The sequence below is a fragment of the Chryseobacterium sp. genome, assembly GCF_045629545.1.
In the GTDB taxonomy this organism is placed as follows: Bacteria; Bacteroidota; Bacteroidia; order Flavobacteriales; family Weeksellaceae; genus Chryseobacterium.
This window is the reverse complement of sequence record NZ_JAZQRK010000052.1, coordinates 1-57,671: the sequence shown is the minus strand read 5'-3', so window position 1 is coordinate 57,671 and position 57,671 is coordinate 1. Positions and strand designations below refer to the sequence as shown.

Here is a 57,671-nt window from a genome sequence, read left to right as displayed (position 1 = left end):
TTGTCACACAATCCTTGTAAAAATTCTCTATCGTGAGAAATTACAATCAGTGTACCTTCAAATCTTTGTAGCGCCAACTTGATAATCTCTTTAGATTGAATATCCAAGTGATTGGTAGGCTCATCCATAATCAGGGTATTGAATGGACGAAGCAATAATTTGCATAATGCCAAACGGTTTCTTTCTCCTCCAGAAAGCACTTTGGTCTTTTTGTTTACCGCTTCCCCTTGGAATAAGAAAGATCCTAGTAAATCTCTTACTCTTGGTCTTGTTTCTTCGGTAGCAGAATCTTCTGCTTCTTCTAATACGGTTTTATTTGGTGTAAGTACTTCTTCTTGGTTTTGTGCAAAATATCCAATGTTTACATTGTGTCCTAAGTTCCAAGTTCCCGTATAATCTTTTATTTCTCCAGAAAGTATTTTTGCCAAAGTAGTTTTACCTTGTCCGTTTTGTCCCAACAAAGCAATTCTATCTCCTCTTTGTACAATAAAGTCTACCTCATCGAAGATCTGTTTTTTACCATAGGCCTTACCAAGATTTACAGCCTCAAAGATGACTTTACCAGGAACTACAGATTGTACAAAACGAATATTGAACTTAGATACATCTTCATTATCTACTTCTATACGCTCTATTTTGTCTAATCTTTTAATAAGCGATTGCGCAAAAGAGGCTTTGGTAGCACTTGCACGGAACTTATTAATATTGTCTTCCATTTGCTTAATCTCAGAATCCTGATTTTTCTTCGCTTGTATCAGTTTTTCTCTGCGTTCCTCACGCATGACAAGATATTTGGTATAGTTGGCTTTATAATCGTCTACTTTTCTATTGTTTACATCAAAAGTACGGTTACAAACTGCGGTCATAAATTGTTTATCGTGACTTACCAAAACAATAGCACCAGGATAATCTTTCAGGAAATTTTCTAACCAGATGATAGATTCCATATCCAAGTGGTTGGTAGGCTCATCCAGTAGCATTAGATCATTTTTTTGAAGAAGCAATTTAGCCAATTCTATTCTCATTCTCCAACCTCCAGAAAACTCATCTGTAATTTTTTGGAAATCATCTGCCTTGAAACCCAATCCGAACAATACTTTTTCTATATCCCCTTCAAGATTGTAGGCGTCATGGTGCATCAAGATATCATTGAGATCCGTCATTCTGCTAATAATATCGCTATAAGCATCACTTTCGTAGTCGGTTCTTGTGGCTAATTGGTGGTTTACTTCCTCTAGTTCATTTTTCCAAGCGTTTATTTGCTCGAAAGCCTGCATGGTCTCGTCCCAAACCGTTCTTCCTTTCACAAAATCTAGATCTTGTTTTAGAAAACCAATAGTAATATTACCTTCTGGAACTACTACACCTTCATAAAAAGTGATTTCTTTGGATAGCATTTTTAATAAAGTGGATTTCCCCGCTCCATTTTTACCTACCAAACCTACCTTGTCATCTTTTTTTATGGTGAAATTGACGTTTTGAAACAAATAGTTTCCCGAATGATGTAAACCTAAACCTTGAACCGAAAGCATTAAATGAAATATTAAGAATTATTATTAGACTTTTTTAGGGTGCAAAAATAAGGAAAATAAAGGACTTTAAAATTAATAATTCCTAACGGTGATATGAAAGCATTTTTGCTGCTTTTCTTTGATGTAGTATATACGCCCCAAAGCTACATAATGTTTGAGTACTTTCTCTAGAGCAGTTTCTAGCTTCGGATTATTCTTGAAAGTACTATTAAATCTTACATAAGAAATATCAAATGAGTTACCATAGTTGTGAGAGCTAATGCCTAAAGATGCATTAGAGTTTACCTTTCTAAGGCGGCATTGGTCTTCCAAAGTTCTTGTAATCGAAGAAACTGTAAAAGTACTCCCTTTATTATCTTTGCTAAATTTGGCTCCTATACTTTCTAAAGTAGTTTTTGCTTTAGCTACCATATAAGCACGGCTATATTCTAGCTTTTGCACATGAAATCCTTTACCCGATTTTTTTATTTTTTGAAACTTTCCATTGTTGATGTATTTGGTGACATTACCTGAACTTTTCAGCAATTTGATACCAAAACTTTTAGAAGCATCAAGGTGCGGCTGATAAAGAGATGAAGCATTTACCTTCATTACTTCATTCAGATCGTAGCAAGGAAGAGTGCTCTTAGTTTTTTGGCTGACACATATTTGGAAGTAAAAAAGGAGTAAAATAAAAAAAAAATGTTTCATCAAACTAAAAAATTCGGATACTTCCTGTGTATAGTATCCATTAGAGTCGTCAAAGGTATAAATTTATATTAAGCTAAGAGGTTATTTTAGCCCATAAATAAGAATAACAATTGTAAAAAAACAGCGTATTATGACAATCAAACATATATTTTATCCCAAACACCTCATTTTGGTAAATATAAACTAGAACTCTATTTACCTTACAAAATCCATCAATACTACTTAATCTTTGAATAATTATTATATATATATTTTAATAGCAACAATACCAAGAATTCTTTACAATATAGATCCCGCTTTTCATTTCAATTTTTTTTATCAACGTTAGAGATGGAAAATCACTATTTTACCATAAAAAAGGATTTCCATTGCAATCGGGGTTAATTTTCAAATCCAGTTTCTCTTTTCAAACCCATATCAAATTCTTACCTTTGTCATATGATACGTATAACAAAAATTTTCACCTTCGAGACAGCTCATGTGCTGTATAATTATGATGGGAAATGTAAAAATATGCACGGACACTCCTACAAACTGTTTGTAACGGTAAAAGGTAAACCTGTACACGATTTGGACAACCCTAAAAACGGAATGGTTTTAGATTTTGGCGATATAAAGTCTATTGTAAATGCTGAGATTGTAGATGTTTGGGATCATTCTGTTCTTATTAATGGCCTATCTCCACACAAGGAAATTGGAGAAGATCTAGAAAATAGAGGGCAAAAAGTAATCTATTGCAACTTTCAACCCACTTGCGAAAATATGCTTTATGCTATTGCTGCAAAAATAAAATCTAAGCTTCCGGCTGATGTTTCATTGGCTTATCTAAAACTTCATGAGACTGAGAATTCTTATGGAGAATGGTTTGCAGAAGATAATCATTAATATCTATCTTAATTATTTAGCGTGCTGAAAACGACGATTCATCTACAACCCGGAAAAAAAGTATATTTTGCATCAGATCAACATTTTGGTGCGCCAAGCCCCAAAGAAAGTAAGGTGCGCGAAGAGCGCTTTATCCGATGGATGAACGAGATCAAAAAAGATGCTCAGGTGCTTTTTTTGATGGGCGATTTATTCGATTTTTGGCACGAGTGGAGCCATGTAATCCCAAAAGGGTATGTGCGCGTATTGGGCAAAATTGCAGAGCTAAAAGATGCCGGAATACAAATCTATTTCTTTGTGGGGAACCACGATTTGTGGATGAAGGATTACCTAGAGGAGGAAATTGGATGCACTGTGTTCTATAAAAAACAATTTTTCGAGATTGCAGGAAAACAGTTTCTATTAGCACATGGTGACGGTTTGGGACCAGGTGACAAGGGATATAAAAGGATGAAAAAAGTTTTTACAAATCCGATTGCCAAGTGGTTTTTCAAGTGGTTGCATCCAGATATCTCCATGAGGCTAGCCTTGTATCTATCGCAAAAAAATAAAATGATATCGGGTGATGAGGACAAAGAATTTTTGGGTGAAGACAAGGAATTCCTTATTGTATATTCCAAAAAGAAGCTAGAAACACTTTCCATAGACTATTTTATCTATGGACATCGTCACTTACCCATGATATTAAATTTAGAAAAAAACGCAAAGTACATCAATCTTGGAGATTGGATTTCTTACTTCACGTATGGGGTTTTCCAAAATGAGTTTGAACTAAAAACTTTCGAGAACTAATTTTTTTATCTCAAAGATATGTTTCAAATAAAATTCTATTCAACACAAAAATAAAGAATTGAAAAATATATTCGACATACAAACCGAGCAAGATTTTGAAAGTCTAGCGTTGGCTACTTTTAGATATCAATATGAAAATATAGAGATCTATAGAAAGTTTGTAGATTATCTAAAGGTAAATGCTAGCAAAATAAATTCTATTGAAAAAATACCTTTTTTGCCGATTGAAATGTTTAAAAATCATAAGGTAGTAGACCAAAATTTTCAACCTGACTTGTATTTTCAGAGCTCTGGAACTACACAAATGAACTTATCCAAGCATTATATTTCTGATGCAGATTTCTATGAAGAAAGTATCTACAAAAGCTTCCACCAGTTTATTGGTAAACCAGAAGATTTTATTTTTTTAGGACTTTTGCCTAGTTATTTGGAAAAGCAAAATTCATCATTAATTTATATGGTAGATTTTCTAATGAAAAAATCTGATCGCCCAGAAAACGGATATTTTCTTTATAATCATGAAGAATTACATCTGCTACTCAAAAAATTAAAGGATAAAAAAGTGATTCTATTTGGGGTTTCTTTCGCTCTATTGGATTTTTTGGAAACCGTAAAAGAGCATAATCTATCACTAGAATCTTCTGAAAATCTTACCATCATAGAAACTGGTGGAATGAAGGGAAGAAAAGAAGAAATGACCAAAGATGAATTATTAGATATTTTGAAAAACGGTTTTAAAACTGAAAGAATATATTCAGAATATTCGATGACGGAGTTACTTTCGCAGGCTTACTCTATGGGAGAAAACATCTATCAATGTCCCAACTGGATGCGTATTTTGATAAGAAATGTGGAGGATCCTTTTAGTTATGAAGGTGTAAATAAAACGGGTGCTGTAAACATCATAGATCTAGCCAACAAACATTCTTGCGCCTTTATTGCTACTCAGGATTTGGGTAAAATTGTTGATGAAGAGAAAAAACAATTTCAGGTTTTAGGACGTATTGATCATTCTGATGTTCGAGGTTGTAGTCTGTTGGTAAGCTAGAATTATCAATTATTTAATATTCATCTACCATGTTGAAGATAGAAGAGCTTACTAACGCTTATTTCCGTACCCAATGCAGTTTTGATAAAGATATTGTACTGAGCAACCATTATCATTCAGATTGGGAAGCAGATATTTTAATCATCAATGCGGAAGGTATGAGCCACGAAATTGAGATAAAATTTACTAAAAGCGACTTTAAAAATGATTTTAAAAAATCTTATTTAAACGCAAGTACAGGACAAAAATACCTTAAACACCATAAAATATCTTCTGGCGACTACGTTTGTAATGCTTTTAGCTTTTTGTTGCCCATGGGGCTCATAGACCATTCTGAAATACCTGAACATTGCGGAATTATAGAATTTTATCATGATGAAGACCATTGGAAAACAGAATTTGAAATCATCAGAGAGCCGAAAATCTTACACACAGATTCTTTTTGGAAGCTTAATGACAAGGACCTTTTTCTAAGAAAATTGGCATTTAATTTCTTGAACAAAAAATTAGAACTAAAATCTAAAACCACAGAGCTGATTTTGAAAAGTCCATTCGAAGGTAATTTTAAATAAAACAAAAATCCTGCAAAATGTGTGCAGGATTTTGAATTTTTATAAGGCTGAGGTAGATTAGGCAACTACTTCATTATCATTTCTCTGTAATAAGAATTTGTAGATAAGTCCACCTACTACTCCACCCAGAATTGGCGCAACCCAGAATAACCAAAGTTGTGACATTGCAATGCCGCCCATGAAAACGGCTTGGGAAAGAGATCTCGCAGGGTTAACCGAAGTATTAGTAATAGGAATAGAGATTAGGTGAATAAGCGTAAGCGCCAAACCAATGGCCAAACCTCCGAATTTTCCATTCGCAAATTTGTCTGTGGCACCCATAATAATCATCACGAAGAAAGCTGTAAGCAAAAATTCTACTAAAAACGCAGCTTGCATACTAAAAGCTTTACCGTTGTACACGGCTTCTCCATAGAAATTGGTTGCAAAATCTCCTGGTTTTGAAAAGTCAGTAGCTCCAGCACCATTTAGGATAATATAAAGACAACCTGCTGCTGCAATAGCACCTAAACATTGTGCTACAACATAAGAAATAAGATCTTTAGCTGGAAATCTACCACCCGCAACAAGTCCGATTGTAACTGCAGGATTGAAGTGACCTCCAGAAATGTGACCCACTGCATAGGCCATAGTAAGAACAGTAAGTCCAAAAGCAAGGGAAACTCCTAATAGACCAATACCTATATCGGAAACGCCAGCTGCAAAAACTGCACTTCCACAGCCCCCGAATACAAGCCAAAATGTGCCGAATACCTCGGCTAATAATTTTTTAGTCATCATATAAAGTGTTTTAAGATTTATAATCAAATTTAGCATTTTAAATTAATATATATTAAAAAAACTGTTAATATGCAGATATGATTAAAATGATTATGTTTTCAACACTATGTTTGTATTCAAAGGGAAACTGTATTTACAGTGAGAACAAAAAAAATCAGAGATATTAGATCTCTGATTTTTTTTATTAAAACCAATTAATGCTTGGTATATTCTGGTTCTTCATAAGGCATTGTAGATGGCATGAAATAGCTATTTAGCCAATAAAATGTTTGTCCATTTTGTTTTATTTTCACTGCCGGATTACTTCTATAGTTAAGCATTCTTTCTGCCAAAAATTTATAATTTGTAAAGTAAGACTGTACAGTTGCATTTCTTACTATTTTAGCTTTCTTCCAACCTTTAATTTTAGTGTTTGACATAAGCTCTTCGTGTGAATTATCAAATCCAGTACTCAAACCAACAGCATATGACATAGGTTGTTCGTACAAATCTCCTTTATCCAAAAATTTCAATGTTGGATTATATTTTTTCAATAATTTCACATATTCATTGATTGCTGCAGATTGTTTGAAATTGGCTTTTTCTGGATTCGTTTTTGCATAAACTTCATTGTAGAAAAGCTTAAGATTATCAAATTCAGTTTCAGATATTAAAATTCCTTTTTCCAAACCTGGCTCATAATCTTTTAGCTCTTTTGGTATGTATCCATTTACTAAGAATGGATTTCCATAATTGATCAATTGGGCGGCAATACCTGCAGACACAGGGTTTGTAAGACCAGGATATAGATAGCTGTATTTGAAGTCTACTTGAGTCTTACCTGCTCCAACAGAAGAGTGAAATCTCTCATTAAGGGATTGATCTATTGTTATATTATCGGCTGTTACCTGAGAAATAAGGCTATCAACAGATTTTTTCAGAAATCCAGGTACGGTGATATCTCCTTTTTTAGGAAAAATCACATAACCAGGAATCATACTTTGCTTGGGAAAATCTAATGAAAAATAACCTTCATCACCTTCTACAAGATTAAAGTTGTTTTTGTTTAAAACATCCTTTTGTTCAATAATCTTTTGTTTTTTCAGCTCCGCAACATTTTTTGCAGTATTCGTCACTATACTTTCAGACATCAAAACAAAATCATTGTAAGTGTCAGAACTTCTGGCACTTGTTTGATACATGATGAGTTTGGCTTCAGCTTGGGATAGTGCATTTAATACAAGAGATAAATTACCAGTTCTGCTGGCTGTAGTACCCACTGTAATGATGATATTGGTTTCATCTGGTACATCAGAAAGTAGATTACCCGCTGCAATAAGCCCCTCACTTAAGGGTTGGTTACCGCCTGTACTTTGGCAGTTCATCTCATTCACTTTGGTATCGATAAAGGTAGTAATTTTACTGTAATCTGCACTCATCATAGAAGGCGCTATATTTTCTCCGCAAGGATTATTTTTATATAATACCGCACCATATTTTACGCCAGTATAGTATTCTGGTTTTTCAAATTTTAATTGAAAATCTTGTAGTAACGATTTTACAATAGGTACATTAGGCATATTAGAAGCACTAACATCAAGCACAAATACAATATTAATCCTTTTGTTCCTTTCTACAATCTCCTTATATCTATCAAAATAAATTTTATCACCTGCCACATTAAATACATAGTTATTACTATAGTCTAAAATATTAGTAAAATATTTAGTTTTAGTATCAGGTTTAATATCATCATTCTGAGGCAATTTTACAGGAAATATATTCTCTAATGGTGATCTTTGATCCACATCCGTTAGGTAGATAGCCGTTCTTTTTTCTTCATTATCACTCCCTGGAGAACCTTCGTGTATACCAAGTGTGGTTTCTTTAATCTGTGTTGGATTTTTCATTTTCACTGCTGTACGCTCGCCCCATGAAGAAATTACGTTGGAACTTACCCATCCGTATAGTCCTTTATCTATACTATCCATATCGATAGTAGGCTTTTTCCCAACTAGAAAACGCTTGTTGTTCTCTGCTAGTTTGTAGACGTAAACCATTTGTCCATTTGGTATTTTCACTTTTGCCTCTTCTATAAGACTTGGAGAATTGAACACCTTTATTGAGTCATTCTTATAGTATGTTTCTGCACTTTTTATAACATCAGTTGCATTAGGAACCACTGCTACACGAACAGGAAAACCAGTTTTCTCACTTTTCAGAGAACTATTCCATAATAATAAATCGGATTCTGGGATCCAACCATAAGATTTCACCGCTTTTGATGACACTTTTTTCATCAAAGCATCTGGAATATATTCAGCAACTTTTACTTTGCCATCTCTGTGTTTCAAGACCATTAAAGGTTCTAAAAATTTGACTTCTTTATAAGATTTTTCATCATTATTATCAAGGTAAGCCGTATTTCTAGATCGATCTGATATAGCAATCCATGGCGCAGATTGTTTTGGGTATCCATTAACTACAGAAAAATTATCTATCATACCATAGTATCCAGGATCTGGTGTTTTTTTCGAAGGTAGCTTTACTTGGCAACTTGTAAGCAAGATAGACATCCCTACATAGTATGCTGCAAGAGGAAGTTTATTTTTCATCTTAATATTTTTATGTTTTTTAAATTTTTTTGAAGAAGCTAACGACTGCTATTTACTTTGATTAATATCAACTTTCGTTACACAAGTTTGATCTTGATTGAAACTTAATTTCACAGTTTGTATCACCTTATTTTTATCAAATTGTAATCCTGCACAATATAGATAGAAGTTATTTACTTTGCTATCTGTCACATTTACAATTGCGCTCTCATTATTACACAAATATTTATTCAACAAATAATTATAATGTGTATTAAAGTTACTACCGTTGGCAATTTGTTGAAGGTGATATTTGAAATCATTATCCATTCTTTCGAAAGAATCGTCAATTTTTAGGGCAGAATCGTCCAACTCATCATATCCTTTAATAACATTAATATTATGATAAGTAGGCTCACCTTTGTCTGTATATAAAGTCACTACATAATTTCCTGGTTTTTGGAACGCATAAGTGGCATTTTTATCTTTAGAATCTATTCTGCCACTTTCTCCAAATTTCCATGTGAATTGCGTAGATTCTGAGATCGCTCTGAACTGAACGTTTTCAAATACCATAGCTTGGGAAGGTGCGTCAATCTTTGCCAGTTCATCAACAACTGGAGCTATAATATCTCTAGCAGACACTAAAATTGGAAAAGATTTAGAATATTTGTTATCTATAATTAAAGTAACATTGTAATAACCAGGTTTGTTGTAGAAATGTATACCATTACTTTTGTCTGAAGTATTGCCATCACCAAAATCCCACTTCTTTTGTTTTGCAAATTGTGTTTTATCATTGAAGTTTAAGGTATCTCCTACTTTAATAGATGCTGGATATACTACCCCTACAATATCATCTGCAGAATGAATTACTTTTTTCTGAAGCCATAATGCTACCAATGCTGCTACAAGTAAAGTGGCAATGACTCCAATAATAATATTTTTTTTGTTTTTTTCGAAATAGTTCATTTTTTATTGTTTTGTAGTTTTGTGTTTTTGTTTATTTTAGTGCTTTAGATTCTTCTGCTCGATCCACTAGTATTTTGCGTTTTTCTTTATATCCCACATAACAGTCATCCAATTGTTTCTCAAATATTTTGATATCCTCTGAAATTTTAGAAACGGATTTTTTATCCTCCAAATACATTTTATAAAAAAGGGCAATTTGTGGAAAACCATCTTTTCTAAAATCATTAATTGAGTTATATTTTCCGTCTAAAAAAGCGGCATTAATATCATTTACCTTATACTTGATGTCATTCTCTTCTATAGGCTGAGCAGTTTCAGTAGATAGTTTTGAAATATTAATAAATGTAGAATCTACTAATACCATCATTGCTTTCTGACGTTCGTTATATCTAGATTTTTGATCTAGCTTTTCTAAAGCAACCACATCAGAATTTGAAAAAGGCGATGTAAACCCTTTTAGAAATATAATTCCCAAAAACAACAATGCTACAATAAGCATTAAGATAAGGTAGATAAATTGATATCTTTTTTCTTTTTTTGAAAGTGTAATTTGTCCTTGCATACTCTTATATTTTATTAAACTATCTTCTTCCGCCCGAATAGTTTCTAGATCTGTCCCTTTTTAATTCCACATTCATTCTGGTATTTTTATCCATACATTGGTTCAAATTGGTGATAGCCACTTGCTTTTTAGAATTGTAGTCAATGATTTTGCTTTTGAGAACTAGCATGGGAGCAATTTTTTTCAGTAGTGCGTTATAATGCTTAAGATTTGTAGTACTATCTTCTCGCATAATGGCTTTAGCATCCCGCACATTATTGGCTATTTGGTTTCTTAGTGCAATGTCGTTCTCTACATTCCTTAGATCCAATGAGTTCATTTTTGAGTAGATTTCGTCCACCTGAATTTTCAATACAGCACTTCTTCCCAATAAATCTTCATATTTGGAAACTTCTTTTTCAACCCCTTTTCTTTGCAACTCATAGCTTTTGAAAAAGAAAAATACTGCGCAGAAAGAAACTCCTGATAAGACTATAAATGATAGAATGAACTTCCAGATACCGACTCGAACGTCGGATCTATTTAATTTTTTATCTCTACTAGACATACTTATTTGTATTTTTTTTGAGTGTTAATTTGTTTTAATCCATTAGAAAAATAGGTTCGTCAAAATTATGCTAAATATACAAAACTTCTTTAATAAAAATAACTTTCAATTAGAAAGTTATTCTTAATTTAGACAGCAAAAATACATTTCATTCACACAAAAATACAAATGATGAGTAAAATTTTAACGAATACCGTTAGATTTTCAATAGCCGACGGCGACTTTTATTTCAAGAAAATAATGATAAAAACACTTCTTGAAAACCCTTTTTATAAACTACTTAATGATTGTAATAATGGACACGAGTTGATTAATAGAATCTATAGAAGACAGGAAGATGTATTCCTGATAGACTTGTTTATGCCGATCCTCAGTGGTATTGAAGCTATAAAATTCATTAGAAAAAACAATGAAGAAACTCCTATTATTGCTTACTCTGGTACCTATCAGGATGATATGGCAGAAATTTTAGCAAAAATACCCAATGTTTATTACTGTGAAAAAAACAGCACTGTAATCAAAGATATAATCAGAGGGTTAATAGTCTCTGACAGCTTTGATTATGGAGAATATTCAAAAACTTGGTTGCAGCAACCACTAGCTGTACAAGAGTATATGAATAGACAAAAATACAGCCAAGAAGAACTAACTTCAGCAGAAATACAACTGATGAAATTTTGTTATGAAGGTCTAACTAATAAGGAGATAGGAGAACAACTAAGTCTCAGTAGCAGAACGATAGATACCTATATTAATAGGTTGACAGAAAAGCTAGGACTCAAGACTAAATTGCACCTAATAAGGTTTTGCGTAGAAAACGGATACTATAATTCTAGTACATAAAAAATCATTATATTTACACATAATTTAGTAAACATAAAATTGTCAGTCATTTAACGCAAATAATTCGCATAGTAATTTGCTTCAAGTCATTTTTTTTAACTAAATTTGCACACCTAAAATTTAAAATTTACAAAGGAAATGACAAAGGCAGAATTGGTAAACACGATCTCAAATAAATTGGGAACTGAAAAGAATGAAACACAGAAAGTTGTAGAAGCTTTTATGCAGGAGATTAGAACTTCTATGTACAATGGAGACAATGTTTACTTAAGAGGATTTGGGTCTTTCATCGTTAAAACAAGAGCAGCAAAAACAGGAAGAAACATTTCTAAGAACACTGCTATCGAAATACCTGCGCACAATATTCCTGCTTTCAAACCCTCAAAATCATTTGTGGAGAAGGTAAAAATTAAGGTTGCAGTAAAATAAATAATAATTGAATATTAACTAGTTACAAAAAAAATTAACATTATGCCAAGCGGAAAGAAAAGAAAAAGACACAAGGTTGCTACACACAAAAGAAAGAAAAGAAGAAGAGCGAACAGACATAAGAAAAAATAAATTCCTTCGGGATTTTTAATATAATAATATAGTTGGTGGTTTAATGTTTTTTTATCCTCACCAACTATATTTTTGTTTGTTACCCCAAGGAATAAGGAAAAGGAAAGTGATATAATAGATTTTATCCTTATTTCTTACAAATTTATCTTATAACAAAATGAAGAAAGAACTTATAATTTCGCACGAAGGTGATTTTACAAAAATTGCTTTACTAGAAGACGGAAGACTATGTGAACTTCATGAGGAAGAAGACAAAAATGATTTTGTTGTCGGAGACTTATTTATAGGTAAAGTAAAAAAACTAGCTCCCAACCTTAATGCTGCCTTTGTAAATATTGGATATGAAAAAGATGCATTTTTACACTATCAGGATCTTGGGCCACAGTTTGCTACCTACAAAAAATTCTTGAAAGACACTGTTGCTAAGAAGCAAAACACTTCTAGTTTGAAAAATTTCGAGCTTCAGCCCGAATTGGATAAAAATGGAACTATAGACAAGATCATTGCCAAAGATGACGTAATTCTTTTGCAAATAACCAAAGAACCTATTTCTACAAAAGGACCAAGAATATCAACACAGATCTCGCTTACGGGGCGTTTTTTGGTTTTAATTCCTTTTGATAATAAAGTTTCTATTTCTAAAAAAATAAGAAGTTCTGAGGAAAAAGAAAGACTTCGCACCCTAATCGACAGTATAAAACCTGAAGGTTTCGGAGTGATCATAAGAACCGTTGCTGAGGGCAAAAAAGTAGCTGATTTGCATAATGATATGAATCAGCTAGTTCAGAAGTGGGAAAATACCTTCAAAAACATTGAGAAGAACAAAGTACCCTCTAGAGTATTGAGTGAAGATGATAAAGCATCTTCCATACTGAGAGACAATTTCAACCAGGATTTTGTAAATATTATCTGTGATGATGAACAGATGGTAAACGGAATGAAGGATTACGTAGAAGTAATTGCTCCTGAAAGAAAAAATATTGTTCAGTTTTATGATTCTCACGTTCCTCTACTCGAATATTATAACGTGGAAAAACAGCTAAAACAAAGCTTTGGAAAACACGTAAATATTCCTAGTTCAAAAGGTGCTTACCTGGTGATAGAACACACTGAAGCACTACACGTAGTTGATGTAAACTCTGGAAATAATATTTCCAACTCTGCTAGCAGTCCTACTAATAAGGATCACGCACTCAACGTAAATAAGATGGCAGCCACAGAGATTGCAAGACAGCTCCGCCTCCGAGATATGGGAGGTATTATCGTGGTAGATTTTATCGATATGATAAACGCAGACCACAGAAAAGATCTATTCGAGCATCTGAAGAATGAGATGAGTCGAGACAAAGCACGACACAAAATTTTACCACCAAGTAAATTTGGACTTATCCAGATTACCAGACAAAGAAATCGTGCTGAAAAACAAATAGATACCAAAGAAGAAAACCCGAATAAGGATGGAGAAATTGTAGCTCCTATCGTTATTGTTGAAAAAATGGGCGACACTATCAGAACCATAATGCAGAAGGATAATGGAAAACTTTACCTCCACGTGCATCCCTTTGTAGAAGCGTATCTTACCAAAGGTATCATGAGTATACAGATGAAATGGTTTATGAAGTATAAAAAATGGGTAACCATTGTGCCTAGGGATTCTTTTAAATATTTAGAATACAGAATTTTCAATTCGGATAAGGAAGAATTGATAGGATTTTCTAATTAAAAAAAACCAAACCTCCAGTTTTCTTGGAGGTTTTTTTGTGCAAACATTTCAATTTTCAGTAAAAAAAGCTCTTAAAATTACATTTAAATTTGCTTTTTCTACTCCTATTTTCAGTATAAATATAACTTCGAAAGAGTATAATTTTCGCCAATATCATTATCTTATAATAATAAATTTATTAAAATTATTATTACATTAAAATTAATAAAATAATACAAATTATTCAAATAAATCATACTATTCATATATTATTTGTCACCAAAAATCACATTTATATGAGATGTTTTTCGTACATTTATGTTAACTAAAACTACCATGATGACTCCCAATTTAACCATCTATGATGGACCTTTGTTGTATACACAGGGTTTACTAAAATTGCTAACTCAGGAAAAGCTTTTCGGTGATATAAATATCGTAGATTCTGCAGAAAAATTATATCACCATATTTCTAGAGAAACACCAGAATACATTCTACTTAGTTCTAACAATCTACTTCTTACCGAAATCTACAAATACGTAGAAGAAATAATCTCAAGAGAGGAAGGAATTAAAATTATTATAATTGGAAATCACTACGATGTTATCACCATCAGAAAATTATTTGGTAAAGGAATAAAATGCTATCTAGACAGAGATAGTGGTTATGAAGAATTTTTGAAAGCTATAAAAACTTTATTCAGTAATGAAATATATGTCTGCGAATATGCCAAAGAAATGATGATTAATTTCATTAGTGAAGAACAACAAAAACAGAAATACAATTTTAAAGATCCACTTACCAAGCGTGAAATGGAAATTTTAAAATTAATCTGCAACGGATTTAGCAGCAAAGATATTTGTCAACAATTATTCATTAGCATCAATACTGTGGAAACGCATAGGAAAAGAATATTGATGAAACTGAACGTTAAAAATTCTGTTGGTGTCGTGAAATATGCACTGGAAAATAATATCATAGATTAAATTCATATTTTTAAAACAAAAAAAATCAAAATCGATAAGATTTTGATTTTTTTTGCTGAAAAGAGGTAGATCATTCGTAATCTGGCATTTCTGCATTACTAAATAAAATAGCTCTTGTAAAATTTGATCCTGTAGTTCCAAGTGTAACCACTATAACATTTTTTTGAGAAATACCGTCATTAGAAGTATTCATGAGGATAATTTGAGCATTGTTAGGTGAAAATCTGGCGTCTAGATCATTAGTTCCCGCTGGTTTACTGCTCAACTCTGAAATATCTTGTATCGTATTAGTAGCGAGATTAAAAATAAATACATGAGAATTGAGCTGTCTGTAGTTCGCATCCTCATGTCCAGAAACATCTTTAGTATAAAGCAATTTTTGCCCATCTACAGAGAAATTGAGCCCACCGCTTGCACCGGAACCACTAGAGAGCACTGTTTGCAAAATATTTCCTAGCATATCAATAATAATAATCTTGGCATTGTAACCATTATAGTTATTGGTTTTTATTGCCACTTTGCTGTTATCATAGCTCCAATCGCATTCTGTAATAAGACTTCCATCTGGAGTAGTATATACTAATTCTTGCCCACTTCCATCTTTATTTATTTTGTATAACTTATCAAAATAAGGGTAGACGAAGGAATTACCATTCGTACTCCACGAAAAGTCCATCTCTGCATTATTAAAACCGCCTACAGGAATTTGAGTTACTTTAAAAGCATCAGAACCATCTGGTTTTGCTGTATAAATATGATTGGCTCCACCATCAGTTCTTAAGTAAGCTATTAGATTTGCATTATTATTTTTTCTTGGCCTCCAACTATTATAAGAAGAGCTTGTCAACTGAAAACTAGAACCCGCTTCATCTGTAGACATAATTACGTAATTTCCATTTTCTTTTTTTACATAATGATACCTATTAAGAGGTGTGGAAGTTGTTGTAAACTTAAAAGTCGGGCTCAATACATCAGCATGTATACCATCATTTACAGAGATTTGCCAAAAGTAGCTTACTCCATATTTTAGATCTGATAAAGTATGATTTTTAGTAGTAATATCATTAACCTCGATAACATCTGTATTCACATTATTTTTAACAATAAGCTTATATTTTAAAACATCATTAGCATCCGCATCGCTACAATCCCATTTTAATTCTACCGAAAGAGGTTGATCTTGTGCATTATCCACAGGACTTAATAAAATAGGAGTAGTAGGAGCGGTATTTTGAGAATCATCATCACTTAATTCGAAAACAACAGAAACTACTTGTGCTTCATTTTGTATATTGACAGCTTGATAACTTGTAACATAACCCGTAAGCTCTGCCTTTACTGAGTAATCTCCCAATGGCACTTCCCCTATATCGAAGGTGCCATCTGTTCCCGTGAAAACAGCTTGTGTAGAAGGCGTAGTAAATACTTTTACGTTAGCAATAGGTTCATTAGTTTCTTTTTTTACTACTTTACCTCTAAGTTTTCCATTACTATTTTGTATAGTAAGCTCTTCATTACATGACCAATGCGAAAAAACGAGAACAAGTAAAGTAATAATTTTAAATAAATTTTTCATGGTTAATATTTTTATTTTCCTATATAGTAGTTGATACCAAAACCAAATCGAATTGCTTGATCTTGTCTTTTCCCATTTACAAAACCTTCCCAATTGTCTGTAAAACCAAGATCATATTGACTAGAAAGTCTTAGTGCAATATTTTTCTGGATCATATATTCTAGACCTCCACCTACTTGTGCCTTGTAGAAAGATTTATTCTTAGAAAACAATCCACCCATACCTGCGTAGATATAGGGAGAAAATTTGAAATTTGGCATCATAAAATATTCTAGATTTACTTCGGGAACTACAAATGAACGTGTAATAATTTCGGTGTTTTCTAAAGTAAAAAGATTGACGTTACCTTCTATATTAAAGTTTTTATTAAGAAAGAATTTTGTTCCAAATTTTCCTCCGAATCTAGAAACTGGATTGATGTAATCTCCTTTTATTTGGGCAATCTCTGCATTAGCAAAAACAGAAAATTTTGGTCTACTAATCTCATCAAATTGGCTTCCTATAATTTTAGCATTATTTTTTTCAACTTCCACATTGTAATCCTCTATCAGTTGTTTGTATTTATCTGTGTCGTCCATAGATTTACCCCAAATATTGGATTTAATTCCTTCAACAATCAAATTCTTTACTGCTTTTTCTATTGCATCTGTTACAGCTAAATGTATGGGTTCATTCTGGGTAAGTCCAACTTCTGCTTCTAATAATTTTTCTGAGTCTATATATCTAAAGAAACTTCCATTCACACTTGTAGAAAGAATTGATTTTGAAACATACACTGTTTTTAAAATCTCACCGTTTAAGGTAGAAACTGCTCTAAGATAAATAGTGATTCTATCTTGTCTGTATTGTGTAGAAGCTCCGATGCCAAAATATCTAGCGCCCAATCCACCAGTCACTACATTGCTATCATAAGAAATCACACCTCCTTCCAAAAGTACCCCCGCATACAAAAGAGGTGGCAAAGAAGGATTATTTTTATCAATCTCTTTTAGATACTCTTGGCGAGTAGAGCGTATAATTTGCCTTTCGTTGAGAAGATTTGCAATATTTTCTCTCTCTATAGGGATAAACCAACGGCTATCTTCTAACGCTTTTATAAGTATTGTGGTAGTACCTTGTGGCACTGCAGTACTCCAATTACTGCCCACTTCTGCTGCTTTATACTGCCCGGTCTGATCTCTAAATTTATATACCCCCACTACTACTTTCTCTTTGGGCAATGGTAAATTTTTTAGTTCTTTTGTATATGTAGAAATTTCACCTATTGTAGATTTTTCTGTGCTTGTAGGCAAACCAATAAGCGATTTACATGATTGAAGTGTAGAAAAAATAATCATACAGAATAAAATCCTGATTGTGTTACATTTATTCATTGTATATTTCGTTTTTTTATTTTGGAATCACAACTTCAGATTGCTCTCCTGTATTGGTATCTAAGATACTAATCATGGTTCCGTTACTGGTGTTTGTAACTTGTACATAGAGCGATCCAAAAACATAATTTCCTGCCTCCACACCATTCTCTCCAAAAGAATTTTGAAACAATTTACTAGACAATTGACTTAGCACTTGCCTATTTAAACTATCTGTAAAACTAGATAAAGAGCTTGCAGCATTGTAACCACTAGATGCACTTTTGTTATCGAATTGATTTTGGGCACTTGCAGAGCTTAATAACCAAGAATAGTTGTAGGAATCTCCACCAAAATTGGGGTTAACGGGTTTGTACACGAATTGCTGAGATTTTCCTAAAAATAGGCCAGCAAAAAGCAACAAACAAATGTAAAAAGTTTTCATGGTATTGTTTTTAGTTTTTTTTAGTACATAAATTCGTTCCTAACAAATTTTTTTTGAGCATTAAAATTATTAATATATTGAAAAGTATATTCTACTTGTTCGGCTAGATATTCATCTGAAGGGTTTGTAGGAAAACTATAGACTATACTATCCTCCATTACAATATGTATCTGGCTACTTGTTCCTCTTGTAGGAAGTTCGGTAACGGTAATTGTAGAATTACTTTTGTTGGGTATTTGGCTATATTTTATATAAAATAGATCATAAAAATCTTTGCCTACCTTAGTTTTTGTTTCATCTATGGTTAACCCTTTTAGTTCGGAGCTCGCTTCTTTCTCAACCTTCTCTGCAGATGGTCTAAAAACAGTTTGATCAATTTCTAAGCTATCTTTCCTTATTAAAGTATTACTTTCTTCATCTCTTATATACAAGTACACTTTAAGCGCATCTGTATCCTCTAGATTTATATTTACTTCAGAAAGTACTTTGATTTCTTGTGACTTAACATTAAATTTTCCGGATTGTTTATTATTAGAAAGGTTTCCAGTGCCGCCTTTTTTGATAGCAATAAAAAGGTAATTTAGATCCTGATAAGTATCGCCATCATTAGTAACTACTGCCTTTAGTTTTATTTGCTTCTCTAATGTTTGCTTTTCAATCTTAGTATTAATATTAACTTCATTTTGGGCATACACGAAAAATGAAGTGGACAAGCAACAAATACATATTGCTAAAGAAAAATAAGTTTTCATCTCAAATTGTTAATAATTTCTAATAAAAATTGTTTTGTTATCACCAACAATATTAATTTTCATTTCTTTAGAAAGGCTATTGGCACCAGTGATATCTATGATATTATTATTTCCTGAAGAAGAAACTTCTATAGTAGCTGCTTTGTTGGTTGATGCATTGTTATATATAGTCGTATTGTACTCACCTGTATGCTTCACGTTAACATTAGAATTTTCGTTCATCAAAATCATTGCATGATTATGATTTCCTAATTGGGAAAATGAAGATTCCGCCTCGTTTCGTTCAATGCTTTTAGATTCCAAAAGACTTACAATAGTAGAACTATTCACCTTTTGCCAATCAATCTGTTGCGCTTTTGCTAAAAAACTAGCTAAAAACAGCAGGCTAAATAAGAGCTTCAAAATGGTCATATTTTTTTAATAAAGGTACTTGATATCAGTGACCAAAGAAACACGCAAATCAGTTAGAAATTAAATATCATGATTTATGATTACATTATTGCGTATATATACGGATAACAATGCACAATTATTAAATATAATTCGGTTTATATAACCTTTAATACAATCTATAAGAATATTGATGAAAATACAATAAGAAATTATTGGGAAATAAAAAGATATACTTTTATATAATTTATGAGATTAATTTTTGTATTTAAAAGATTTAAGAGAAAAGTTTAGGTTTCAAATTCATTCTTTTACAAAAATAGGTTAACGTAATTTTTCACCAAACACCTCTACTGAGTATTTATATAAAATCACTGCATTTTGTTTAAAAATCATTGTTTTAAGGTATATGGAAAAAACCTAAAATCCTTGACTACAAATAAGCGAAAGATTATTATCCAGCATAATTTAGTTTTTCAATCCATTAATTGTATAAAAACCCATACTAATCCTCTTTGTTGCACTAATGTAAAAATATAAAACAAAATGATTATCCTGCATCATCATTTATCTAAGAGTTATTAAAAGAACCGTTTAACAAAAAGATAAAATGTTGTAAAAAAATCTAATTGATAATCTATGCGTTAGGCCAATGAATCCTTATTGTAAAAACAAAAGAAGGAAAAAACATAAGTCCTTTCCTTCCTTTTAAAGAATTTTTAAAGATGATTACTGATTAACAATAACCGTATTAAATGATCCTACTTGTGACGAAGTATGTCTATTACCATTAGACATTTGGTTTACAGAAGCCATGTTACCAGTTCCATTCTGTAAGATACTGGATTCATTACTTGCTACATGCATTAATGCTGTTCCTTGGTTTACGATAGCAGAGTTATTATCTCCAAATTGATCGGCAGTAGATAGGTTAAGATTTCCGTATTGGTTGATAGCTGCGTTATTACCATAACCTCCCGACTGTAATGCTGTAGAAGTATTACCTTCTCCGAATTGCTTCATCCCAATAGTGTTGTTAGCAAGCGCTGTTCCGTTACCCGTCTGAGTAGAAGTTGCAGTATTTCCGCTTCCTACTTGTGAAATATCAGATGCATTATAAGCATTTGTTTGGCTCGCAGTTCCTACATTATTACTTCCATTTTGAGAAATTTTTGAATCATTATTGTGCCCATTCTGAGTAGTCGTTGCAAGATTGTTTGTGCCATCTTGAATCTGAGTCGCTATATTACGATTTCCAGTTTGAGTAATAAATGCATTGTTATAGTTCTGGGATTGAGTTTGAGTAGAGGTATTATATGAACCACTTTGGCTTACAGTAGCTTCATTATCGATACCAGACTGAGACTGTGTTGCCCCATTGTGGGATACTGATTGCGTAGATGTAGCAATGTTACCAGTTCCTGCTTGAGTTTGATTTGCGGATTGGTATGATCCATTTTGCAGCACTGTAGCATTATTATATTCCCCTGCTTGGTTTTGTACTGAAGTATGAGAATTTCCTACCTGTGAAGCAGATGCAGTATTAAATTCTCCAGTTTGTATCTGGTTAATATTATTATAAGATCCTCTACCACTTTGTTCTCCCTTTGCTGTATTGGAATCACCTACTTGAACTTGGTTGATTAAACTATTATCCGACCATGAACCCATCAATAAACCTTGTGTAGCATTTGCTGTATTTGAATTGCCTTTTTGGTCTTGTCTAATTGTTGAAAAGTAAGCATCACCTTGTGTTGCAGTTACTGTATTAAGATCACCATCCTGTTTTTGTTCAATGACATCACTAATAGTACTAGTTTGTGTTGCAAAAGCAGTATTCCCATTATTTAATTGAATCTGATTCACCACATTACCTTCCGAAACACTAGAACCCTGTCCTTGTGAAACAGTAGCTTTGTTATCGTTACCAATCTGCTTAGTATCTACTGAGTTTTTACCTGAATAACTTTTTTGTTTTACGTCTACAATATTACCAGTTCCATCTTGAACTGTTTTATTTTCATTCCCAGCATTACTACCATTACTGCTTTGTGTTACATTTGTAGAATTAGATTCTCCAGTTTGATTTACATTATTAACACCACTTTGAGCTAAAGCGAAACTTGCTGATAAAACAACAAATGCTCCTGTTACTAGTTTTTTCATAATATGATAATTTAATTGGTTAATTAGTATCACAAAGGTAGAAGGAACACGCCATGAATAAAACACCAAAAGGAGGTAAATGAGTAATATCACTATTAATAATAATTATCATAACCATTTACATTTCAGCAAGTAACATGAATTAATGATAAAGAAAACCCGTGTTAATACGGAGCTGCCATATGGGTGAAAAACCACAAGTAAAGCAGGTATAATTACATTAGATTGTAATGCTAATATATAAATAATATTTTGTGAAATATTATCTTGATCAATAAATATAAAAAATTTTAAAATGTGTTCTACAGGCAAAAAAAATCTGCCCAATATTGGAACAGATTTCTAACATTAGCAGTGATTATCAGATCCTCTAATGAGTTTGATAAACATTCATCTTATTAAGCGCTCCTATTTGGCTACTTGTATGGATATTGCCATCACCTTGCTGGTTTACCATAGAATTGTTAATAGTACCAATCTGTATGTCGGTTGAATTATTTTTGTTACCACTCTGTGTTAGATGCATCATATTTGTACCACCATCTTGGTTTCCAATAGTCATGTTTTCATTACCTTTTTGGTTTAGAACTATCGCGTTGGTATACCCTTTTTGCGTCATTACAGTCTCATTACCATTCCCTTTTTGATTAATTTGGATTCCATTGAAGGCGCCAGAAATTTGTGTAAGATCCATTTTATTACTATCCCCAGTTTGTATTCCGTTCATCCATCCGAAACTTGCGGTAGATGTCTGAGTTGCAGCATTACTTCTACCATCTTGTGATACCGATAACCTATTGTAATCTCCAGTAATAGTTTGGTCTATTGCATTGTTAGATTCCTTTTGCTGAGCAGTCAATGTATTCCCATTTCCGCCTAAACCTAGTACCGTTTGATTAATTGTGTTGCCAGGCCCATGTTGTTCAGCAACCATTTTATTATAATCACCTGCTTGAGAATCTTGGGTAATTAAAGAATTGGATGACGTATTAAATTTTTCACTTGTTTGAGAAGCCATAAAATTATTATTATTTCCAGTTTGTGTTTGATTAATAACACTATTATTTAATAATGGAATATCCCCATAACCTTCTTGTAGAGCACTCATTGTATTTGCTATACCAATTTGTACTTGGTTGATAATAGATGATATTGGATCTTTAGCTGGATATAAGCCAACTCCAGATTGTTGCTTAGCATCTGCAATATTAGAGGTTCCTTGCTGTTCTTGAGTAATCTTGGCTGCTTGTGTAGAAGATTGCTCTGCTCGTACTAGATTATTTTTACCTATTTGTTTTTGCTTTACAGTTGAAAAATAGGCTCCACGACTTAAAAAATCTGAACTGCCTGCAAATCCTTGGGACACACTAGATGAGTTATTAATTCCATATTGTACTATGGTAAATTCTGCCGCTTCCCCAACTTGGCTTAGCATTACCTTATTGCCATCTTGTTGAGTTGTAGATATTCCCAGAATAGTATTATTTTGATCAATGTTACTTGTATGTGATAATCCCAGTTGCTCTACTTCAGCATAGTTATAATTATTATGTTGCGTAATCTCAATTTTGTTTTCTTGTGCATATACATAGCCTAAGCCCAAGAGTAGATATGCACTTGTTAATAATTTTTTCATGGTAAAAGATTTAAGGTTAATTAGCACCACAAAATTATCACGAAATACTTCGTAAAGAAACACCAATATAAGGTAATCGGAACTTATCACTGACTTCGATACTATTTGTAACCAATTACATTTCAGCACATAATAGATAATAATGACCTAGAAACTACGTAATAGTACCTACCTAGAGACTGTGGAAAAACACAATTGAGAAATTGTGGTAAAATCATTTTTATACTCGCTAATATATTGCTAAATTTGAGATATGAAAAGTTTTGGAAAAGATTTATTAAGGAAAATAAAAAGTGCAGAACTTGGAGGAGCCAATGCACATGGCATTTTTTCACCTTCTTATAGGCAAAACTTCACTGATGAACAAATTTTAGGCAAAAATCCTAAGTTGGCGGCTGTAAATATTGTACTTTATATAAAAGATGATGAATGGTATTTCCCATTAATTTTAAGAACAGAAAACGAGCGTGATAAACACAGCGGACAGATTTCCTTACCAGGCGGAAAAAGAGAAGAGTCTGATAGAGACTTTGCAGACACGGCGATACGAGAAACGACCGAAGAAATTGGCTTGGAAAAACATTATGTAAGAAAAATCCGTGAACTATCTCCTATCTATATCCCACCTAGCAATTTTTTGGTTTATCCTTATATTTCATACACCATAAAAAATCCTCAGTTTACCTTGCAAGAGAGAGAAGTAGTAGAGATTATAGAATTTCCCATAACCTCGTTTCTCAATCTTGCAGATTCTCCAGAAATGATGGTTTTACCAGCAGCTGGAGGTCATGAAGTACCGGTAATTAATTTTAATGGTTATATTATTTGGGGAGCCACAGCGATGATCCTTAGCGAGTTTAGCCAATTGATTAAAAAAATGTAACTTTGTATCTGTTATGTTAATTGCACAATGGCCAAGAAAAACATTTTTACCGACTCCTTCGGTACACCCTATTTTTTAAAAAGGCTTATTATTTTTATTCTGGGAATCGTCTCTTACAGAAGGTTCAACGGTTTCAATAAGCTTATCATTACTGGTACAGAAAATCTTGTAGATCTGCCAGATTCTAATGTATTATTCGTATCCAACCACCAAACCTACTTTGCGGATGTGGCTGCAATGTTTCATGCCTTCTGTGCTGTAAATAATGGCTATCTAAACACCATAAAAAATCCTATCTATCTTCTTAATCCACGAGTAGATTTCTACTATGTGGCAGCTGAAGAAACCATGAATAAAGGCATATTACCTAAAATTTTTAAAATGGCAGGCGCTGTAACCGTAAAAAGAACATGGAGAGCAGAGGGACAAAATGTAAATAGGATGGTGGATATGGGTGAAGTAGACAATATAATGAAAGCGCTAGATAACGGTTGGGTAGCTACTTTTCCGCAAGGTACCACTGCTGCATTTGCACAAGGGAGACGTGGAACGGCCAAATTGGTAAAAAACCAAAGACCTATCGTAATTCCTATCAAAATTAATGGTTTTAGAAGAGCGTTTGATAAAAAAGGACTTCGCGTGAAAGTGACAGGCGTAAAACCTACTATGGAATTTAAAAAGCCATTAGATATAGACTATGATAAGGAAAATGCTAACGAAATACTCTTCAAAATAATGAAAGCCATAGAGCAAACTGAGGATTTCAATCTACTACACACTTATGATAAAGAACTAAAAGAGCAAAAAGAGAAACAAACAGAAGAAAATAATTCATAAATAAAAAATATGATGAAGAATGCAGTATTTAGCTTATTAGTGATTTTATTTGCAATCTCTTGCAATACGCAAAAAGTATATTCGGATTTTGATATCAGCTATTCTAAAAGTGGCGGAAGTGTACCTACATACGAAAATCTGCTTATCAAGGGAAATAACGCCCACTACTCTTTCGAAGGACCAGATAATAAAACTAAGCAAAATTTCAAAATTACCGCTGACGAAGTGAATCATCTCAACCAAACGTTGACTGATAATCAATTTAGAAACATATTGGAAGACCGAAAAAAATTGTATGATCATGTGGCTACTTCCATCAGTGTAAAAACAGGCGCCAATACAGGAAGCAAAACAGACGCAAGTCTTATCATGCCACAATACAAAGGAAACTGGGAAAATATTACCAAAGCTTTCCAAGAAATCATCAACAAAAACATAAAAAATACCAAATAAAATTGAGAACTCATTTTATAGCTATTGGTGGAAGTGCCATGCACAATCTTGCCATCGCACTTAAAGATAAAGGATACCAGGTGACGGGTTCTGATGATGCTATTTTTGAACCTTCAAAATCTAGATTGCAAAAAAGGAACATCCTACCAGAAGAACTAGGTTGGTTTCCAGAAAAAATAACTAGCGATATTGATGCTGTTATTTTGGGAATGCATGCGCACGCAGACAACCCAGAATTAGCTAAAGCCAAAGAATTGGGTCTAAAAATATATTCATATCCAGAGTTTCTCTACGAGCAATCCAAAGAAAAAACCCGTGTTGTAATTGCTGGATCTCATGGTAAAACTACCATTACTTCTATGATTCTTCATGTACTCAACTTTCACCAAAAGGAAGTAGACTATATGGTTGGTGCTCAGCTAGAAGGGTTTGATTGTATGGTAAAACTTACAGAAGATAATGATTTTATGGTATTGGAAGGCGACGAATATCTATCCTCTCCGATAGATTTACGTTCGAAATTTCTGCTTTATCAACCCAACATCGCTTTGATGAGTGGGATTGCTTGGGATCATATTAATGTATTTAAAACATTTGATGATTATATAGAACAATTCCGAAAGTTTGTAGCCAGCATAACACCTGGAGGTGTATTGGTGTACAACCAAGAGGATGATGAGGTAGTAAAGGTAGTGGAAAATTCCGACAATTATTTTAGAAAAATACCTTACCAAACGCCAGATTACGAAATTGTAAACGAGGTGGTACACCTAAAAACAGAGATGGGCGATATACCATTATCTGTATTTGGTGCTCACAATTTGCTAAACCTAGAAGGTGCAAGACACATCTGCCATACTTTGGGGATTATGGATGAGGATTTCTATGAAGCTATTATGAGTTTCAAAGGAGCATCAAAAAGATTAGAAAAAGTAGAGAGAGAAGATCAGGGTATTTTGTATAAAGATTTTGCACATGCTCCAAGCAAAGTAAAAGCGGCGGTAAAAGCTTTTGTAGAACAATTTAAATCTAAAAAAACGTATGGATTTTTAGAACTTCATACCTACTCTAGTCTAAATCCTGTTTTCTTAGAACAATATGATCATGCAATGGACGGACTAGATACGGCAGTGGTTTTCTATTCTGAAGATGCTTTGAAGATAAAAAGAATGGAGCCTATTTCGGCAGACCTCATCAAAGAAAAATTCAAAAATCCAAATTTAAAAGTATTCACCAATGCAGAAGATTTACATGCATATTGGGAAACTTTAGACAAAACAAAAGGCGCTTATATGATGATGAGCTCTGGAAATTTTGGTGGCTTGGATCTTACGCTCTAATTTTATTTAAAATTAAATATAATACAAACCCTTTCTTTAGTTTAGAAAGGGTTTGTTTGTTTTATATATCAGCTTTAGAAGCTAGCATTTTTTGTTCCCACTCTGGATCTTTCGGGTCAAAAAACAATCTTGTATTGGTATCTATATTTCTGATAGAGTTCATTTCATTTTCATATAATTCAAAATCAAAAACGTTAAAATTCTCTTCAATTCGGGATGGAGTGATCGATTTCGGGATCACCACAAAACCTTCTTGCAAATGCCATCTCAAGACAACTTGAGCTACAGTTTTGTTGTATTTATTAGCAATGTCTAGTAAAGTTTCATTTTTTAAAATTAAATTATTTCCATTCCCCAAAGGACTCCAAGGCTCTGTAATCATATTATTTTCTTTATTATACATTTGCAATTCTTTCTGCTGGAAAATCGGATGAAGTTCTATCTGGTTTACTACGGGTAAAATTTCACTGCTCGCTTTCAATTCTTCCAACTTTTCTATGGTGAAGTTACAAACACCAATTGCTTTTATTTTTCCTTCTTTATAAAGTTCTTCCAATGCCTTCCAAGCACCAATAAAATCTCCAAATGGCCAGTGTAAAAGATACATATCTAGATATTCTAGTTGCAATCTGTCTAGTGTTCTCTGGAAGGCACTTTTTGCCTGTTCATAGCCATGATCCTGAACCCAGAGTTTTGAGGTAATAAATAAATCGCCTCGCGCAACTCCACTTTTGATAATTGCCATACCCACCGCTTTTTCGTTCATGTAGATAGAAGCCGTATCTATCATTCTATATCCCGTTTGTATCGCTTTCAGAACTGCATTTTCGCAAATTGTTTCATCGTCTATTTGCCAAACCCCAAATCCAAGTGCAGGTATTGCAATTCCGTTGTTTAGCGTTACCCATGGCTGGTCATCCTTATTGGTATCCTTCATTTTTTTTAATTTTAAATCAAATTTCCGATAAATAATTTAGATTTCATTCTTCCATTCCTAATTTTGAGGGTTTATTATTTTTAGATTAAATTCTGACAAGATTTATATCATTTTTAATATCATTCTTTTGGGCTTAATTTTGTTGTTTTAAAAGTTTACAACCGATAGAATCAAATGAAAAAGATATTTATAATAAATGGTGGACAAGACTTCGGACATTCTGGAGGAAAATACAACCAAACTGTTACAGAAAATACCATCGAAGCTTTACAAAAATTCGAAAATGTAGAAATAAAAGTGACGCATATTAAAGATGGATATGATCCAAATGAAGAGGTAGAAAGATTTGTTTGGGCAGATTATATCATCTATCATACGCCAGTTTGGTGGTTTCAACTTCCGTTTGAGTTCAAAAAATATATTGATGTGGTTTTTACCGCAGGACATGCAAAAGGTTTATACATAAGTGATGGAAGACGCACCGCAACTCTGGAAATTAATTATGGAACTGGTGGATCTTTGGGTGGAAGAAAATACATGCTTACAACCAGTTGGAATGCGCCGAAAACAGCTTTCACATTGCCAGGAGAATTCTTCAATGAAACAAGTGTAGATGACGGCCCGATGTTTGGCTTCCACAAAATGAATTCCTTTTTATCGCTAGAAAAACTAGACGGTTACCATTTTCATGATGTAGAGAAAAACGCAAATATAGAACGCGATATGCAATCTTACCAAGATCACTTACAAACTATTTTCGAGAAAGAATTTTCATTTTAAAGGTAAAAAATATAGCGCTGAATACTAATTGTAGCGCTATTTTTATTTTTAATATCAATTCGGAATTTGCAAGTGCGTACTCACGGCAATCCTATTCCACGCATTAATGGTAACAATCGCCATAATAATCTGTGCAATCTGATTTTCGGTAAAGTATTTTTGCGCTTTTTCGTAGGTTTTATCAGACAATCCTTTTTTACTAATTTGTGTAATCTCCTCCGTCATTGCCAAAAGTACTTTTTCGTCATTAGAAAAAAGATGGGTTTCTCTCCAACCCTCCAAAACAAAGATTCTTTGTGTTGTTTCTCCGTATTTCAAAGCATCTTTGGTGTGCATATCTAGGCAGTAAGCACAACCATTGATCTGTGAGGCACGTATTTTTACTAATTCTTTTTGTATTGGCGTCAGACTAATGTTTTGTAAATAGGCTTCCAAACCTAGCATGGCTTTGTATCCTACAGATTCTATTTCTGATATATTAACTCTTTTGCTCATTGTCTTTTATTCTAAATACAAATTTGCACTTAAATAATTAACAAAATTTTAATTTTAACATAAAAATTAATTCTTAATTTTCAAATGCTTATGTAAAGTGATATTTACACTATTTTTTATTCTGCATTAGGTTTTTGAGTACAATTTCCATTTCTCCTTTCCTAAAACTACCTTCCTGATAATGCAGAAGATGACCATCAGTACCTATGATTATCCAAATAGGATAGATTGGTTGTAATTTATTCCTAGAAAATGCTTGTGCAAATTCATGTAATCCAGAGGTACCATTAGAGACAAAAGAATATTTTTTGACTTGAAAAAAAATGTCATTTTTTGTTTTTTCTGCCTCTACTTTTATCATATAATAATTTTCATTCAGTAGTTTTACCAGAGGTTTATTTTTTATAATTCTATAATTTTCTACTCCACATACGGTACACCAATCGGTATAGATATGAATTACTAATGGTTTTGTATGAAGCTTCCCAATTTCCTCAGAGGAATACATTTTAAGCTCTTGAGACGAACAATAGCTTGAATAGACCAAAAAAAGGAGAACTAATATTTTCATTTCAAGTTAAATCTTACTCCCATAAAACCCCTTATACCCTGCATAGATGCATAGCCATATGTGGTGTCAAAACTATATCCTTGAGGATTGGTTATCGTATTGTGAATATCTTTATCGAATGGATCAAAAGGGCGCATCAAAGGATTCTTTGGCGTGAAATTAAATAAATTTTTCACACCAGTATAAATTTCAAAACCAGATTGAAATTTTTTGGAAACCTGAATATTTGCTAGTGTAAATAATGGAGAATATTCGGGTCTATAATCATTTTCTAATATCGGAAGCCTCATCGAACCATAAAACTGACCAGTAAAATCTATAACCAAATTATTATTAAATTCATAAGTCACACCATAAGTTCCACTCCATTTTGGAGCGTGAAGTTGCTGAATTTTCTTACCAACAGAATTTTGTTTTTGGTATACTTCATTGTAAGTGAGCCCAATATTCAGACTAAGCGGTTTGGTAAATTTAAACTCCATATTTATAGAAGCACCTTTAGAAACACCAAATCCGTCCAGATTATCATATAAAATTTGGTCTGGATGGGTATCAAAATCTCCTACAATTTTATTGGTGAAATACGTATAAAACGCTGATGTATCTAAGTTTAAAAACTGATTTCCAAATGGTATTTTCCATATATAATTAAGATTTCCATTATAAGATCTTTCTGGCTTCAGATTATTTTTAATAATTACTTCTCTAGAGCCTGTAAGCGCCGCATGGTCTTCCGTAAACAAATTTACCACCCGAAAACCTGTCCCAAAATTTAGTCTTAAAATATGCAAAGGATAGGGAGAAAATTTCCAAGCCAAACGTGGAGAATGTACCGCATGATGCACTTTATCATAATCCAATCTGAAACCCAGAAGTAGAGTATTTTTATCATTAATGGTCCATTGGTCTTGTAAAAACATGCCTAACAAAGGAGAATTCATGGGTTTATTGGTTTGCCCATCTTGAGAAAAAGTACCTGGAGTATTGTCGTCGTAAAATGTTTTTTTGAACGTAATTCCTGCTGTAAAATCATGGTTTCGAACCACTTTATTCCAATAGGTCTGCGCAAAACTCACCTTTTGAGTCGCCAGAAATGCTTGGTCGCCATACACCGAATTTTGATCATGATAATTAAATGAAAACTGAGTAATAATAGTTTCCTTAAATGGCAATTGATACATACCAAAAGCCTCTACTCTATTTGTATAAACGCTTTCACCATATACCTCATCTCCACCACGATATCTTTTTTCCCATTGCATTTCTCCTCCATTTCTATCTTCGTACAAATATCGTAAGGCAAAACTTGCTTGCCTATTTTCTTTCCTTTTAAAATTCCATTTGTTAAAAACTGAAATTCTGTTTTGAAGTGCTGCATCTGTAAAATTATCGTTGTTTTGATCTATTTTTTCTTGATAACTAAAATAATTTACACTTAAAATAGATGCTATTTTCTCACCAAAATTAAATTTTGTAGCAAAGTCAACATTGTTTTCATTCCAAGTAGTTGTCATGAGATCAATATGAAGTTTCGGTGCCAACAAGGCATTTTTAGTGATAATATTAATCACACCACCCATCGCTTCCGAACCATAAAGAGAAGATGCAGGACCTTTTATCACTTCTATTTTTTCCACCAAACTATTCGGTATTCCACTCAATCCATATACTGTGGATAACGAGCTTACTATCGGCATACCATCTATCAGAATCATGGTATAAGCTCCTTCTAACCCATTAATATGAATATCTCCTGTATTGCAAACCGAACAATTCAGTTGTGGCTTTACCCCATTTACCATTGCGATGGCTTCAAATACATTAGGAGTGGGATTTTTCTGAAAAAATTTTTGATTATAAATTTCAATTGCTACCGGACTTTTAGATCTCGCCATAGATTTTACAGCTCCTGTAATCACGATATCATCAATAGTAGCAGTTTTATCTATATTGAAATTCTGTTCTTTGATAGTGTCATTTTCAATAGTTATGGAGTCTTTGCTTTCAGATTGTGAATAACAAAATGAAGATATAAAAATAATAAAAAAGTATATTCGTATCATAAATAATAGATGTTAGACAAATCTAACATTTATTTTCTAAAACAAAAACTTAATTTGAATAAACTCATAATTTTGGATTCGTGAAAAATGATTAAATTTGAGAAAATAAAAAGTACCATGAGATATCATCAATCAGGGAATATCCCCCAAAAAAGACATACCGTTTTTAAATCTCCTGAAGATAAATTTTACTATGAACAACTTTTCGGCACAGAAGGTTTTCATGGTATTTCTTCACTTTTGTATCATATTCATCGTCCTACACAGATAAGATCTATTGGGAATGCTAAAGATGTAACCCCAAAAATTGCTGTTGACAAAAATGTAACTCCTAGAATGTTTAAGGGGATGCACGTAACACCTGAGAACGATTTTCTAGACAGCAGAAAGTTTCTTTTGGTAAACAACGACCTAAAAATGGGACTTGCGAAGCCGAGAAAATCTATGGACTATTTTTACAAAAATGCAGAATGCGACGAGATGCTTTTCGTACACGAAGGAACAGGTACGTTGAAAACTTTTGTTGGGAATCTGAAATTTGGCGCTGGCGATTATATCATTATCCCAAGAGGAACCATCTATCAAGTAGAATTGGATACAGAGAATACCGTCTTTTTTGTTTTAGAAAGTCATTCGCCATTGTATACACCCAAGAGATATAGAAATGAGTTTGGACAATTGCTAGAGCATTCTCCATTCTGCGAAAGAGATATCATTGCACCAGAATTTGTAGCACCAAAAGACGAAAAAGGAGAATTTCTAATTAGAGTAAAGAAACAAAACGTTATCACAGATTTTATATATGCTACTCATCCATTTGATGTAGTGGGTTGGGATGGCTATTTTTATCCATATATATTTAATATAAAAAATTTCGAACCTATTACCGGAAGAATACACCAACCACCACCCGTGCATCAAAATTTTGAAGCGCACAATTTTGTAGTTTGTTCATTTGTCTCTAGGTTATTCGATTATCATCCCGAGGCAATTCCGGCACCTTACAATCACTCTAATATCGATTCTGATGAAGTACTTTTCTATACAGAAGGAGATTTCATGAGCAGAAATCATATTGACTTGATGGACTTTACACTTCATCCTGGCGGTATTGTACATGGTCCACATCCAGGCGCTATGGAAAGAAGTATTGGGGTAAAGGAGACGTATGAATACGCAGTGATGGTAGACCCTTTTAGACCATTAAAAATTACAGAAGAAGCGATGAAAGTGGAAGATCCTACTTATATGACTTCGTGGTTAGATGAATAAATTTCTCCACATTTCTTCACTACCTAGAATTAATATAAATAAATGTAAAAAAAAGATGCTTAGACCACCTCTTCAGCATCTTTTTTGTAAATTTACACCATATAAATTCTGTTGTAAATTGATAAGTTACAGAATCGCTCACTCTGAAAGGGGTTTGAATAAAATAGAGATTAAATGTTAGAAAGAATCAGGTTAGAAAATCTACACCACAAGGTAACTACAGCCGAGGAAGCCGTAAAGTTTATTGAAGATGGAATGGTTGTAGGGTCAAGCGGTTTCACCAAAGCCGGAGACAGTAAAGCAGTTCTAGCAGCACTAGCTGAAAGAGGCAAAACCGAAGACATTAAAATTACTTTGATGACGGGTGCTTCTCTAGGACATGGAACAGACGGAAAGTTGGCTGAAGCCAATGTACTAAAAAAAAGGATGCCTTTTCAGGTAGATCCTATTCTAAGGAACAAGATAAATAACGGGGAAATACTTTTCATGGATCAGCACTTGAGCGAAAGTGCAGAGCTTCTTCATGCAAAAAATCTTCAAACTCTTGATATCGCTGTTATTGAGGCAGCTTATATAGAGAGAGATGGTAGCATTGTTCCTACTACATCTGTAGGTAACTCGGTTACTTTTGCTTCTATGGCAAGACAAGTGATTATCGAGATTAATACAGAGGTGCCAGAATCTATATATGGTATTCACGATATTTATCAAGCTGAAGATTATCCTCACAGAAATGTAATTCCAATTGTTGCTCCTTGGAACAAGATTGGTAGAAAAAGTATTCCGTTGGATCCATCAAAAGTAGTTGCTATTGTTTTCACAAACAAAAAAGATAGCCCAGCAGATATTGCCGAACCAGACGAGAAAACTTCTGCTATTGCTAAGCATTTGCTAGGCTTCTTCGAAAATGAAGTGAAATTAGAAAGACTTACTGATAGATTACTTCCTATACAAGCTGGAATTGGGAAAGTAGCCAACGCAGTTCTTACAGGCTTCAAAGACAGTAATTTCTATGATCTCACGATGTTTTCTGAAGTACTTCAAGATAGTACTTTTGATCTTATAGATGCTGGAAAACTAAGTTTTGCATCTGCGTCTTCAATCACTGTTTCCAAAGAATGCTACGATAGAGTATTTGATAATTTGGCTAAATATAGAGATAAAATAGTACTAAGACCACAGAATATTTCTAACACACCAGGATTGATCCGCAGATTGGGAGTAATTGCTATTAATACAGCGATTGAATTTGATATCTACGGAAACGTAAACTCTACACACATTGGTGGTTCCAAAATAATGAATGGTATTGGTGGTTCTGGAGATTTTGCAAGAAATGCCTATTTAAGTATATTCGTAACTCAAGCAGCATCCAAAGAAAATAAAATTTCTCATGTTTTACCTATGGTTTCTCATACAGACCATACAGAGCATGATGTAGATGTTTTAGTAACCGATATCGGTATTGCAGACCTTAGAGGATTGGCTCCAAGAGAAAGAGCTCAAAAAATTATTGATAATTGTGTGCATCCAGATTATAAAGAAGAACTACAATCTTATTTTGATCGCGCTTGCGAGCGTGGAGGTCATACGCCTCACCTACTAGAAGAATCTTTCAGTTGGCATATTAATTTTGCTGAAACTGGAAGTATGAAGAAATAATTTCTAATAATTACTTTTCATAAAAATTTATTAAGAGCGTTAAAATTAACATTTAACGCTCTTTTTTAATATATCAATTTTACATAGTTTAATAATAATTGAGCTAAGTTGAATTGTAATGGTCTTTATCTTAAAATAAAATAATACCTTGTTACTATTAATTTATGATCAGGAAAACGTTTACTAACCATGAGCAATTATATAAGTGCCGAAGAGGCAATACAAACTATAAAAAGTGATAGCCGTGTATTTTTACATGGAAGTGCATGCACACCCAATTATCTGATAGACGAGATGGCGCGCCAGGCAGAACGATTATCAAATGTAGAAATTGTATCCATTACGGTACAAGGAAAAGTAGAAATTGCCAAACCACAATACAAGGGTAGCTTTTTTATTAATTCTTTGTTCGTATCCAATCCAGTAAGAGAGGCAGTAAACTCAGAAAATGGAGATTTTATTCCAGTGTTTCTAAGTGAGATTCCTATATTATTTAAAAATAACATTTTGCCATTGGATGTAGCTATAGTTACTGTTTCTCCACCAGATAAGCATGGATTTTGTACTTTGGGAACATCTATAGACATTGCTAAATCTGCTGTAGACCGTGCAAAAAAAACCATAGCTATTGTAAATCCTTTAATGCCTAGAACACATGGTGATGGCATGATACATATTAGTAAAATCCATAAAATGGTGTGGCATGAAAAAGAATTGCCTACCATAGATTATTCGTCCCTCATTGGTGAAGTTGAGATGTTGGTTGGGAAAAATGTTGCTAATCTAATAGAAGATAGAGCTACTTTGCAAATGGGAATAGGAAATATACCTGATGCAGTTTTAAAATCTTTGCACAATCATAAAGATTTAGGAATTCATACCGAAATGCTGAGTGATGGAGTTTTAGATCTTATCACGAAAGAAGTAGTAACCAACAAATACAAAGGTCATTATAATAACAAAACAGTGACTACGTTCTGCTTTGGAACCAAAAAATTATACGATTTTGTAGATGACAATAGTCTTTTTTCCTTCAAGGAAGTATCTGATGTTAATTTCCCTATTAACATTATGAAAAACAAGAAAATGACAGCAATCAATTCAGCGATTGAGATTGATCTCACAGGGCAAGTCTGTGCAGATTCTATAGGCACCTACCAATACAGTGGAATTGGCGGACAGATGGATTTCATGCGTGGTGCGGCACTTAGTGAAGGTGGAAAAGCCATTATTGCCATTACTTCTCGTACGAAAAAGGGCGTTTCGAGAATTGTTCCTTTTCTAAAGCAAGGTGCAGGAGTGGTCACCACAAGAGGACACATACACTACATTGTTACAGAGTACGGAATAGCTTATTTATTCGGGAAGAACCTAAAGCAAAGAGCTAAAGAAATTATTCGGATCTCACATCCTGACGATAGAGCCATGCTAGAAAGAGCAGCCTTCGATCGATTTTATTGTACAAAATAATTCTATAAAAATATAGATTTTAATCAAAAAATTCGCTATTTTTATATCAATAATAATTAATATAAACACCAAAGCTATTTTGGCAAAATAGATGAAAAAATAACTTTTATAAAAAAACACAATTGAAGACTATATATAATTCTATAAAGGAGGAAGTCGTAAAACATTCTCAGGTAAAAGATTCTGTACTTGGAAAAGTTGATGAATGGAAAAGAAGTCATTATATTATTCTATCTGAAATCATAAAACACGAACTCGCTTTATCGAACCTACTTACACAGGACAAAAAATTTGAACTAGGAAATACTATTTCACATATCACGTTGCAAAGGTTTTTTGAAAACGATTATAAAGATAAAACTCATAATGATTTAAGATTTTTAAAGACCTTGGATAAAATCTGCATATTTTTGGGTTATAAAGATCTCAATAGTTATATTTCAAATATTAAAAATGAGAAAGTAAAGACTTATCCATCTATGGAACATTACTTTTCTACTGATATTGTGTATAAATATAGTACTCAAGTTTTTGAATTATATAAAAAATTCCCCCAATTAGAACTCGATCTTTTTAAGGATTTGGTATTTGACAATTCACCTTTTTTAGAAAGAGTTTCTGAGTTCAGTAAAGAACTTTGTGAGAGAAAACTTGAACTCATTACAAAGAATAATAGATCCAACTTTGAAATTTTTGATATCAATATCGTTACAGATGAGCCTGATAAAAAAATTTTAGAAACGCAAGAATTCTGGAATTTGCTATTCAAATCTGGAGAAACAGGAGAAGAACACTTTGTAAACCAACTTAATACCCAAATCTATTTTATTAAAAAAATTAACAATACTTGGAAAATATGGGATAACTACAATCCTCACGCGGGTAGACTTAATAATAAAAAATGAAAGCTATAAACTCCAATAGCTTTCATTTTAAAAAAAATAATTGTTTTTCGACATCGTGTTTGTTTAGCAAATGTAGACAATGCATTATATAAATAACAAACTTAAAAATACTTATACAGACTCTTATTTTCACTAGAAATTCTATAATATTCAGAATTATGATTATATTTTAATTATTTAAATGAATTTTGTAATTTGCAGCTTATAAAATAAAAGTAAAAAATTAAAACTATGTCTACACTTACATTTGCCGAAAAAATAGCTCAGGCAGAGAATTTCTTGCCAATTAATGGTACAGATTATATTGAGTTTTATGTGGGAAATGCTAAACAAGCTGCTCATTATTATAAAACAGCATTTGGTTTTCAATCTGTTGCCTATGCAGGTCCAGAAACGGGCGTAAGAGATCGTGCTTCTTATGTTTTACAACAAGGTAAAATTAGATTAATTCTTACTACTGGTCTCAAATCTGATTCCGTAATCAATGAGCATGTAAAAAAACATGGTGATGGAGTGAAAATATTGGCACTTTGGGTAGATGATGCTTACCAAGCATATGAAGAGACAACAAAGAGAGGCGGAAAATCTTATATGGAACCTGTAACGCTTACAGACGAGTTCGGAGAAGTAAAAATGTCTGGTATCTATACTTACGGTGAGACGGTACATATGTTTATCGAAAGAAAAAACTATACAGGTCCATTCATGCCAGGGTACCAAAAATGGGAAAGCGATTACAATCCAGAAGAAGCTGGATTATTATATGTAGATCATTGTGTAGGTAACGTAGATTGGGACAGAATGATCCCTACTGTCGAATGGTATGAGAAAGTGATGGGATTTGTAAATATACTTTCTTTCGATGACAAGCAAATCAATACAGAATATTCTGCTTTGATGTCTAAGGTAATGTCTAATGGTAATGGTTTTGCAAAATTCCCGATCAACGAGCCAGCAGAAGGTAAAAAGAAATCTCAGGTAGAAGAATATTTAGATTTCTATGAAGGAGAAGGCGTACAACATATTGCTGTAGCTACAAAAGACATCATCCATACGGTAACTGAATTGAAAAAAAGAGGTGTAGAATTCCTTTCTGCTCCACCAGAAGCTTACTACAATATGGTTCCTGAGAGAGTAGGTCATATTGATGAGGATCTACAAAAACTTCAGGATCTAGGTATCTTGATAGATCATGATGAGGAAGGATACTTATTACAAATATTTACAAAACCAGTAGAGGATCGTCCTACCCTATTCTTCGAAATTATAGAAAGACATGGAGCACAAAGTTTTGGTGCGGGTAATTTCAAAGCTTTATTTGAAGCTTTAGAAAGAGAACAAGAAAAAAGAGGAAATCTTTAATTCTAAATAGCTATAAGTTTTGTCAAGATTTTTCTTGGCAAAACTTTTTTTTAAAAACACACAAATACATGAAAAAAATATTCATCTGTACTCTGTTGATGGCTGGTGTAATTGCTAAGTCTCAAAATTATTCGGCTATTAATGGTATACTTACTAAACTAGAGCAACGTGCGGGCATCCACCAAAATTTAAAAAATCTTAGTCTAGATAATAAAAAATTTGTACTTATTAAGGATTTTGATGATCATACGGAAAGAAGTTTTATAATCATTAAAGGTAATAATGTAACCTACGTTGATATGTTTGATGATAAAGCAACTAACGAAAGTACTTCTAATGTATTTTCTGGTGATATTATTAGAAAGAAAAATATACTTTCCCTAAGAGCCGATAAATTGGAAAATCAAAAGATACCCATTCCTGTTTCCAAGACACTGCTTCTTACCAAGCAAGATGATATTGTATATCTTATTGATATCAATACAAGAGAAAGATGGATAGATGAAGAATCTTATTCTAAAAAATAATGATACTTACCAACGTATTTTTATTTATTTTAAAACTTAAACAAACTAATTACAAGAATAATGAAATCATTTGTAGAATATAACGCAAGTTCAGACTTTTCTATTCACAATATACCATTTGGTGTTGCAGTGTTCAATAAAGAATATGTCTCTTGTTGTACAAGAATTGGAGACCAAATAGTTGATTTGGCAACATTATATGATCTTGGTTATTTTAATGAGATCAAAGAGCTAGACGAAAATGTTTTTGATGCATACGATCTTAATGATTTTATAGAATTGGGAAAACCTATTACCAATGCGGTTCGTCTAAAAATTCAAGAACTTCTTTTGGAAAATTCTCTCTTATCTAAAGATGAAAAAACAATAGAAGATTCCTTTTATGAAGTAGATGAGGTAGAAATGATGATGCCTGTGCATGTACCCAATTATACCGATTTCTATAGCAGTATAGAGCATGCTACCAATGTTGGGAAATTATTTCGTGATCCTGCTAATGCATTATTACCCAACTGGAAGTACATCCCAGTAGGATACCATGGTAGAGCTTCTTCTATTGTGATTTCGGGTACTGATATCCATAGACCAAAGGGGCAAATGAAACCTGCAGATGTGGAAAAACCTGTTTTTGGACCTTGCAAGCAATTGGACTTCGAACTTGAAATGGCTTTTATCGTTAACAAAAACACAGAAATGGGAGAAAGTATTTCAACTGCAGATGCAGAGGATGCCATTTTTGGGATGGTCATTTTCAACGATTGGTCTGCAAGAGATATCCAAGCTTGGGAATATGTACCATTAGGACCATTTTTAGGTAAAAACTTTGGATCTTCTATTTCTCCTTGGGTTGTGACGTTGGAGGCTTTAGCACCTTTCAAAACGGCTTCTCCAGAACAAGAACCTGAAGTATTTGATTATTTGAAATTTGAAGGCGACAAAAATATAGACATTAATCTTGAAGTTTATATTCAGCCAGAAAACGGAGAGCACAATATCGTTTCAGAAAGCAACTACAAATTTATGTATTGGAATATGACTCAGCAGTTGGCTCACCACACTATTAATGGTTGTAATGTAGAAGTTGGAGATATGTATGCAAGTGGAACAATCTCTGGTAGCGATCCAAAATCTTTTGGTTCTATGCTAGAACTTACTTGGAGAGGAACCAACCCAATAAAACTAAGCAATGGTGAAGAAAGAAAATTCATTAATGACAACGATACTGTAACGATGAAAGCTTGGTCTGAAAAAGACGGCATCAGAGTAGGTTTCGGTGAAGTTTCTGGTAAAATTCTTCCTGCAAAATAGTTTTTTTTAAAAAACATTTGACACATCAGTCACAAAGTGAGTTCATTTATCTATAAATAAGGACGCATAAGCTTGAAAATCGAAGATTTTCTTTTAATTAAAAAATAAAAACACTTATGATGCTTACTAAAAAATATTTAAATGAACTCACTTATAAAATAATTGGAATATGCATTGAAGTGCATAAAATTGTTGGTACAGGGCTGTATGAATATGTGTATCATAAATGTCTATAAAGAGAATTTGATATACTTGGCATAAATTATAAAAGTGAGATGGAAATCCCACTTATATATAAAGATCGAAATATTGATTGTAATGTTAAATGCGATTTTTTAATTGAAGATGCCATTGGTTTTGAAATAAAATCGGTTACAGAGTTTCACAATATTCATAAAGCTCAAACTATGAATTATATGAATTTACTTAGAGTTCCAAAATCTATATTAATAAATTTCAATGTTTTTAATTTATATCATGAAGGAACAGAAACCTTCGTTAGTAAGTACTTTGAAACTTACTTAAAATGAAAATCTTGATTTTTAAACTAATGTGATCTAAAGTATTTTTAAAAATAAATCTAATGTGACTCATGTGTTAAATGCTCAAGTTTAGAAATATTAAACTTTGAAAATGACTTAAAATGAAAATATTGATTTTTAAATCTAATAGGCTCTAAAGTATTTTCAAAATGTTTAATAATAAATCTAATGTGACTCATGTGTTAATTGCACAACTTTAGAAATTAATATGTAATTATGAAAACAGTAATTCCTTCAGAATTATCCGCGGTAGAATTGCAAACCATTATGCAAACTGCCATCTCACCAAGACCTATCGCATTAGCTTCTACTGTAGACAAAGATGGAAATAGCAATTTATCTCCGTTCAGCTTCTTCAATATGTTCAGTACCGTGCCTCCGATTCTTATATTTTCTCCATCCAGAAGAGTTAGAGACAATACCACAAAGCATACTTTAGAAAACGTTCTAGAAGTTCCAGAAGTAGTGATTGGTACCGTAAACTACCCAATTGTACAACAAATATCGCTTTCGTCTACAGAATATGATGAAGGTGTAAATGAATTTGTAAAAGCGGGATTAACCATGAAAGATGCGGACTTTATTCAGCCGAAACTGATTGAAGAATGCCCTGTAAATTTCGAATGTAAAGTACTTGAAGTAAAACCATTGGGAGAACAAGGCGGCGCAGGAAATTTGGTTATTTGTGAAGTTATAAAAATCCACATTAGAGAAGAATACCTTAATGAAAATGGAAATTTAGATCAAAATAAACTAGATATGGTGGCTCGTTTGGGTGTGAATTGGTATTCTAGAAATAATGAAAACAATTTATTCGAAGTGCCAAAACCATTGGTTACAAAAGGCATTGGATTCGATCAACTTCCGGATGCTATAAAGCTAAGCAAAGTCTTTACAGGAAACGATTTGGGAATGCTTGCCAATGTGGAAGTTTTACCAGTAGGTAATTACAAATCTGGTGAAGAATCTCATAAAAAAGCACAAGAATTATTGCTACAAAATAATATTGCTGAAGCTTGGGAAATTTTGATTAATTAACCAATTTTTTATACTAAAATTAAAAAAGAGAGTTCTACTGAGCTCTCTTTTTTGGTTGATGAATTATTTAATTATTATTAATTTTCTTAATAATAAAATCGATACATTTTTCTACGACTAGATTCAACTCATTTGGCAAAGTAGACGCTTCCCAAGGTTCTTTACCTCCAAAGGTATGATTGGCATTTTCTACTAAAAACAATTCAGAATTGGGATTTAAAAGATGTAAATGTTCGGCACTTTTATCACTTACGGCATCATCTTTCGTCCCATGAATAATTAAAACATTTGCCTTTATCATTTCCATTGCTCTTTCCACATCAAAACGATGAATATTTTTCTCGTAATCCTCGTAGAATTGATAGTAATGAGGCATTTCTTGCTTTGTTCTGGCATTTACTATGGTGTAGAAACCTTTATTTTTCCAATTTTCAAACGCATCATTTTTCGGGAAACGATCTAGCGTATCGATACTAGCCAAGGTAATCAGCGTATTGATGCGCTCATCTTCCACTGTTTTAATAATAGAAATTCCGCCTCCTCTACTATGCCCAATCAAGATTATATTGTTTTGATCTATTTTCAGATTATCATAGTAATGATCTAAAATGATACCCAAATCTGATAATTCTTTGGTATAATTATTTTGACCAAATGCTTCTAAATCTACAAATTCTAAGGGATTTTCTACAGTGGTACCATTGTGCGACATATTGAATTTAACAAAGAAAAAACCAGACTTCGCAAATTTCTCTGCCATCAAATCCCAAGTTCCCCAATCTTTGTGTCCTTTATACCCATGTACAAAAACAACTAGCGGAAGTTTCTCCTGAGATTCGGGATAGAATTCATCTACCAAAAATTGTTTCGTATCAGGATTGGATAAGATGATATTTTTATTGACTATTATATTCATTTTTTCATTTTATAAATTTAAATGTAATAAAATAAATTCAGTTGTTATCTATGATAGCAATATGCTTTTGAGTTCATAATCAGGTATCGTATAAAAACCTTATTTTTGTCTTATGTTGAATTTACGTACCGTAACGGTAATGCGATACATTCTTCCACTGAGAGAAGGAGGTTCTTTACCCGCATTGGCAGAGGCTGATGATAATTTTAAATATGTTTTGAAATTCCGAGGCGCAGGCCATGGAGTAAAAATGCTGATCTCCGAATTGCTTGGAGGAAAAATAACACAAGCTTTAGGCTTACCTATTCCAGAGTTGGTTTTCGCCAATTTGGATGTAGATTTTGGAAGAACTGAAGCTGATGAAGAAATACAAGATTTACTAAAATTCTCAGAAGGTCTTAATCTGGGTTTACATTATCTTTCTGAAGCCATCGCTTTTGATTCTAGCATAAAAGTAGACCCACTTTTGGCATCCAAAATTGTTTGGCTAGATGCCTTTATTACCAATATCGATAGAACTTTCAAAAACACCAATCTTTTGATGTGGCACAAAGAACTTTGGGTGATAGATAATGGCGCTTCTTTTTACTTTCATCATTCTTGGCAAAATTTTGACACTGCTGCTAAAACGCCATTCAAATATGTAAAAGACCATGTTTTGCTTCCACAAGCGAGCCAGCTAGATGCTGCTGATGCTTTTGCTAAAGAAGTATTGAACGAAAACATCTTTAGAGAAATTGTAAACCTCATCCCAGAAGATTGGTTGCATTGGAATGATGCCGATGAAACGCCAGAAGAAATAAGAGAAATCTATTTTCAATTTTTGAAAACTAGACTAGAAAATTCGCAAATCTTTGTAAACGAAGCCAAAAATGCAAGAGGATAAAATATACGAGTACGCCGTAATAAGGCTAGTGCCCAAAGTAGAGAGAGAAGAGTTTTTCAATATCGGATTGGTTTTGTTTTCTAAAAGAGAAAAATTCATCCGAGTAGAATTTCATCTTTGCAAAGACAAATTTAAGTATATGCATTCTAAGCTGGATTACGATGATATTATACAAAATTTGGAAAGCTTCAAAAAAATAGCAAGCGGATCTAAAGACGGCGGCCCAATTGCCCAAATGGAAATCCCAGATCGTTTTCGTTGGCTAACAGCTGTAAGAAGCGCTGTGGTACAAACATCACGACCTCATCCCGGAAAAACCAAAGATTTGGAAGCTACTTTTGAAAGACTTTTTGAAGAGTTGGTGAAATAAAAAAAAGACTGCCCTTTTTGGACAGTCTTTTCTATTCATTTTAAAAGGTTTTTGAGGAAGTTTTCTAATTCTTCACCATGAAGATTTTTTGCTACCACTTTCCCTTCTTTATTAATAATTAAATTATAAGGCAACTCGTTGATGAAATAAGCTTTAGCAATTGGACTTTTCCAAAATTTCAAGTCGGAAACTTGTGTCCATTCAATCTTATTTTTATCTACTACTTTCGTCCAATTTTCTTTGGATTTGTCTAGAGAAATCCCAATAATATCAAACTTATTATTTTTTACTTGCTCAGAAAATTCAGAATAAATTTTCATCAATTCGGGTTGTTCTTCCACACAAGGTGCGCACCAAGAAGCCCAAAAATCTAGCAAAATATACTCTTTCTTTACTTCCGAAAGTTTAAAATCTTGCCCAGAAATAGTAAGAGCAGTTATCTCGGGAACTTTGTCTCCCACTTCCAAATTTTGCGCTTGCATATTGCCTCCAACTATCAGAAGCATTATTACGATCCAAAAACTTTTCATATTAATCTTCAGTAGGATAATCGTGGTCTATCCAATCGGTCTTGATGTTGTGAGGAACATTCAGCAGTTTCGTATTTTTAAACCCTAAAACCATCATTAGTTTGAATGCTGGTCTAATGTTTGGGCATCTAGAAAAAGGACAACATCCACAGTAGATTACTATTTGTTTATCTTTCGGTACATCTTTTAGATATGTTTTTAGTTTATCCAAATTATGAGCATCATGTGTAGCTCCAATATTGACAGAACCCTTTACCACAGCATCTGGACCTATAGAAATGATAAGCAACTTATCGGTTTCTTTATTCTCTATTTTTGTAGCCAATTCTTTGGTTTCCATCAGCTGAGCCGCAGTCCATAACTCTTCTATTATTTGCGCATTCACCATCATTGTAAAACAAACCACAAGGCTAAATGCCAACGCTAATTTTTTCATTTTTTACTAAATCTTAATTAATTTCGCATATTTTAAAATCAAATTCTTCTCACCTTCGTGTAAGAAAATCACTTTTGCTTTTATATTTTGAGGATCTGTACCATCTAAGAAAGCAACTTCGCCAATCCCAAAACGATCGTGACGCACTTTGTCTCCAACTTCAATATCCTGAGAAGATGCCCCACTTGGGTTGGTAATTTTTGCTGTACTTACAGGTTTTAGTTTTCTAGGTTCTGCAATTGGACGGTCTTTGTCTGCTCTTTCTATGGTTTTCTTCTCTACTTTTTTAAAGCTTCTCATCTCACTAGGATGTTCATCAAAAATATTGGAGCTTACTCCCGCATTATTAATGAATCTTCTTTCCATTGCAGGATTCAAGAATTCTATATATTCCTCATCTACTTCGCTTAGAAAACGAGAAGGTTCTGCATCGGTAATTTTTCCCCACTGAAATCTAGATATAGCATAAGAGAAAAACGCTTGTTTCTCTGCTCTTGTAAGTGCTACATAAAACAATCTTCGCTCTTCCTCCAAATCTTCACGCGTGGTAGAACTCATAAAACTTGGGAAGAGATTTTCTTCCAAACCTACCAAGTGTACCACAGGAAACTCTAGCCCTTTGGATAAGTGGATAGTCATTAGAGAAACCATATCTTCATCATCATCCTTTCTCTGCGTATCAGCAGAAAGTGCAATGTTTTCTAAGAAATTAGGTAAACTAGGATCACCATCTTCTAGCTGTATTTGCTCGTCTATAAACCCTTGCATAGAGTTCATCAATTCTTGTACGTTTTCTATTCTAGAAATGCCCTCTGGCGTTTGATCGTCCTTCAAAAATTTAATTAAACCGCTTCGCTTTGCCACTTCCATGGCTACATCGTAGGCAGTTTCGGTTTTTAACAAAACTTTAAAGGCTTTTATCATTCCCCAAAAATCGCTCAACTTGGTAAGAACACCATTATTGAATCCTAGATGAGGCGCATACATCGGAAGATTATCCAAAACCTGAGCAATAGATGCATTTTGTGCATCTGCAAATACAATAAGTTTATTCTGAGTAGTTTCGCCAATTCCTCTCGTTGGGTAATTGATGATTCTCATTAGCGCTTCAGAATCATTTTCATTTACCAATAATCGAAGATAAGCAATCAGATCTTTAACTTCTTTTCTTTGGTAAAATGATAAACCACCGTAGACTTTGTACGGAATATTTTTTCTTCTTAATGAATCTTCAAATGCTCGCGTTTGAGAATTGGTACGATACAAAATAGCGAAATCGCTGTATTTTCTTTGGTCTCTATTTCTAAGCTCCCAAATATTATTGGCTACAAAATTCGCCTCATCCGCATCAGATAAAGAGCGGTACACTTTTATTTTGTCACCTTCTTCGTTTTCACTGTACACATTTTTCTTGAACTGTTGCAGGTTTTTGGCAATTACTACATTGGCTGCGTTCACAATGGTTTGTGTAGATCTATAATTTTGCTCTAGCGAAACCGTAACGGCATCTTGATAATCTTTTTTAAAGTTCAAGATATTATGGATATTGGCACCTCTAAAAGAATAAATAGATTGCGCATCGTCTCCTACCACGCAAATATTTTCAAATTTGGAAGCCAACGCTTTTACAATAAGATACTGAGAATGGTTGGTATCTTGGTACTCATCTACCAATATATATCGAAACCTATCTTGATATTTGGCTAAAACTTCTGGGAAACGCGTCAGCAATTCGTTGGTTTTTAACAAAAGATCATCAAAATCCATAGAGGCATTTTTGAAACACGTTTCTACATATTTTTGATATATTTTACCAATAAATTTCATATTGGCTTTCTCATCAGCTTCTACCAATTCTGGATTGTTGTAATACGCTTTTACCGTAATCAGATTATTCTTATAGGTAGAAATTCTAGATTGCACTTTTTTTGGTTTGTACAAATCCGAATCTAAATTCATATCCTTTATTACTTTTCTTATTACATTCAGTGCATCTTGCTGATCGTAAATGGTAAAGTTGGAAGGATACCCCAAATGATGTCCTTCGCTTCTAAGCATTCTTGCAAATACAGAGTGAAATGTACCCATCCAAAGGCTTCTCGCATTACTTTGTCCTACCACTTTGGCAATACGTTCTTTCATTTCTTTTGCTGCCTTATTGGTGAAGGTAAGCGCCAAAATATTGAAAGGATCTACTCCATTGGTAATAAGATGTGCAATACGCATGGTAAGAACACGCGTTTTTCCGGAACCCGCACCTGCAAGCACCATTAGAGGACCTTGTATTGTGGTAACCGCTTCATATTGTGCCTCATTGAGACCTTTCAGATAATCCATACAGCAAAATAATTTTGGGAGCTACAAAATTAGTGTATTATAAGGAGAATTCAAATTATTAAAAATGCGGGTGAGGAGCTTGAATATTTTTGCTACTATTTGTTTAAAAATAAACCTCTCCAGAATTGTTTCTAGAGAGGTTGGGTTGAAATATTTTCAACATTGAATATCTTAATAACCATAACACTTCCTAAAAGCTATCAGTAATATTCAATAAGATTATTATTTTTCCTTCAAGCAAAACAAAAGCTTAGTTATTAACTCTAGTTAGGATTCTACTATTAATATCAGATTAATTTTTCCGTCGGTTGATTGATGTATTTCAATTCCGCTTAAATCTAAGTCAGATAAATCATGTCCCCAAATTCCATACTTACCATCAGTTTCGTTTCTGTTTATTATTCCTATTCTTTTATCTATAGGAATTGTCTTGGTTTTGGCACTTTTTTCTTCTTCATTATAGATCTCATGATATTTTTTGCTTACTAAAAGTATCAAGTCTTTTCTATTAAATCCCTTTTCATTTTTAAACTCAAAATTTGCAGGTTTATTTAAAGGATAATCAAAAATAATATTGATCGTTGATTGTTTGATAACAATTTCATTTGCATTTATTAATTGGTTTATTTCTAATTCAGGATTCTGTAAACTTATCCAAGGGATAATTCCATCTTCCCAATCTTTCATTTGATTCTCATCTGCTTTTAAACTAAACTCAAATTCACCAATAAGCTTGCCTGATTTTTCATATAATTCATCATGTTTTTCAAACTCTTTTTTTTGGATTGATTCAATATAATTTTCTTGAGATGATTGAGTTGAATTTGGATTACAACTTTCCAATAAAACAGTCAATAAAACAGTTAATTTGGGTATACATTTCATTTGTAAAATCTCGGTTATTAATTGGTAGCTAAAATACACAAAATCTAATAGTTTAATATTCCCCGAAAGTCTGTCGCACCCTAGTAAGAAGGTTTTTTACAGTTCTGAGCATTTTATACACTCTAAAAGATATATTTACATGAAAAAAATTGCAGAATCGTGTAACAAATTGGCAATCTTATGTACTAATACACAAAACAATTTCTATTTATGAAAAAACGACTTCTTAGTGCCGCTGCGGCTGCTTTATTTGGAGCTATGCTAAATGCACAACAAATTAAATTCGAAGAATATGATTTACCAAACGGTTTACACGTAATTCTTCACCAAGACAATACAGCACCTGTAGTAACTACGGGGATTATGTACCATGTAGGAGCTAAAGATGAAGTGAAAGGAAGAACTGGTTTTGCTCATTTTTTCGAACATCTTTTGTTTGAAGGAACGCCTAACATTAAAAGAGGAGAATGGTTTAAAATTGTTTCTTCTAATGGAGGTCAAAACAATGCCAATACTACGATGGATAGAACGTACTACTACGAAACTTTCCCGTCTAACAACGAGCAATTGGGACTTTGGATGGAGGCTGAAAGATTGCGCCACGCAGAGATTAACCAAATTGGGGTAGATACTCAGAGAGAGGTTGTAAAGGAGGAAAAGAGGTTGAGAATGGACAATCAGCCGTATGGTAATTTGATGAATGCTATCCAAGCCAACTTGTTTACCAACCACCCTTACAGCGGTTCTGTTATCGGATCTATTGACGATTTGAACTCGGCTAAATTGGAAGAATTTCAGGCATTCTACAAAAAATACTATGTGCCAAACAACGCTACATTAGTAGTTGCAGGAGACATAAAGCCAGAGCAAACTAAAAAATGGATTGAAGAATACTATGGAGGGTTACAAAAAGGTACTGTAACGCCTAAGAACTTCCCTAAAGAATCTCCTATCACAAAGGAAACTGAAAAAACTGTCACAGATCCTAACATCCAACTTCCTGCATATATTTTTGCCTACAGAAGTCCGTCTAACAAAGATAAAGATGCGTATATCTTGAATATGCTATCATCTTACCTAAGCAGTGGAAAATCTTCTGTATTGTACAAAAAATTGGTAGATCAGGATAAGAAAGCTTTAGAAGTACAAGCATTCAACTTGGGTATGGAAGACTACGGAGTATTTGGGTTCTTTGCTATCCCAATGGGAGCAACTACGAAGCAAGCACTACAAGCTGATATTGATGCTGAGATCAAAAAACTACAGACTACGCTGATCTCTCAGGAAGATTATCAAAAACTTCAAAATAAATTCGAAAACCAGTTTGTAAATTCTAATTCAAGTATTCAGGGGATTGCTGGATCTTTGGCAACCTATCATGTATTGATGGGTGATACCAATTTGATTAACAAAGAAATTGATATCTACAGATCTATCACCAAAGAAGATTTGCAGAATGCTGCGAAAAAATATCTTAATTCTAACCAAAGAGTAATCATCAATTACGTACCTGAAAAAAAGTAATTCTTATCTAGATTAAAAGATCTTAACCTGAAAGAACAAGACCTTTTGTATTTTACACTTTTGGGATTTAAAAATCAAATCAATCAAGAATTATTACACTAAAATTTTTACAAATGAAAAAACAATTAACATATATAGCCGTTGCATTTTTATTTTCTGGAATGCTATCTGCACAAAAAATAGACCTTAATGCGATGCCAAAAGCTGGGCCTACTCCAGCGATTAACATTGCAAAACCAAAAACCTTCCAACTGAAAAACGGAATGACGGTAATGGTGGTTGAAAATAGCAAATTGCCAAGAGTAAATATGAGTCTTTCTATGGATAGACAACCTTACTATGAAGGTGCTGTAGTGGGAGTAAGCCAAATCATGGCAGACCAATTGGGTAACGGTACAACAAGCCTTAGCAAAGACGAATTCAATAAAAAAGTAGATTTCTTAGGAGCTAATCTAGGATTTAATTCGGGGGGTGCGTCTTCTAACTCTTTATCCAAATATTTCCCTGAGGTTTTAGGATTAATGGCAGATGCCATTATCAATCCAAAATTTGCGGCAGACGAAATTCAGAAATCTAAAGATAGAGCTATCGAAGGGATAAAATCTGAAGAAAAAAGTGCCAATGCCATTGCTTCTAGAGTATCCAGTGCTGTTACTTATGGAAAAAACACTTCTAGAGGAGAATTTGAAACAATAGAATCTATCAACAAAATTCAGTTAGCAGATGTACAAGATGTTTACAAGAAATACTACGCTCCAGATAATGCTTATTTGGTAATTGTTGGTGATGTAAAATTCGACCAGGTAAAACCGATGGTAGAAAAAGCTTTCAGCAATTGGAAAAAAGCAAATACAACTTACGCAGCGTTAGAGCCTGCTAACAACGTGGCAAAAACAGAAATCAATGTAGTTGATATCCCAACTGCAGTGCAATCTGTAGTGTCTGTAAGCAACCTAAATACATTAAAAATGAAGGATGCTAACTATTTCCCTGCTACCATTGCCAACTACATCCTTGGTGGTGGAGGTGAAGCAAGATTATTCATGAATCTTCGTGAGAAAAATGGTTTCACGTACGGTGCTTATTCTACGATGATGGCGAGTAAATATTCTCCATCATTCTCCGCTGAAGCAAGTGTAAGAAATGAAGTTACGGATAAAGCTGTAAAGGAATTCATGACGGAAATAAATGGTATTTCTACTGTAAAACCTGAAGAATTGGCTAATGCTAAAGCTAAATTGAAAGGAAGCTTTATTATGTCTCTAGAACAACCTGCTACAATTGCAAGATTTGCCCTAAACCAAAAAGTACAAGATTTACCATCAGATTTTTATATCAATTATTTAAAATCGATCGATAAGGTAACTACTGCAGATGTAGCAAATGCTGTAAAAGCAACCATATTACCCAACCAAAGTAGAATTTTTATTGCTGGTAAAGCGTCGGAAATCTCGGAAGGGCTAGAAAAATTAGGTTATCCTGTAAAGTATTTCGATAGCAATGCAAACCCTGTAGCAAAGCCTACGGTACAAAAAGTAGATGCTAATGTAACAGTAGCAACTATTGCAGATAAATATATTGCAGCTATTGGAGGAAAGGCTAGTGTATCCAAGATTTCTTCTTATGTGATGAATGGTACAATTGATATGCAAGGTCAAAAAATCGACTTTAAAACAATACAAGCACAAGGAGGAAAAGAAGCGAACATTATCTCTATGATGGGGCAAACCATGCAAAAGCAAGTTTTCGATGGTAAAACGGGATATTCTGAGCAAATGGGTCAGAAGGTAACAATGAAACCTGAAGAAATCGAGGAGAAATTAAAAAATACGGATCTTTTCAAAGAAATGTCTTTTGCTAAATCTGCAGATTATAAATTGGCAGGTATAGAAAAGATAAATGGTGAAGATTCTTATGCGATAAAAGCCTATGGCAACACGTATTTTTATAGTGTGAAAACGGGTTTGAAAACGGGAGAAAATGAAACAGTAAAGAATGAAGGTAAAGAAATTACAATACCAAAAACATTTTCTGATTACAAAGAAGTGAATGGTGTAAAGTTTCCTTACACAATGTCTGTTAACCAAATGGGAATGGAGATGGTGATGAAAGTAAATTCTTATGAAATAAATACAGCAAAAGAAGCTGATTTCAAATAAATTATAGGGTAATCTCTAGAAAAACGGCAACAATTGTTGCCGTTTTTACTTTTACTACAATCTTTTTTTGCTATTCGGTAAAAAAAGATTAAATTTGCCTTTCAAAGAAAAAATATTAATGGAGACTATATTTGTATTATTAATGGTTCTTATTATGATTGCTAGTGTATTACTATCAATCGTTGTTATGGCTCAAAACCCAAAAGGTGGTGGTCTATCGAGTACATTCGGAGGTGCATCTTCTGCACAATTCGGAGTACAAAGAACCAACGACTTTATGGAAAAAGCCACTTGGAGCTTAGGAGCAACAATCATTATCCTTATTCTTATAAGTGTAGTGGTAACTGGTAAACCAAAACAAGTAGCACCTCCAATGCCAACTAAAACTGAAGCGCCTGCTAAAACTGCACCAGCCTCACAAACTACAGCGCCGGTATCAGTACCCGCTACTAAATAAGACACTCAATCATTAGATAAGCAAAAGCAACTCCTAGGAGTTGCTTTTGCTATTTACTTTATACGGGTTTTCTCTATCGCATATCGTAATTGTAAACCTGCACTGAGTAGCCAATATTGCAAAATATTGCCTTTATAATATTTGTCTAGAAATATTTGCATGGCTCCATAAAATCGCTCCAGATATTGTCTATCTCTTATGGTACTTTCACCTTTATAGTGCAGCAATGAAGCTTTTCCATAGTAATAATTGGTCAGTCCATGATTAAGGAGGGTATAGCAAATGTCTATATCTTCTCCATACATAAAATAAGACTCATCCAAACCTCCTATTTGGTTATATGTTTCCCTCTTTACCAATAGAAAAGCTCCCGTTACTACTTCCACAGACGCAATGGCATCCTCCGCAATATCGTTACGATAATAAGATTTAGAATTTTCCTTTGAGATTTTTCCGAACAACTTTCCGAATGAATTGTACATATCTGGTACAGATCTTTTACTCTCTGGTAAAAAATTTCCTTCAGCATCATGCATTCTTATACCCAAACCTCCAAAATTTGCCTTAGAATCTGCAAAATCAATAATATCTTTAATATAATAATCTTCAAATTCTGTATCTGGATTTAGTAAAAGTACATATTCCCCCTTTGCTTGTTTGATGGCTTTATTATTCGCTCTAGAAAAACCTTCATTAATACTAGAAGATATGAATCTAACCTCTGAAAACTCATCAACTAATTGCTTCCAAGAAGAGTCTGTAGAGTCATTATCTATCACTATGACCTCATAGGAAATCTCTAGACAATACTTTTTGATAGACAAAAGGCAATTTCTTAAAAGTTGGGTAACATTATAATTGACAATAATAATGGATAACTTCATATTTTTCATCAATCCTTTTCATTGTAGGGTAATCTATTAATGATAGATCTTCCCAAAGAAATTTCATCAGCATACTCTAGTTCATCACCTACAGATATACCCCTAGCGATACTTGAGAATTTAATGCCTGAATTTTTAAATTTTTTATAAATATAGTAAGCCGTTGTATCACCTTCCATGGTTGCACTTAGCGCAAAAATAAATTCCTTGGCTTTGCCTATTTCTAATTTTTTATCAATACTTGTTATATTCAGTTGGTGAGGTCCTACTCCTTCCATAGGGGAAATTTTGCCGCCTAATATCAAATATTTTCCTCTGTATTTTCCTGTATTTTCTATAGCAATAACATCTCGTACATCTTCAACGATACAGATAATCTCATCACTTCTTTTCTCGTCGCTACAGATTTCACAAATATCCTCATCAGAAAAATTGTGGCATTCTTTACAATATTTTATATCATTAACAAGATTGATGATAGAACTTCCAAGGTTGGTGGCTCGGGAAGTGGGTTGTTTCAGAAGGTGGAGAGCAAGGCGCAGGGCTGTTTTTCTTCCAATCCCAGGAAGACCTGCTATTTCGTCAACGGCTTTTGCCAATACTTTACTTGGATAATCCATAATTACAAAAATAAATTAAAAAATCATCATTTATAGGGTATTGTAGTGTAAAATTAATGTTATTACAATAAAAAATATATCTTTGATGAAACAAAAAATAATTTACACAAGATGGCACTAAATAATTTAAACTATCCATTAGATTTTAAATTTAAAATTTCAACACTCGCTAGCGATTTCAATATCACAGATAAAAATGATAAGCCTGTAGCCTATGTACGCCAGAAGATGTTTAAGCTGAAAGAAGATGTAATAGTTTTCAATGATGATAGTAAATCTAAGGAATTATACAGAATACAAGCCAACCAATGGATAGATTTTAATGCTTCCTACTCTATCAAAGAGATTGCTCTTGGTAAGAATTTTGGAAGATTGGCTAGAAAAGGTATGCGTTCTATCTGGAAATCTAGTTATGATGTAATAGATAGTAACGATCAGCCCAAGTTTATCATCACTGAGGATAATCCATGGATAAAATTGTTAGATGGTATGGTTGGAGAAATCCCTGTAGTTGGGATGTTTACAGGATATTTCCTAAATCCGAGTTATACTGTGAAAGATGCCAATGGTAAAGAATATTTTAGACTAAAAAAAATGCCATCTATGCTAGGCAGACGATTTCAGTTGGATAGGCTGATTGATATCGATGATGAAGATGAAAGTTTGGTGATACTATCTTTACTCATGATGGTACTATTAGAAAGAGCAAGAGGATAATAAAAATATAAATTATAATGAAATACTCTATTCTACTTTTCGCTGCTTTTGTTTTGGTGAGTTGCAAAAAAGACAACACTCAACTGCCATCGAGTTCTGTTGCGCAAGATTCTTTAGCTATTGCCAATGATTCTACATTAACGACTACAAATACAGAAAAAATTGCCATAGAAACCTTTGCATTTCCTACAGAAATCAAAGAATGTTCTTGCTATTTTGCCAAAAATAAGAGCGATTTTGAAAATGAAAAGTATATCTATGCAGACGATGCCGGAAAAACCGCATACATGAAAATTGAGGGCAAAAGGTTGGTCATGAATTTACTTTCCTCTAGTGATATGGAGTCTGATGACGAGCTATCCAAAGAAATAGAAAATAATGATTATAAAATTTCTGTAAAAGGTAAAAAAATAAAACATGAGGAAGCGATGCTGTTTGATGGTACCATAACTATTGAAAAAACGGATGGAACGATAGTGAAAATCCCTATCTACGGAGAATGTGCTTGCTAACTTGCATAATAAACACAAAAAAAGGCTTCTTGAATTTCAGAGGCCTTTTTTTATTTTGTAATTTTGAGAAAAATAAAATTTTATGGCACTTTCAAACATAGAACCCCAAGTAATTTGGAAAAATTTCTCCAAACTAAATGAGGTTCCTAGACCTTCAAAAAAAGAAGAAAAAGTAATCGCTTTCATCAAGACATTCGGTGAAAATCTTGGTCTTCCTACAACGGTAGACGAAGTAGGTAATGTAATTATCACAAAGCCCGCTACTGCAGGGATGGAGAATAGAAAATCTATTGTGTTGCAATCTCATTTGGATATGGTTTGTCAAAAAAACAATGACGTTACTTTCGATTTTGAAACGCAAGGTATCCAGATGGAAGTGGATGGAGATTGGGTAAAGGCAAAAGGGACTACGCTAGGCGCAGATAACGGTTTGGGTGTGGCTACAATTATGTCTATTCTAGAGAGCACGGATATTCCTCATCCAGAATTGGAAGCACTTTTCACCATTGATGAAGAAACAGGTATGACAGGTGCTCTAGGCTTGAAACCAAGTCAACTAAAAGGACAAATATTATTGAATCTAGATACTGAAGAGGATGATGAGATAGATATCGGTTGTGCTGGTGGTGTAGATGTTACGGTTTCTAATACCTATGCTACAGAAAATGCAAAAGGAGAAACGGTAAAAATTGAAGTAAAAGGTCTACGCGGAGGTCACTCTGGTATGGACATACACAAAGGTTTCGGAAACTCTAATATGATCATCGGTAGATTATTGTACAAAGGTTTGGAAAACCAAAACCTACAAGTAATCTCTATTGATGGGGGAAGCTTAAGAAACGCAATACCAAGAGAAGCTATCGCTATTGTTTCGGTAAAAAATGCGAATGAATTTTTAGCAACTTTAGAAACACTAAAAAATGAAATTCTAGAAGAATTTGTAGCGATTGAAGCTCACTTACAGATTAATATTACCGTGGCAGAAAGTACTGGCAAAGCAATCTCTGAGGAAGACTCTAAAAAACTAATATACGTTCTAAAATCTCTTCACAACGGAGTTTACAGAATGAGCCCAGATGTACCAGACCTTGTAGAATCTTCTAACAACGTGGCAAAAGTAGAACTAAAAGAAGGAAATCTAAAAATTCTTAATCTTTCTAGATCTTCTGTAGATTCTTCTAAAGATTCTGTAGCAGAACAATTGAAGTGTGTATCTGAATTGGCAGGTATGACGGTAGAAATGAGTGGTTCTTACCCAGGATGGAAACCAAAACCAGGTTCTGAAATTGTACAGATTATGGAGAAAATATACACAGAAAAATTCGGGGACAAACCTCATGTTGTGGCTTGCCATGCCGGATTGGAATGCGGTATTATTGGAGCCAACTATCCAGCAATGGAAATGGTAAGTTTCGGACCTACAATCCGTGGAGCACACTCTCCTGAAGAAAAAGCTAATATTACTTCTACACAAAAATTCTGGACTTTCTTAAAAGAAATTTTAGCAAATATTCCACAAAAATAATTTTTTTGAAAGTAAATTTTAAACTACTTTTTAAATAAACTAAACCGTTTGAGTTTATCTCAAGCGGTTTTTTGTATAAAATAATCTTTTAGTAATTTAATTTTTAATACCATTAAAATTAACCGTGTATAAATGCTTAAGTTTATACCATCAAATATTACACATTATCTATGAAAACTAAATTATTTATACTTTTAATAGTTCATTTGAGTTTAGCTTGCTTTGCACAAAAAACGTATTACAAAATCATCAATGAGAAAATTACTTTAGATCAGAATCAATACGATTCAAAAAAGACGAATTATAAAAAAGAGTCAAACATTGAGGAGTTAGTTTTAAAAACAATCACCAAAAATGATTCTATTATCAAATACGTTCGACTAACTATCTACAAAAAAGGAGTTAATGATTTTGATCCTTATGCGGAAACTAAAAAAAAGATTGGAAGTAGATTTGAAATTGAAAAATTCAGTGATAATAATGGTAGAAAATTTAAGAAGAATTATTTGGATGGGAAGCCCACATTTATCAATTTTTGGTTCACGAGATGTCCACCTTGCATTGAAGAAATTCCGTCATTAAATAAACTAAAAGAAAAATTTGGACAAAAAGCAAATTTTATCACGATTACCTTTAATGATGAAAAAACAGTGGGTGAGTTTTTAAAATCAACTCCATTTAATTTTAAACATATAGTAAACGCTCAATCTGAAATTGATAAATTAAAGATTTCAGCTTTTCCTACCAATTTAATTTTAGATAAAAACGGAATTATCCACAATGTTTTAGGAGAGATTACTTATGATACATAGGATATCAATACCATACTAGAACACTTAGTATTGTAAAGATTACAATATTTCTGAAATTTTGTTTTATTACTACAATGAAGTAAATTGAAGGTTTTTATTTATACATTTTTTCTTGGTCAAATTGACAAATTCATATTTCTTCATTTTTGTCATTCAGAACGGAGCGTAGCGAAGTGAAGAATCTTTCTTTTTTTTAATTATTATTCTTTTGTCTTGAAACAAAAGAATCAAAAATTCAAGACTGGAAACTCAGCCTAAAAATGAAACTCATTTTCTAAAATTCCCAAAACTTG

General features: G+C 33.2%; 55 protein-coding genes and 1 pseudogene (1 of these 56 running past the window's edge). 31 read left to right on the top strand and 25 right to left on the bottom strand.

The features are described 5' to 3' along the window. On the bottom strand, positions 1 to 1,532 hold the 5' portion of the coding sequence (locus tag ACKI42_RS12565) for an ABC-F family ATP-binding cassette domain-containing protein (RefSeq protein ID WP_407405926.1). The gene continues 385 nt to the left of window position 1, outside the view; only the first 1,532 of its 1,917 coding nucleotides appear in the window; its start codon is at positions 1,530 to 1,532; its stop codon lies beyond the left edge, outside the window. A 72-nt stretch (positions 1,533 to 1,604) separates the two neighbouring features. Further along, a complete protein-coding gene (locus tag ACKI42_RS12560; RefSeq protein WP_407405925.1) occupies positions 1,605 to 2,222 on the bottom strand; it encodes a DUF5715 family protein in 618 nt (205 codons plus the stop codon). A 438-nt stretch (positions 2,223 to 2,660) separates the two neighbouring features. Here ACKI42_RS12560 and ACKI42_RS12555 point away from each other — a divergent pair, with 438 nt between their 5' ends. The 4 genes from ACKI42_RS12555 to ACKI42_RS12540 are packed head-to-tail and all read left to right on the top strand — an operon-like array spanning position 2,661 to position 5,519. Next, positions 2,661 to 3,107: a 6-pyruvoyl trahydropterin synthase family protein gene (locus ACKI42_RS12555; protein ID WP_407405924.1), complete on the top strand. Its 447-nt coding sequence runs from the start codon at positions 2,661 to 2,663 to the stop codon at positions 3,105 to 3,107. A gap of 21 nt (positions 3,108 to 3,128) precedes the next feature. After that, a complete protein-coding gene (locus ACKI42_RS12550; RefSeq protein WP_407405923.1) occupies positions 3,129 to 3,899 on the top strand; it encodes a UDP-2,3-diacylglucosamine diphosphatase in 771 nt (256 codons plus the stop codon). A gap of 58 nt (positions 3,900 to 3,957) precedes the next feature. After that, complete coding sequence (locus ACKI42_RS12545) at positions 3,958 to 4,947, top strand: acyl transferase (RefSeq protein ID WP_407405922.1); 990 nt, start codon at positions 3,958 to 3,960, stop codon at positions 4,945 to 4,947. A gap of 29 nt (positions 4,948 to 4,976) precedes the next feature. Further along, the gene (locus tag ACKI42_RS12540; RefSeq protein WP_407405921.1) at positions 4,977 to 5,519 is read left to right on the top strand and encodes a hypothetical protein; all 543 of its coding nucleotides are present in this window, start codon (positions 4,977 to 4,979) and stop codon (positions 5,517 to 5,519) included. Between the two features lie 57 nt (positions 5,520 to 5,576). Here the strand turns inward: ACKI42_RS12540 and aqpZ are convergent, their stop codons facing one another. From aqpZ to tssO, 5 genes are all read right to left on the bottom strand, one after another. After that, positions 5,577 to 6,296 (bottom strand): aquaporin Z, encoded by a 720-nt coding sequence (aqpZ, locus tag ACKI42_RS12535; RefSeq protein WP_407406027.1) that lies wholly within the window; start codon positions 6,294 to 6,296, stop codon positions 5,577 to 5,579. A 197-nt stretch (positions 6,297 to 6,493) separates the two neighbouring features. After that, a complete protein-coding gene (tssR, locus tag ACKI42_RS12530; protein ID WP_407405920.1) occupies positions 6,494 to 8,893 on the bottom strand; it encodes a type VI secretion system protein TssR domain-containing protein in 2,400 nt (799 codons plus the stop codon). A 48-nt stretch (positions 8,894 to 8,941) separates the two neighbouring features. Continuing rightward, positions 8,942 to 9,844, bottom strand: a complete 903-nt coding sequence (locus ACKI42_RS12525; RefSeq protein WP_407405919.1) for a PKD domain-containing protein — start codon at positions 9,842 to 9,844, stop codon at positions 8,942 to 8,944. Between the two features lie 31 nt (positions 9,845 to 9,875). Next, positions 9,876 to 10,406 (bottom strand): type VI secretion system transmembrane protein TssO, encoded by a 531-nt coding sequence (locus ACKI42_RS12520; RefSeq protein WP_407405918.1) that lies wholly within the window; start codon positions 10,404 to 10,406, stop codon positions 9,876 to 9,878. 19 nt (positions 10,407 to 10,425) lie between these two features. After that, positions 10,426 to 10,953, bottom strand: a complete 528-nt coding sequence (tssO, locus tag ACKI42_RS12515) for a type VI secretion system TssO (protein WP_407405917.1) — start codon at positions 10,951 to 10,953, stop codon at positions 10,426 to 10,428. Positions 10,954 to 11,124: 171 nt separating this feature from the next. Here tssO and ACKI42_RS12510 point away from each other — a divergent pair, with 171 nt between their 5' ends. The 4 genes from ACKI42_RS12510 (at position 11,125) to ACKI42_RS12495 (ending at position 15,046) form a co-directional block, all read left to right on the top strand. Beyond that, positions 11,125 to 11,796 carry a LuxR C-terminal-related transcriptional regulator gene (locus ACKI42_RS12510; protein WP_407405916.1) on the top strand — a complete coding sequence of 224 codons (672 nt, stop codon included), beginning with the start codon at positions 11,125 to 11,127 and terminating at the stop codon, positions 11,794 to 11,796. A gap of 138 nt (positions 11,797 to 11,934) precedes the next feature. Beyond that, positions 11,935 to 12,225 carry an HU family DNA-binding protein gene (locus ACKI42_RS12505; RefSeq protein ID WP_407405915.1) on the top strand — a complete coding sequence of 97 codons (291 nt, stop codon included), beginning with the start codon at positions 11,935 to 11,937 and terminating at the stop codon, positions 12,223 to 12,225. A gap of 289 nt (positions 12,226 to 12,514) precedes the next feature. Next, positions 12,515 to 14,080, top strand: a complete 1,566-nt coding sequence (locus tag ACKI42_RS12500) for an Rne/Rng family ribonuclease (protein WP_407405914.1) — start codon at positions 12,515 to 12,517, stop codon at positions 14,078 to 14,080. A 297-nt stretch (positions 14,081 to 14,377) separates the two neighbouring features. After that, complete coding sequence (locus ACKI42_RS12495; RefSeq protein WP_407405913.1) at positions 14,378 to 15,046, top strand: response regulator transcription factor; 669 nt, start codon at positions 14,378 to 14,380, stop codon at positions 15,044 to 15,046. A 70-nt stretch (positions 15,047 to 15,116) separates the two neighbouring features. Here ACKI42_RS12495 and ACKI42_RS12490 read toward each other — a convergent pair whose 3' ends face one another. From ACKI42_RS12490 to ACKI42_RS12460, 7 genes are all read right to left on the bottom strand, one after another. Beyond that, positions 15,117 to 16,622: a carboxypeptidase-like regulatory domain-containing protein gene (locus tag ACKI42_RS12490; protein WP_407405912.1), complete on the bottom strand. Its 1,506-nt coding sequence runs from the start codon at positions 16,620 to 16,622 to the stop codon at positions 15,117 to 15,119. Between the two features lie 11 nt (positions 16,623 to 16,633). After that, entirely contained in the window at positions 16,634 to 17,995 is a 1,362-nt protein-coding gene (locus tag ACKI42_RS12485) for a CsgG/HfaB family protein (RefSeq protein ID WP_407405911.1), read from the bottom strand. Between the two features lie 16 nt (positions 17,996 to 18,011). Further along, positions 18,012 to 18,419, bottom strand: a complete 408-nt coding sequence (locus ACKI42_RS12480) for a curli production assembly/transport component CsgF (protein WP_407405910.1) — start codon at positions 18,417 to 18,419, stop codon at positions 18,012 to 18,014. Between the two features lie 20 nt (positions 18,420 to 18,439). After that, the gene (locus ACKI42_RS12475) at positions 18,440 to 19,171 is read right to left on the bottom strand and encodes a CsgE family curli-type amyloid fiber assembly protein (protein ID WP_407405909.1); all 732 of its coding nucleotides are present in this window, start codon (positions 19,169 to 19,171) and stop codon (positions 18,440 to 18,442) included. A gap of 9 nt (positions 19,172 to 19,180) precedes the next feature. Continuing rightward, a complete protein-coding gene (locus ACKI42_RS12470) occupies positions 19,181 to 19,573 on the bottom strand; it encodes a hypothetical protein (RefSeq protein ID WP_407405908.1) in 393 nt (130 codons plus the stop codon). Positions 19,574 to 20,290: 717 nt separating this feature from the next. Next, complete coding sequence (locus ACKI42_RS12465) at positions 20,291 to 21,727, bottom strand: beta strand repeat-containing protein (protein ID WP_407405907.1); 1,437 nt, start codon at positions 21,725 to 21,727, stop codon at positions 20,291 to 20,293. A gap of 370 nt (positions 21,728 to 22,097) precedes the next feature. Beyond that, positions 22,098 to 23,363 (bottom strand): hypothetical protein, encoded by a 1,266-nt coding sequence (locus ACKI42_RS12460; RefSeq protein WP_407405906.1) that lies wholly within the window; start codon positions 23,361 to 23,363, stop codon positions 22,098 to 22,100. Positions 23,364 to 23,616: 253 nt separating this feature from the next. On the opposite strand from ACKI42_RS12460, the gene ACKI42_RS12455 reads away from it, so the two are divergent. The 4 genes from ACKI42_RS12455 to murC are packed head-to-tail and all read left to right on the top strand — an operon-like array spanning position 23,617 to position 26,876. Then, positions 23,617 to 24,246, top strand: a complete 630-nt coding sequence (locus tag ACKI42_RS12455; protein ID WP_407405905.1) for an NUDIX hydrolase — start codon at positions 23,617 to 23,619, stop codon at positions 24,244 to 24,246. A gap of 27 nt (positions 24,247 to 24,273) precedes the next feature. Continuing rightward, entirely contained in the window at positions 24,274 to 25,083 is an 810-nt protein-coding gene (locus ACKI42_RS12450; RefSeq protein WP_407405904.1) for a lysophospholipid acyltransferase family protein, read from the top strand. A 9-nt stretch (positions 25,084 to 25,092) separates the two neighbouring features. Next, entirely contained in the window at positions 25,093 to 25,536 is a 444-nt protein-coding gene (locus ACKI42_RS12445) for a hypothetical protein (protein ID WP_407405903.1), read from the top strand. A 2-nt stretch (positions 25,537 to 25,538) separates the two neighbouring features. Continuing rightward, the gene (murC, locus tag ACKI42_RS12440) at positions 25,539 to 26,876 is read left to right on the top strand and encodes a UDP-N-acetylmuramate--L-alanine ligase (RefSeq protein ID WP_407405902.1); all 1,338 of its coding nucleotides are present in this window, start codon (positions 25,539 to 25,541) and stop codon (positions 26,874 to 26,876) included. Positions 26,877 to 26,937: 61 nt separating this feature from the next. Here murC and ACKI42_RS12435 read toward each other — a convergent pair whose 3' ends face one another. Further along, a complete protein-coding gene (locus ACKI42_RS12435; RefSeq protein ID WP_407405901.1) occupies positions 26,938 to 27,813 on the bottom strand; it encodes an aldo/keto reductase in 876 nt (291 codons plus the stop codon). A gap of 174 nt (positions 27,814 to 27,987) precedes the next feature. Here ACKI42_RS12435 and ACKI42_RS12430 point away from each other — a divergent pair, with 174 nt between their 5' ends. Beyond that, positions 27,988 to 28,593 carry an NAD(P)H-dependent oxidoreductase gene (locus tag ACKI42_RS12430; RefSeq protein WP_407405900.1) on the top strand — a complete coding sequence of 202 codons (606 nt, stop codon included), beginning with the start codon at positions 27,988 to 27,990 and terminating at the stop codon, positions 28,591 to 28,593. Positions 28,594 to 28,647: 54 nt separating this feature from the next. On the opposite strand, the gene ACKI42_RS12425 is transcribed toward ACKI42_RS12430, so the two are convergent. The 3 genes from ACKI42_RS12425 to ACKI42_RS12415 all read right to left on the bottom strand — a co-directional run bounded on the left by ACKI42_RS12425 (position 28,648) and on the right by ACKI42_RS12415 (position 31,722). After that, positions 28,648 to 29,088 (bottom strand): carboxymuconolactone decarboxylase family protein, encoded by a 441-nt coding sequence (locus ACKI42_RS12425; RefSeq protein ID WP_407405899.1) that lies wholly within the window; start codon positions 29,086 to 29,088, stop codon positions 28,648 to 28,650. 109 nt (positions 29,089 to 29,197) lie between these two features. Next, on the bottom strand, positions 29,198 to 29,659 hold the full coding sequence (locus tag ACKI42_RS12420; RefSeq protein WP_407405898.1) for a thiol:disulfide interchange protein: 462 nt from the start codon (positions 29,657 to 29,659) through the stop codon (positions 29,198 to 29,200). Then, positions 29,656 to 31,722, bottom strand: coding sequence for a TonB-dependent receptor plug domain-containing protein (locus tag ACKI42_RS12415; RefSeq protein ID WP_407405897.1), 2,067 nt, complete (start codon positions 31,720 to 31,722; stop codon positions 29,656 to 29,658). The genes ACKI42_RS12420 and ACKI42_RS12415 overlap by 4 nt, the downstream gene beginning before the upstream one ends. A 117-nt stretch (positions 31,723 to 31,839) precedes the next feature. Between ACKI42_RS12415 and ACKI42_RS12410 the strand changes: the two genes are divergently transcribed. The 9 genes and pseudogenes from ACKI42_RS12410 (at position 31,840) to ACKI42_RS12370 (ending at position 41,808) form a co-directional block, all read left to right on the top strand. Beyond that, a complete protein-coding gene (locus ACKI42_RS12410; RefSeq protein WP_407406026.1) occupies positions 31,840 to 32,994 on the top strand; it encodes a homogentisate 1,2-dioxygenase in 1,155 nt (384 codons plus the stop codon). 174 nt (positions 32,995 to 33,168) lie between these two features. After that, entirely contained in the window at positions 33,169 to 34,656 is a 1,488-nt protein-coding gene (locus ACKI42_RS12405) for a succinate CoA transferase (RefSeq protein WP_407405896.1), read from the top strand. A 189-nt stretch (positions 34,657 to 34,845) separates the two neighbouring features. Continuing rightward, positions 34,846 to 36,126 carry an acetyl-CoA hydrolase/transferase family protein gene (locus ACKI42_RS12400; protein WP_407405895.1) on the top strand — a complete coding sequence of 427 codons (1,281 nt, stop codon included), beginning with the start codon at positions 34,846 to 34,848 and terminating at the stop codon, positions 36,124 to 36,126. A 122-nt stretch (positions 36,127 to 36,248) separates the two neighbouring features. After that, on the top strand, positions 36,249 to 37,031 hold the full coding sequence (locus ACKI42_RS12395) for a hypothetical protein (protein WP_407405894.1): 783 nt from the start codon (positions 36,249 to 36,251) through the stop codon (positions 37,029 to 37,031). Positions 37,032 to 37,262: 231 nt separating this feature from the next. Next, positions 37,263 to 38,393 (top strand): 4-hydroxyphenylpyruvate dioxygenase, encoded by a 1,131-nt coding sequence (gene hppD / locus ACKI42_RS12390; RefSeq protein ID WP_407405893.1) that lies wholly within the window; start codon positions 37,263 to 37,265, stop codon positions 38,391 to 38,393. A 68-nt stretch (positions 38,394 to 38,461) separates the two neighbouring features. Beyond that, positions 38,462 to 38,920, top strand: a complete 459-nt coding sequence (locus ACKI42_RS12385) for a hypothetical protein (protein ID WP_407405892.1) — start codon at positions 38,462 to 38,464, stop codon at positions 38,918 to 38,920. 60 nt (positions 38,921 to 38,980) lie between these two features. Beyond that, positions 38,981 to 40,228, top strand: coding sequence for a fumarylacetoacetase (gene fahA, locus ACKI42_RS12380; RefSeq protein ID WP_407405891.1), 1,248 nt, complete (start codon positions 38,981 to 38,983; stop codon positions 40,226 to 40,228). 116 nt (positions 40,229 to 40,344) lie between these two features. After that, positions 40,345 to 40,758, top strand: a pseudogene (locus ACKI42_RS12375) (GxxExxY protein). Positions 40,759 to 40,986: 228 nt separating this feature from the next. After that, complete coding sequence (locus ACKI42_RS12370) at positions 40,987 to 41,808, top strand: flavin reductase family protein (RefSeq protein ID WP_407405890.1); 822 nt, start codon at positions 40,987 to 40,989, stop codon at positions 41,806 to 41,808. Positions 41,809 to 41,875: 67 nt separating this feature from the next. Here the strand turns inward: ACKI42_RS12370 and ACKI42_RS12365 are convergent, their stop codons facing one another. Further along, complete coding sequence (locus ACKI42_RS12365; RefSeq protein ID WP_407405889.1) at positions 41,876 to 42,724, bottom strand: alpha/beta hydrolase family protein; 849 nt, start codon at positions 42,722 to 42,724, stop codon at positions 41,876 to 41,878. A gap of 112 nt (positions 42,725 to 42,836) precedes the next feature. Here ACKI42_RS12365 and ACKI42_RS12360 point away from each other — a divergent pair, with 112 nt between their 5' ends. Both ACKI42_RS12360 and ACKI42_RS12355 read left to right on the top strand, forming a co-directional pair. Then, positions 42,837 to 43,610: a HipA family kinase gene (locus ACKI42_RS12360; protein ID WP_407405888.1), complete on the top strand. Its 774-nt coding sequence runs from the start codon at positions 42,837 to 42,839 to the stop codon at positions 43,608 to 43,610. After that, complete coding sequence (locus ACKI42_RS12355) at positions 43,597 to 43,980, top strand: DUF3037 domain-containing protein (RefSeq protein ID WP_407405887.1); 384 nt, start codon at positions 43,597 to 43,599, stop codon at positions 43,978 to 43,980. The genes ACKI42_RS12360 and ACKI42_RS12355 overlap by 14 nt, the downstream gene beginning before the upstream one ends. Positions 43,981 to 44,015: 35 nt before the next feature. Here ACKI42_RS12355 and ACKI42_RS12350 read toward each other — a convergent pair whose 3' ends face one another. The 4 genes from ACKI42_RS12350 to ACKI42_RS12335 all read right to left on the bottom strand — a co-directional run bounded on the left by ACKI42_RS12350 (position 44,016) and on the right by ACKI42_RS12335 (position 48,168). Further along, on the bottom strand, positions 44,016 to 44,510 hold the full coding sequence (locus ACKI42_RS12350) for a TlpA family protein disulfide reductase (RefSeq protein ID WP_407405886.1): 495 nt from the start codon (positions 44,508 to 44,510) through the stop codon (positions 44,016 to 44,018). A gap of 1 nt (position 44,511) precedes the next feature. Further along, positions 44,512 to 44,946, bottom strand: coding sequence for a rhodanese-like domain-containing protein (locus ACKI42_RS12345; RefSeq protein ID WP_407405885.1), 435 nt, complete (start codon positions 44,944 to 44,946; stop codon positions 44,512 to 44,514). 6 nt (positions 44,947 to 44,952) lie between these two features. After that, on the bottom strand, positions 44,953 to 47,283 hold the full coding sequence (locus ACKI42_RS12340; RefSeq protein WP_407405884.1) for an ATP-dependent helicase: 2,331 nt from the start codon (positions 47,281 to 47,283) through the stop codon (positions 44,953 to 44,955). Between the two features lie 267 nt (positions 47,284 to 47,550). After that, positions 47,551 to 48,168 (bottom strand): hypothetical protein, encoded by a 618-nt coding sequence (locus ACKI42_RS12335; RefSeq protein WP_407405883.1) that lies wholly within the window; start codon positions 48,166 to 48,168, stop codon positions 47,551 to 47,553. Between the two features lie 210 nt (positions 48,169 to 48,378). Here ACKI42_RS12335 and ACKI42_RS12330 point away from each other — a divergent pair, with 210 nt between their 5' ends. The 3 genes from ACKI42_RS12330 (at position 48,379) to secG (ending at position 52,308) form a co-directional block, all read left to right on the top strand. After that, positions 48,379 to 49,692, top strand: coding sequence for a M16 family metallopeptidase (locus tag ACKI42_RS12330; RefSeq protein ID WP_407405882.1), 1,314 nt, complete (start codon positions 48,379 to 48,381; stop codon positions 49,690 to 49,692). A 113-nt stretch (positions 49,693 to 49,805) separates the two neighbouring features. Beyond that, positions 49,806 to 51,851 carry a M16 family metallopeptidase gene (locus ACKI42_RS12325; RefSeq protein WP_407405881.1) on the top strand — a complete coding sequence of 682 codons (2,046 nt, stop codon included), beginning with the start codon at positions 49,806 to 49,808 and terminating at the stop codon, positions 51,849 to 51,851. A 118-nt stretch (positions 51,852 to 51,969) separates the two neighbouring features. Then, positions 51,970 to 52,308, top strand: coding sequence for a preprotein translocase subunit SecG (gene secG, locus ACKI42_RS12320; RefSeq protein WP_407405880.1), 339 nt, complete (start codon positions 51,970 to 51,972; stop codon positions 52,306 to 52,308). 53 nt (positions 52,309 to 52,361) lie between these two features. Here the strand turns inward: secG and ACKI42_RS12315 are convergent, their stop codons facing one another. Next, complete coding sequence (locus ACKI42_RS12315; RefSeq protein ID WP_407405879.1) at positions 52,362 to 53,192, bottom strand: glycosyltransferase family 2 protein; 831 nt, start codon at positions 53,190 to 53,192, stop codon at positions 52,362 to 52,364. 8 nt (positions 53,193 to 53,200) lie between these two features. After that, entirely contained in the window at positions 53,201 to 53,812 is a 612-nt protein-coding gene (gene recR / locus ACKI42_RS12310) for a recombination mediator RecR (RefSeq protein WP_407405878.1), read from the bottom strand. Positions 53,813 to 53,923: 111 nt separating this feature from the next. Between recR and ACKI42_RS12305 the strand changes: the two genes are divergently transcribed. The 4 genes from ACKI42_RS12305 (at position 53,924) to ACKI42_RS12290 (ending at position 57,378) form a co-directional block, all read left to right on the top strand. Then, on the top strand, positions 53,924 to 54,529 hold the full coding sequence (locus tag ACKI42_RS12305) for a hypothetical protein (protein WP_407405876.1): 606 nt from the start codon (positions 53,924 to 53,926) through the stop codon (positions 54,527 to 54,529). Positions 54,530 to 54,546: 17 nt separating this feature from the next. Beyond that, positions 54,547 to 55,041, top strand: a complete 495-nt coding sequence (locus ACKI42_RS12300) for a hypothetical protein (protein ID WP_407405874.1) — start codon at positions 54,547 to 54,549, stop codon at positions 55,039 to 55,041. Between the two features lie 82 nt (positions 55,042 to 55,123). Then, positions 55,124 to 56,566, top strand: coding sequence for an aminoacyl-histidine dipeptidase (locus ACKI42_RS12295; RefSeq protein ID WP_407405872.1), 1,443 nt, complete (start codon positions 55,124 to 55,126; stop codon positions 56,564 to 56,566). Positions 56,567 to 56,736: 170 nt separating this feature from the next. Further along, positions 56,737 to 57,378: a TlpA family protein disulfide reductase gene (locus tag ACKI42_RS12290; RefSeq protein ID WP_407405870.1), complete on the top strand. Its 642-nt coding sequence runs from the start codon at positions 56,737 to 56,739 to the stop codon at positions 57,376 to 57,378. Positions 57,379 to 57,671: the final 293 nt, after the last annotated feature.

Bases quoted from the DNA above. Each gene is read 5' to 3' on its own strand.
- ACKI42_RS12560 (WP_407405925.1), bottom strand. From the start codon at position 2,222: ATGAAACATTTTTTTTTTATTTTACTCCTTTTTTACTTCCAAATATGT.
- ACKI42_RS12555 (WP_407405924.1), top strand. From the start codon at position 2,661: ATGATACGTATAACAAAAATTTTCACCTTCGAGACAGCTCATGTGCTG.
- ACKI42_RS12540 (WP_407405921.1), top strand. From the start codon at position 4,977: ATGTTGAAGATAGAAGAGCTTACTAACGCTTATTTCCGTACCCAATGC.
- aqpZ (WP_407406027.1), bottom strand. From the start codon at position 6,296: ATGACTAAAAAATTATTAGCCGAGGTATTCGGCACATTTTGGCTTGTA.
- tssR (WP_407405920.1), bottom strand. From the start codon at position 8,893: ATGAAAAATAAACTTCCTCTTGCAGCATACTATGTAGGGATGTCTATC.
- ACKI42_RS12525 (WP_407405919.1), bottom strand. From the start codon at position 9,844: ATGAACTATTTCGAAAAAAACAAAAAAAATATTATTATTGGAGTCATT.
- ACKI42_RS12520 (WP_407405918.1), bottom strand. From the start codon at position 10,406: ATGCAAGGACAAATTACACTTTCAAAAAAAGAAAAAAGATATCAATTT.
- tssO (WP_407405917.1), bottom strand. From the start codon at position 10,953: ATGTCTAGTAGAGATAAAAAATTAAATAGATCCGACGTTCGAGTCGGT.
- ACKI42_RS12510 (WP_407405916.1), top strand. From the start codon at position 11,125: ATGAGTAAAATTTTAACGAATACCGTTAGATTTTCAATAGCCGACGGC.
- ACKI42_RS12505 (WP_407405915.1), top strand. From the start codon at position 11,935: ATGACAAAGGCAGAATTGGTAAACACGATCTCAAATAAATTGGGAACT.
- ACKI42_RS12500 (WP_407405914.1), top strand. From the start codon at position 12,515: ATGAAGAAAGAACTTATAATTTCGCACGAAGGTGATTTTACAAAAATT.
- ACKI42_RS12495 (WP_407405913.1), top strand. From the start codon at position 14,378: ATGTTAACTAAAACTACCATGATGACTCCCAATTTAACCATCTATGAT.
- ACKI42_RS12490 (WP_407405912.1), bottom strand. From the start codon at position 16,622: ATGAAAAATTTATTTAAAATTATTACTTTACTTGTTCTCGTTTTTTCG.
- ACKI42_RS12485 (WP_407405911.1), bottom strand. From the start codon at position 17,995: ATGAATAAATGTAACACAATCAGGATTTTATTCTGTATGATTATTTTT.
- ACKI42_RS12480 (WP_407405910.1), bottom strand. From the start codon at position 18,419: ATGAAAACTTTTTACATTTGTTTGTTGCTTTTTGCTGGCCTATTTTTA.
- ACKI42_RS12475 (WP_407405909.1), bottom strand. From the start codon at position 19,171: ATGAAAACTTATTTTTCTTTAGCAATATGTATTTGTTGCTTGTCCACT.
- ACKI42_RS12465 (WP_407405907.1), bottom strand. From the start codon at position 21,727: ATGAAAAAACTAGTAACAGGAGCATTTGTTGTTTTATCAGCAAGTTTC.
- ACKI42_RS12460 (WP_407405906.1), bottom strand. From the start codon at position 23,363: ATGAAAAAATTATTAACAAGTGCATATCTACTCTTGGGCTTAGGCTAT.
- ACKI42_RS12455 (WP_407405905.1), top strand. From the start codon at position 23,617: ATGAAAAGTTTTGGAAAAGATTTATTAAGGAAAATAAAAAGTGCAGAA.
- ACKI42_RS12450 (WP_407405904.1), top strand. From the start codon at position 24,274: ATGGCCAAGAAAAACATTTTTACCGACTCCTTCGGTACACCCTATTTT.
- ACKI42_RS12445 (WP_407405903.1), top strand. From the start codon at position 25,093: ATGATGAAGAATGCAGTATTTAGCTTATTAGTGATTTTATTTGCAATC.
- ACKI42_RS12435 (WP_407405901.1), bottom strand. From the start codon at position 27,813: ATGAAGGATACCAATAAGGATGACCAGCCATGGGTAACGCTAAACAAC.
- ACKI42_RS12430 (WP_407405900.1), top strand. From the start codon at position 27,988: ATGAAAAAGATATTTATAATAAATGGTGGACAAGACTTCGGACATTCT.
- ACKI42_RS12425 (WP_407405899.1), bottom strand. From the start codon at position 29,088: ATGAGCAAAAGAGTTAATATATCAGAAATAGAATCTGTAGGATACAAA.
- ACKI42_RS12420 (WP_407405898.1), bottom strand. From the start codon at position 29,659: ATGAAAATATTAGTTCTCCTTTTTTTGGTCTATTCAAGCTATTGTTCG.
- ACKI42_RS12415 (WP_407405897.1), bottom strand. From the start codon at position 31,722: ATGATACGAATATACTTTTTTATTATTTTTATATCTTCATTTTGTTAT.
- ACKI42_RS12410 (WP_407406026.1), top strand. From the start codon at position 31,840: ATGAGATATCATCAATCAGGGAATATCCCCCAAAAAAGACATACCGTT.
- ACKI42_RS12405 (WP_407405896.1), top strand. From the start codon at position 33,169: ATGTTAGAAAGAATCAGGTTAGAAAATCTACACCACAAGGTAACTACA.
- ACKI42_RS12400 (WP_407405895.1), top strand. From the start codon at position 34,846: ATGAGCAATTATATAAGTGCCGAAGAGGCAATACAAACTATAAAAAGT.
- hppD (WP_407405893.1), top strand. From the start codon at position 37,263: ATGTCTACACTTACATTTGCCGAAAAAATAGCTCAGGCAGAGAATTTC.
- ACKI42_RS12385 (WP_407405892.1), top strand. From the start codon at position 38,462: ATGAAAAAAATATTCATCTGTACTCTGTTGATGGCTGGTGTAATTGCT.
- fahA (WP_407405891.1), top strand. From the start codon at position 38,981: ATGAAATCATTTGTAGAATATAACGCAAGTTCAGACTTTTCTATTCAC.
- ACKI42_RS12370 (WP_407405890.1), top strand. From the start codon at position 40,987: ATGAAAACAGTAATTCCTTCAGAATTATCCGCGGTAGAATTGCAAACC.
- ACKI42_RS12365 (WP_407405889.1), bottom strand. From the start codon at position 42,724: ATGAATATAATAGTCAATAAAAATATCATCTTATCCAATCCTGATACG.
- ACKI42_RS12360 (WP_407405888.1), top strand. From the start codon at position 42,837: ATGTTGAATTTACGTACCGTAACGGTAATGCGATACATTCTTCCACTG.
- ACKI42_RS12355 (WP_407405887.1), top strand. From the start codon at position 43,597: ATGCAAGAGGATAAAATATACGAGTACGCCGTAATAAGGCTAGTGCCC.
- ACKI42_RS12350 (WP_407405886.1), bottom strand. From the start codon at position 44,510: ATGAAAAGTTTTTGGATCGTAATAATGCTTCTGATAGTTGGAGGCAAT.
- ACKI42_RS12345 (WP_407405885.1), bottom strand. From the start codon at position 44,946: ATGAAAAAATTAGCGTTGGCATTTAGCCTTGTGGTTTGTTTTACAATG.
- ACKI42_RS12340 (WP_407405884.1), bottom strand. From the start codon at position 47,283: ATGGATTATCTGAAAGGTCTCAATGAGGCACAATATGAAGCGGTTACC.
- ACKI42_RS12335 (WP_407405883.1), bottom strand. From the start codon at position 48,168: ATGAAATGTATACCCAAATTAACTGTTTTATTGACTGTTTTATTGGAA.
- ACKI42_RS12330 (WP_407405882.1), top strand. From the start codon at position 48,379: ATGAAAAAACGACTTCTTAGTGCCGCTGCGGCTGCTTTATTTGGAGCT.
- ACKI42_RS12325 (WP_407405881.1), top strand. From the start codon at position 49,806: ATGAAAAAACAATTAACATATATAGCCGTTGCATTTTTATTTTCTGGA.
- secG (WP_407405880.1), top strand. From the start codon at position 51,970: ATGGAGACTATATTTGTATTATTAATGGTTCTTATTATGATTGCTAGT.
- ACKI42_RS12315 (WP_407405879.1), bottom strand. From the start codon at position 53,192: ATGAAGTTATCCATTATTATTGTCAATTATAATGTTACCCAACTTTTA.
- recR (WP_407405878.1), bottom strand. From the start codon at position 53,812: ATGGATTATCCAAGTAAAGTATTGGCAAAAGCCGTTGACGAAATAGCA.
- ACKI42_RS12305 (WP_407405876.1), top strand. From the start codon at position 53,924: ATGGCACTAAATAATTTAAACTATCCATTAGATTTTAAATTTAAAATT.
- ACKI42_RS12300 (WP_407405874.1), top strand. From the start codon at position 54,547: ATGAAATACTCTATTCTACTTTTCGCTGCTTTTGTTTTGGTGAGTTGC.
- ACKI42_RS12295 (WP_407405872.1), top strand. From the start codon at position 55,124: ATGGCACTTTCAAACATAGAACCCCAAGTAATTTGGAAAAATTTCTCC.
- ACKI42_RS12290 (WP_407405870.1), top strand. From the start codon at position 56,737: ATGAAAACTAAATTATTTATACTTTTAATAGTTCATTTGAGTTTAGCT.